Annotated in this window: 51 protein-coding genes (2 of these 51 running past the window's edge); 27 read left to right on the top strand and 24 right to left on the bottom strand. The window is 60.3% G+C overall.

The features are described 5' to 3' along the window. Nucleotides 1-1,489, bottom strand: partial view of a C13 family peptidase gene (locus PMI21_RS16615; RefSeq protein ID WP_007937464.1) — the 5' portion only. Its footprint begins 227 nt before the window's first position; only the first 1,489 of its 1,716 coding nucleotides appear in the window; its start codon is at nt 1,487-1,489; the stop codon falls past the left edge of the window. Between the two features lie 115 nt (nt 1,490-1,604). Beyond that, the gene (locus tag PMI21_RS16620; RefSeq protein WP_007937463.1) at nt 1,605-2,060 is read right to left on the bottom strand and encodes a MaoC family dehydratase; all 456 of its coding nucleotides are present in this window, start codon (nt 2,058-2,060) and stop codon (nt 1,605-1,607) included. A 188-nt stretch (nt 2,061-2,248) separates the two neighbouring features. On the opposite strand from PMI21_RS16620, the gene PMI21_RS16625 reads away from it, so the two are divergent. The 3 genes from PMI21_RS16625 to PMI21_RS16635 are packed head-to-tail and all read left to right on the top strand — an operon-like array spanning nt 2,249 to nt 3,925. Then, nucleotides 2,249-2,611 (top strand): CidA/LrgA family protein, encoded by a 363-nt coding sequence (locus PMI21_RS16625; RefSeq protein WP_007937461.1) that lies wholly within the window; start codon nt 2,249-2,251, stop codon nt 2,609-2,611. Further along, entirely contained in the window at nt 2,608-3,324 is a 717-nt protein-coding gene (locus PMI21_RS16630) for an LrgB family protein (RefSeq protein WP_007937459.1), read from the top strand. Before PMI21_RS16625 ends, PMI21_RS16630 begins: the two co-directional genes overlap by 4 nt. 10 nt (nt 3,325-3,334) lie before the next feature. Further along, a complete protein-coding gene (locus PMI21_RS16635; protein WP_007937452.1) occupies nt 3,335-3,925 on the top strand; it encodes an LON peptidase substrate-binding domain-containing protein in 591 nt (196 codons plus the stop codon). 13 nt (nt 3,926-3,938) lie between these two features. On the opposite strand, the gene PMI21_RS28440 is transcribed toward PMI21_RS16635, so the two are convergent. Further along, entirely contained in the window at nt 3,939-6,587 is a 2,649-nt protein-coding gene (locus PMI21_RS28440) for a hypothetical protein (protein ID WP_007937450.1), read from the bottom strand. A gap of 62 nt (nt 6,588-6,649) precedes the next feature. Further along, nucleotides 6,650-10,078 carry a calcium-binding protein gene (locus tag PMI21_RS16640; protein WP_007937448.1) on the bottom strand — a complete coding sequence of 1,143 codons (3,429 nt, stop codon included), beginning with the start codon at nt 10,076-10,078 and terminating at the stop codon, nt 6,650-6,652. Between the two features lie 274 nt (nt 10,079-10,352). Between PMI21_RS16640 and PMI21_RS16645 the strand changes: the two genes are divergently transcribed. Together PMI21_RS16645 and PMI21_RS16650 are read left to right on the top strand one after the other, a co-directional pair. Continuing rightward, on the top strand, nt 10,353-10,568 hold the full coding sequence (locus PMI21_RS16645; protein WP_007937447.1) for a hypothetical protein: 216 nt from the start codon (nt 10,353-10,355) through the stop codon (nt 10,566-10,568). 89 nt (nt 10,569-10,657) lie between these two features. Next, nucleotides 10,658-11,236 (top strand): hypothetical protein, encoded by a 579-nt coding sequence (locus tag PMI21_RS16650; RefSeq protein WP_007937446.1) that lies wholly within the window; start codon nt 10,658-10,660, stop codon nt 11,234-11,236. 53 nt (nt 11,237-11,289) lie between these two features. Here PMI21_RS16650 and PMI21_RS16655 read toward each other — a convergent pair whose 3' ends face one another. Then, nucleotides 11,290-12,606 carry a bifunctional DedA family/phosphatase PAP2 family protein gene (locus tag PMI21_RS16655; protein WP_007937444.1) on the bottom strand — a complete coding sequence of 439 codons (1,317 nt, stop codon included), beginning with the start codon at nt 12,604-12,606 and terminating at the stop codon, nt 11,290-11,292. Between the two features lie 153 nt (nt 12,607-12,759). After that, complete coding sequence (locus PMI21_RS16660; RefSeq protein ID WP_007937443.1) at nt 12,760-13,455, bottom strand: DNA-3-methyladenine glycosylase; 696 nt, start codon at nt 13,453-13,455, stop codon at nt 12,760-12,762. Nucleotides 13,456-13,632: 177 nt separating this feature from the next. Here PMI21_RS16660 and PMI21_RS16665 point away from each other — a divergent pair, with 177 nt between their 5' ends. The 13 genes from PMI21_RS16665 (at nt 13,633) to PMI21_RS16725 (ending at nt 26,210) form a co-directional block, all read left to right on the top strand. Next, the gene (locus PMI21_RS16665) at nt 13,633-14,904 is read left to right on the top strand and encodes a glutamate-5-semialdehyde dehydrogenase (protein ID WP_007937442.1); all 1,272 of its coding nucleotides are present in this window, start codon (nt 13,633-13,635) and stop codon (nt 14,902-14,904) included. A 1-nt stretch (nt 14,905) separates the two neighbouring features. After that, nucleotides 14,906-15,595, top strand: a complete 690-nt coding sequence (nadD, locus tag PMI21_RS16670) for a nicotinate-nucleotide adenylyltransferase (protein WP_007937441.1) — start codon at nt 14,906-14,908, stop codon at nt 15,593-15,595. Nucleotides 15,596-15,667: 72 nt separating this feature from the next. Continuing rightward, nucleotides 15,668-16,162 carry a ribosome silencing factor gene (gene rsfS / locus PMI21_RS16675; protein ID WP_007937440.1) on the top strand — a complete coding sequence of 165 codons (495 nt, stop codon included), beginning with the start codon at nt 15,668-15,670 and terminating at the stop codon, nt 16,160-16,162. A 9-nt stretch (nt 16,163-16,171) separates the two neighbouring features. After that, the gene (gene rlmH, locus PMI21_RS16680; RefSeq protein WP_007937439.1) at nt 16,172-16,639 is read left to right on the top strand and encodes a 23S rRNA (pseudouridine(1915)-N(3))-methyltransferase RlmH; all 468 of its coding nucleotides are present in this window, start codon (nt 16,172-16,174) and stop codon (nt 16,637-16,639) included. A gap of 10 nt (nt 16,640-16,649) precedes the next feature. Then, on the top strand, nt 16,650-18,545 hold the full coding sequence (gene mrdA / locus PMI21_RS16685) for a penicillin-binding protein 2 (RefSeq protein ID WP_007937437.1): 1,896 nt from the start codon (nt 16,650-16,652) through the stop codon (nt 18,543-18,545). 31 nt (nt 18,546-18,576) lie between these two features. Beyond that, nucleotides 18,577-19,680 (top strand): rod shape-determining protein RodA, encoded by a 1,104-nt coding sequence (gene rodA / locus PMI21_RS16690; RefSeq protein ID WP_050438283.1) that lies wholly within the window; start codon nt 18,577-18,579, stop codon nt 19,678-19,680. A gap of 17 nt (nt 19,681-19,697) precedes the next feature. Beyond that, nucleotides 19,698-20,708 (top strand): lytic murein transglycosylase B, encoded by a 1,011-nt coding sequence (gene mltB / locus PMI21_RS16695; RefSeq protein WP_007937433.1) that lies wholly within the window; start codon nt 19,698-19,700, stop codon nt 20,706-20,708. Further along, a complete protein-coding gene (locus PMI21_RS16700) occupies nt 20,708-21,718 on the top strand; it encodes a septal ring lytic transglycosylase RlpA family protein (RefSeq protein ID WP_007937431.1) in 1,011 nt (336 codons plus the stop codon). The genes mltB and PMI21_RS16700 overlap by 1 nt, the downstream gene beginning before the upstream one ends. A gap of 182 nt (nt 21,719-21,900) precedes the next feature. Beyond that, entirely contained in the window at nt 21,901-23,058 is a 1,158-nt protein-coding gene (locus PMI21_RS16705; protein WP_007937429.1) for a D-alanyl-D-alanine carboxypeptidase family protein, read from the top strand. 83 nt (nt 23,059-23,141) lie between these two features. Continuing rightward, nucleotides 23,142-23,417: a DUF493 domain-containing protein gene (locus PMI21_RS16710; RefSeq protein ID WP_007937427.1), complete on the top strand. Its 276-nt coding sequence runs from the start codon at nt 23,142-23,144 to the stop codon at nt 23,415-23,417. Further along, nucleotides 23,417-24,064 carry a lipoyl(octanoyl) transferase LipB gene (gene lipB, locus PMI21_RS16715; RefSeq protein ID WP_007937425.1) on the top strand — a complete coding sequence of 216 codons (648 nt, stop codon included), beginning with the start codon at nt 23,417-23,419 and terminating at the stop codon, nt 24,062-24,064. The genes PMI21_RS16710 and lipB overlap by 1 nt, the downstream gene beginning before the upstream one ends. Before the next feature lies 1 nt (nt 24,065). Continuing rightward, nucleotides 24,066-25,088, top strand: coding sequence for a lipoyl synthase (gene lipA / locus PMI21_RS16720; RefSeq protein ID WP_007937422.1), 1,023 nt, complete (start codon nt 24,066-24,068; stop codon nt 25,086-25,088). Nucleotides 25,089-25,262: 174 nt separating this feature from the next. Next, nucleotides 25,263-26,210 carry a S66 peptidase family protein gene (locus PMI21_RS16725; protein ID WP_007937420.1) on the top strand — a complete coding sequence of 316 codons (948 nt, stop codon included), beginning with the start codon at nt 25,263-25,265 and terminating at the stop codon, nt 26,208-26,210. A gap of 87 nt (nt 26,211-26,297) precedes the next feature. Here PMI21_RS16725 and PMI21_RS16730 read toward each other — a convergent pair whose 3' ends face one another. From PMI21_RS16730 to leuS, 5 genes are all read right to left on the bottom strand, one after another. Then, the gene (locus tag PMI21_RS16730; RefSeq protein ID WP_007937418.1) at nt 26,298-27,620 is read right to left on the bottom strand and encodes a lytic murein transglycosylase; all 1,323 of its coding nucleotides are present in this window, start codon (nt 27,618-27,620) and stop codon (nt 26,298-26,300) included. A 62-nt stretch (nt 27,621-27,682) separates the two neighbouring features. Continuing rightward, the gene (gene arfA / locus PMI21_RS16735) at nt 27,683-27,847 is read right to left on the bottom strand and encodes an alternative ribosome rescue factor ArfA (protein WP_003176285.1); all 165 of its coding nucleotides are present in this window, start codon (nt 27,845-27,847) and stop codon (nt 27,683-27,685) included. Between the two features lie 210 nt (nt 27,848-28,057). After that, entirely contained in the window at nt 28,058-29,095 is a 1,038-nt protein-coding gene (holA, locus tag PMI21_RS16740) for a DNA polymerase III subunit delta (RefSeq protein ID WP_007937416.1), read from the bottom strand. Between the two features lie 39 nt (nt 29,096-29,134). Then, a complete protein-coding gene (locus PMI21_RS16745; RefSeq protein WP_007937414.1) occupies nt 29,135-29,740 on the bottom strand; it encodes an LPS-assembly lipoprotein LptE in 606 nt (201 codons plus the stop codon). Nucleotides 29,741-29,830: 90 nt separating this feature from the next. Then, nucleotides 29,831-32,437 carry a leucine--tRNA ligase gene (leuS, locus tag PMI21_RS16750; RefSeq protein WP_007937412.1) on the bottom strand — a complete coding sequence of 869 codons (2,607 nt, stop codon included), beginning with the start codon at nt 32,435-32,437 and terminating at the stop codon, nt 29,831-29,833. Between the two features lie 280 nt (nt 32,438-32,717). On the opposite strand from leuS, the gene PMI21_RS16755 reads away from it, so the two are divergent. Then, entirely contained in the window at nt 32,718-33,038 is a 321-nt protein-coding gene (locus tag PMI21_RS16755) for a hypothetical protein (protein ID WP_007937410.1), read from the top strand. A 106-nt stretch (nt 33,039-33,144) separates the two neighbouring features. Then, nucleotides 33,145-33,924, top strand: a complete 780-nt coding sequence (locus PMI21_RS16760; protein ID WP_007937405.1) for a YdcF family protein — start codon at nt 33,145-33,147, stop codon at nt 33,922-33,924. Between the two features lie 33 nt (nt 33,925-33,957). On the opposite strand, the gene lnt is transcribed toward PMI21_RS16760, so the two are convergent. The 5 genes from lnt to miaB form a co-directional block, all read right to left on the bottom strand. After that, nucleotides 33,958-35,481, bottom strand: a complete 1,524-nt coding sequence (lnt, locus tag PMI21_RS16765) for an apolipoprotein N-acyltransferase (RefSeq protein ID WP_007937403.1) — start codon at nt 35,479-35,481, stop codon at nt 33,958-33,960. Between the two features lie 8 nt (nt 35,482-35,489). Next, nucleotides 35,490-36,329 (bottom strand): HlyC/CorC family transporter, encoded by an 840-nt coding sequence (locus tag PMI21_RS16770; RefSeq protein ID WP_007909641.1) that lies wholly within the window; start codon nt 36,327-36,329, stop codon nt 35,490-35,492. A gap of 5 nt (nt 36,330-36,334) precedes the next feature. Next, nucleotides 36,335-36,829 carry an rRNA maturation RNase YbeY gene (gene ybeY, locus PMI21_RS16775; protein WP_007937400.1) on the bottom strand — a complete coding sequence of 165 codons (495 nt, stop codon included), beginning with the start codon at nt 36,827-36,829 and terminating at the stop codon, nt 36,335-36,337. After that, nucleotides 36,822-37,826 carry a PhoH family protein gene (locus PMI21_RS16780; protein ID WP_019650896.1) on the bottom strand — a complete coding sequence of 335 codons (1,005 nt, stop codon included), beginning with the start codon at nt 37,824-37,826 and terminating at the stop codon, nt 36,822-36,824. Before PMI21_RS16780 ends, ybeY begins: the two co-directional genes overlap by 8 nt. A 203-nt stretch (nt 37,827-38,029) precedes the next feature. Continuing rightward, entirely contained in the window at nt 38,030-39,358 is a 1,329-nt protein-coding gene (gene miaB / locus PMI21_RS16785; RefSeq protein ID WP_033063960.1) for a tRNA (N6-isopentenyl adenosine(37)-C2)-methylthiotransferase MiaB, read from the bottom strand. Nucleotides 39,359-39,492: 134 nt separating this feature from the next. Here miaB and PMI21_RS16790 point away from each other — a divergent pair, with 134 nt between their 5' ends. Further along, nucleotides 39,493-39,822 carry a DUF1820 family protein gene (locus tag PMI21_RS16790; protein WP_003185742.1) on the top strand — a complete coding sequence of 110 codons (330 nt, stop codon included), beginning with the start codon at nt 39,493-39,495 and terminating at the stop codon, nt 39,820-39,822. A 111-nt stretch (nt 39,823-39,933) separates the two neighbouring features. On the opposite strand, the gene PMI21_RS16795 is transcribed toward PMI21_RS16790, so the two are convergent. The 4 genes from PMI21_RS16795 to PMI21_RS16810 all read right to left on the bottom strand — a co-directional run bounded on the left by PMI21_RS16795 (nt 39,934) and on the right by PMI21_RS16810 (nt 43,466). Then, on the bottom strand, nt 39,934-40,488 hold the full coding sequence (locus PMI21_RS16795; RefSeq protein WP_007937389.1) for a tetratricopeptide repeat protein: 555 nt from the start codon (nt 40,486-40,488) through the stop codon (nt 39,934-39,936). A 224-nt stretch (nt 40,489-40,712) separates the two neighbouring features. Further along, the gene (gene hemL / locus PMI21_RS16800) at nt 40,713-41,996 is read right to left on the bottom strand and encodes a glutamate-1-semialdehyde 2,1-aminomutase (protein ID WP_007937387.1); all 1,284 of its coding nucleotides are present in this window, start codon (nt 41,994-41,996) and stop codon (nt 40,713-40,715) included. Between the two features lie 16 nt (nt 41,997-42,012). Continuing rightward, the gene (thiE, locus tag PMI21_RS16805; protein WP_007937385.1) at nt 42,013-42,636 is read right to left on the bottom strand and encodes a thiamine phosphate synthase; all 624 of its coding nucleotides are present in this window, start codon (nt 42,634-42,636) and stop codon (nt 42,013-42,015) included. A 32-nt stretch (nt 42,637-42,668) separates the two neighbouring features. After that, on the bottom strand, nt 42,669-43,466 hold the full coding sequence (locus tag PMI21_RS16810; protein ID WP_019581334.1) for a hydroxymethylpyrimidine/phosphomethylpyrimidine kinase: 798 nt from the start codon (nt 43,464-43,466) through the stop codon (nt 42,669-42,671). Nucleotides 43,467-43,904: 438 nt separating this feature from the next. On the opposite strand from PMI21_RS16810, the gene PMI21_RS16815 reads away from it, so the two are divergent. From PMI21_RS16815 to PMI21_RS16830, 4 genes are all read left to right on the top strand, one after another. Next, nucleotides 43,905-46,283, top strand: a complete 2,379-nt coding sequence (locus PMI21_RS16815) for a hybrid sensor histidine kinase/response regulator (protein WP_007937377.1) — start codon at nt 43,905-43,907, stop codon at nt 46,281-46,283. A 75-nt stretch (nt 46,284-46,358) separates the two neighbouring features. After that, the gene (locus tag PMI21_RS16820) at nt 46,359-48,008 is read left to right on the top strand and encodes an acyl-CoA dehydrogenase family protein (protein WP_007937375.1); all 1,650 of its coding nucleotides are present in this window, start codon (nt 46,359-46,361) and stop codon (nt 48,006-48,008) included. A gap of 66 nt (nt 48,009-48,074) precedes the next feature. After that, entirely contained in the window at nt 48,075-49,574 is a 1,500-nt protein-coding gene (amn, locus tag PMI21_RS16825; protein WP_162130333.1) for an AMP nucleosidase, read from the top strand. A 71-nt stretch (nt 49,575-49,645) separates the two neighbouring features. Further along, nucleotides 49,646-50,281, top strand: a complete 636-nt coding sequence (locus PMI21_RS16830; RefSeq protein WP_007937371.1) for a pseudouridine synthase — start codon at nt 49,646-49,648, stop codon at nt 50,279-50,281. Here PMI21_RS16830 and PMI21_RS16835 read toward each other — a convergent pair. Further along, the gene (locus PMI21_RS16835) at nt 50,276-50,485 is read right to left on the bottom strand and encodes a DUF2788 domain-containing protein (protein WP_007937369.1); all 210 of its coding nucleotides are present in this window, start codon (nt 50,483-50,485) and stop codon (nt 50,276-50,278) included. The genes PMI21_RS16830 and PMI21_RS16835 overlap by 6 nt on opposite strands. A 242-nt stretch (nt 50,486-50,727) precedes the next feature. After that, a complete protein-coding gene (locus PMI21_RS16840) occupies nt 50,728-51,207 on the bottom strand; it encodes an Lrp/AsnC family transcriptional regulator (protein WP_007937367.1) in 480 nt (159 codons plus the stop codon). Between the two features lie 447 nt (nt 51,208-51,654). Here PMI21_RS16840 and PMI21_RS16845 point away from each other — a divergent pair, with 447 nt between their 5' ends. Continuing rightward, entirely contained in the window at nt 51,655-52,797 is a 1,143-nt protein-coding gene (locus PMI21_RS16845) for a DUF6515 family protein (RefSeq protein ID WP_007937362.1), read from the top strand. Here PMI21_RS16845 and PMI21_RS16850 read toward each other — a convergent pair. Beyond that, complete coding sequence (locus PMI21_RS16850; protein WP_007937355.1) at nt 52,791-53,687, bottom strand: cation diffusion facilitator family transporter; 897 nt, start codon at nt 53,685-53,687, stop codon at nt 52,791-52,793. The two genes, PMI21_RS16845 and PMI21_RS16850, sit on opposite strands and share 7 nt — an antisense overlap. A 29-nt stretch (nt 53,688-53,716) precedes the next feature. Continuing rightward, nucleotides 53,717-54,136, bottom strand: a complete 420-nt coding sequence (locus PMI21_RS16855) for a hypothetical protein (RefSeq protein ID WP_007937354.1) — start codon at nt 54,134-54,136, stop codon at nt 53,717-53,719. A gap of 97 nt (nt 54,137-54,233) precedes the next feature. On the opposite strand from PMI21_RS16855, the gene hrpB reads away from it, so the two are divergent. Then, nucleotides 54,234-56,416 carry the 5' portion of an ATP-dependent helicase HrpB gene (gene hrpB, locus PMI21_RS16860; RefSeq protein WP_007937352.1) on the top strand. It continues 334 nt past the right edge of the window, so 2,183 of the gene's 2,517 nt are visible here — the first part of the coding sequence; its start codon is at nt 54,234-54,236; the stop codon falls past the right edge of the window.

Here is a 56,416-nt window from a genome sequence, read left to right as displayed (position 1 = left end):
CGCCGAAATAAGTGAAGTTGGCTTCTTCCGAACACCCGAAGGACACCCGGTCGGCGCGCGAGGCGGTCATGATCAGGGTGTGTTCGTCCTTGAGGGCAGGGATGAAGCCGCCGGAATAACAGGACGAAATCACGATAATCTTGTCGCGCTTCTTCAGGGGCGCGAGGACGGCGGCGAGTTCGTCGGCCGGCAGGTCGGCCAGTTCCATGCGTGGCTGGTCGAGTACCAGCTCGTGTTCACTGGAGCCATGGCTGGTCAGGTAAATGAACAGCAAGTCCTCCGGGCCACTGCGCTCGGCCAGGGTCTGGGCGGCGCGGCGCAGGTTTTCCCGGGTGGCCATCGGCCGGTCGCCGAGGTGGTCGCGATGGTTGACCAGGCGAATCTGGCCGAAAGCGCCGAAACGGCTGGCGAGCATGTTGGCGACATAGTCGGACTCACGCAGGAACACGCTCTGCTTGCCGTCGCCGCCCAGGGTCAAGGTGTACAGTTCGACCGCCGGAGTCGAGGCCGGCACGTTGGCCAGTGCTTCGTCGAGCAAGCGGCCCTGGGCCAGCAAGCCGAGTTCCAGGGTGTCGGGCAGCAGCTTGCCGTCGGCGTCGCGCACGCGCTGACTATTGATCCAGGTGCCGCTCAGCACCGTGCCATCGGTCAGCACCAACGTGCCTTTGCCCTGATAGTTGTCGCCGTCGAACTGGCCGATATAGAAACTGCCATCAGCCAGGTTCAAGCGGCCTTGGCCGGTGAAGCGCCAGTCGCTGAACTGACCGATGTAGTGACTGCCGTCGGCGCCGATCAACTCGCCCTTGCCGTTCAGTACGCCTTCCTTGAACTGACCGATCCAGACATCGCCATCGGCGTTTTCGTAGCGGCCTTTGCCATGCAGTTGATTGTTCTTGAATCCGCCGACGTAGATATCGCCATCGGCGCTGTTGAAAGTACCGTTGCCTTCCAGCTGGCCGTCGACGAAATGCCCGGTGAACTGATTGCCGCTGGCATCGCTACGCTGGCCTTCGCCGTTGGGTTTGCCGTGGGAGAACTGACCCTGGTACTGGCTGCCGTCTTCAAGTTCCAGACGACCGAGCCCTGAATATTGGTCGGCCTTGAATTCGCCGCGGTAGGTCATGGCGTTTTCTTTGAGGGTGCCTTCACCGTCCCGTCGACCGGCCTTGAAGCCGCCGGTGTAGCTGCTGCCGGTGGTGGTCAGCGTGCCCTGGCCGTCGAACAGCCCCAGCTGGAATTGCCCGCGATAGACCTCGCCGTTGCTGCCGTGCCATTCGCCCTGGCCATGCCATTGGCCTTTGTCGAACTGGCCGGCGTACCAGCTGCCGTTCGGGTAATCGATGCGGCCCTCGCCTTGCAGCAAACCGTTGACCAGATCACCGCGATAGCGTCCGCCGTCCGGCAGGCGGGCGTCGGGGGGCAACAGCGATTTGCCATCGCCGCAGGCGGTGAGCAACAGGGTCAGAGCAAGGAGTGCAAGTGAGCGCATAGCGGGATCCGGGCAATTAGGCGACGGAGTATGCCGCAGCTATGTGTCGCATTTATAGAGACACGGCACAGACACAGCGCGAAACAGCGTGAGCTGTTTCGCAATCAGGCATGTGTCAGACGAAGCAGAGAGACAGTGGCTCGGCGATATACGCCGGTTTGTCCGACCCTTCGATTTCCAGCGTGGCGGTGGCCTTGAGCAGCCATTGGCCGGGTTTCTTCTCGGTGACGTCGTTCATGTCGACCTTGAGTCGAACCCTGGAGTTAACCTTCACAGGCTGGATGAAACGCACGCTGTCCAGGCCATAGTTGACCACCATCTTCGCGCCTTCGGGCAGGATGAGGATGTCTTCCATCAGTTTGGGGATCAGCGACAACGACAGGAAACCATGGGCGATGGTGCTGCCAAAAGGCGTTTGCGCGGCTTTGACCGGGTCGACATGGATGAACTGATAATCGCCTGTGGCTTCTGCGAACAGGTTGATGCGTTCCTGGTCGATGGTGAGCCATTGGGAACGTCCGAGTTCCTTGCCGACATAATCTTTGAGCTCTGCAACTGGAACATAGGGCATTGAGACTCTCCTTGGGTTCATCGGATTTATAGTTTTTCGAGTGGGGGACTTGACCTCCCTGCAAACCACTTTAGATCAACATGACAAATTGCTCCGGTCAACTGACCATGCTTTTGGCGAATGCCGACTCATAGCGTGCTTATAATGTCCGGCCCCTTCTTGGTGGGGGAGAGTGCGGGAGAAGATGGATGTTGTTACGTGGCCTGACCTGGCTGGTGCTGTTTCAATTGCTCGGCACTGCCCTCAATCATTTGATATTGCCGGTGCTGCCGGGGCCGATTATTGGCCTGCTGTTGCTGCTGGGGTATCTGATTAGCTGCGGTCAAGTCGGCGAACCGCTGAACCTTGCGGCCAGCAGCCTGCTGCGTTACCTGCCGTTGCTGCTGGTGCCGCCGGCCGTGGGCGTGATGGTCTACGCCACTGACATTGCCGCGGATTTCTGGGCGATCACCGGTGCGCTGGTGTTGTCGCTGGTGCTGTCGATGGCCTTCGCCGGGGTGCTGATGCAGCGCATGATCAAGCGCCATGCCCATCCCGAGGACAGCCAATGATGTTCGACTGGCACGGCGCCTGGGCGTCGGTGATTCATCATCCACTGTTCGGTATCGGCATTACGCTGGGCGCGTATCAATTGGTGCTGGCGGCGTTCGAGAAAACCCGCTGGATATTTCTGCAACCGGTGCTGGTCTCCATGTTGCTGGTCATTGGCGTGCTGGTCAGTTGCGGCCTGAGCTACGTTGAGTACCGCAAGAGCACCGAGATCCTCAGTATCTTGCTCGGGCCGGCCACCGTTGCGCTGGCGGTGCCGCTGTACCTCAACCTGCGGCGGATTCGACAGTTGTTCTGGCCGATATTTACTACGCTGGTGATAGGCGGTGTGGTCGCCACGGGCATGGGTGTGCTGCTGGGTTGGTGGTTCGGCGCCGAACACATGATCCTGATGACCATGGCCCCCAAGTCGGTTACCTCGCCGATTGCCATGCTGGTGGCGGAGCAGATTGGTGGCGTCGCGGCGCTGGCGGCGGTGTTCGTGTTGATTACCGGGGTGATCGGGGCGATCTTCGGGCCGAGTCTTTTGACCCGTCTCGGGGTCCACAGTCCAGAGGCCCGCGGCATGGCCCTGGGCATGACCGCCCATGCGGTCGGCACCTCGGTGGCCTTGCAGGAAAGTGAAGAGTGCGGCGCCTTCGCGGCGCTGGCGATGAGTCTGATGGGCGTGGCCACGGCGGTGTTCCTGCCGTTGGCGGTGTCGATGGTGGTGTAAGGAAATGTCTATGAGTCTGCCGCTTTTCCCGCTGAATACAGTGCTGTTTCCCGGCTGCAACCTCGATTTGCAGATATTCGAGGCGCGCTACCTGGACATGATCGGCCGCTGCATGAAGCAGGGCGGCGGTTTCGGTGTGGTGTGCATCCTCGAAGGCAGCGAAGTCGGCGCCGCACCCGAAGGCTTTGCCATGGTCGGTTGCGAAGCACGGATCACTGATTTCCAGCAGCAGGACAACGGCCTGCTAGGCATCCGGGTGCAGGGCGGGCAGCGTTTCCATGTGCTGAGTACCGAAGTGCAGCGCGATCAACTCATCGTCGCCGAAGTCGAGTGGCTGGACGAGGAGCCGGAGCAACCGTTGCAGGATGAAGACGCCGATCTGGTGGCGTTGCTCAAGGCCCTGGCCGAGCACCCGATGGTCGAGGCGCTGAACATGGGCACCGAAGCGGCGGGTCAGCAGTCGCTGGCCAATCAGCTTGCTTATCTGTTGCCGTTCTCCGAAGAAGACAAGATCGACCTGCTGCAACTCGACGATCCGCAGCAGCGGCTGGATGCGATCCAGGCGCTGCTCGATGAGTTGCAGGGGGAGTTGTTTGCCTGACGTCAGTGCAAGGTCAGACAGCGTTCGGGCTGACGCTGCCAGTCGTAAAGACAATGTCGTTGGAGAAGACATCCTGGTTGGCAGGGAAATCAAGAACGGGTTTACCTGAGTTCGCCACCTGGTCGATCAGGGCGTCATATTCATCTCTGTTCAGCTGTCCGGCCCACGTGCGTTCTTCAATGGCGTCAGCATGGCTGTCTGTCCCGTCACCGCTGTCTTCAATAGACTGCGTATGAATATCCGTGACCTTGGCTGCACGGGTCAGGTTTGAATTCACCAGCCAGATCCGATCCGCGCTGAAACCACGGCTGGATACCGAAATGTGCCCCTCCAGATCATCATCGGGAAACCAGGTTTTGCTTCCGGGCAGCGGTTTGTCGAGGGCATCCTTGTTGAAGGCATAGTTTTCCCGTGCCGGGACGACTTCGATATAGCGCGTATCGAACAGGTAGTAGAACGAAAAGCCCTGGGAGCGTCGCTTCGAGATGTATTCGCCCAGAACCGGTTGGAAAATGGCCAATGGGTCGTCGTCAACGTCGTCAACGTCGTCAGCCTGTTTTCCGGCGTGTGTGTCGAATTGGCTGTCGTAGGCGAGCGCTTCAGGGTCGACCTCCCTTGCATAGTTCACGGCATCCTTGAGACTGAAGGTCGCACTCACGGCGATCTGCTCGGTGGTACCTTCCCCAAGTGCCCCCCGGGAAAGCATGACATTATCTCTGGCGAACTCGAACGGGGTGCGGTCATCCGCTCTGAACATGGCCGGAATGTCGGATCTGGCCAGGCAATTATGCCGGTTGCGACGATAACCGACATGGCTTAGCAGGCTATTGAAAAACGTGGGCGTCAGGTGATCCTTCAAAGAGCTGGGGGCATGGCCCTGATTTCTCAGGCTCAGGATTTCAGTTTGGAACTCAGCAATAAACGGCTCGAATCGCTGGATGTCAGTCTCGTTCAGCGTCGTTTGTCTGTGAGCTTCTACCCACATCGGCAGGTCATTATTAAGGCGGTTCGGAAACTGTCCCGTCGCCGTCAGTTCAGTGCAGAGTTGTGAAAGCTGTCGAGTGGAAAGATTATAAGGCCGCAGTTTGGCGATAAAGTCGGCTTGCAACTCAACAGGTCTATGCGGGCTGCTGGTCCACAGTCGCAGGTGATCAATCAACTGCTCTCTGAGCGACGGATATTCGCGAGGCTTGACCCATTGTGGCGGCATGCCGGTGAGCGCGACTTCCTGGCGGAACCGCTCGATATCCCTACCCTCGATCCTGTACAGATTCCAGATGACATAGTCGCTCCAGAATGGCCGTAACGGCGAGTGTCGATCAATGTTGTACCCGGGTGCTTGGACGTTGATCAGGCGCTTGTCATCGTGGAAGGCCAATTGGGTCACCGGGCCGTAACTGTCATCCAGGCCTTGGTTGCGGTGCATCACAACATAACCTTGTCGGGTTTTGTTGTTTATGTCCCAAGTGTAGTGAGCGTGATCACCGAAGACGGGAGCGCTCGGATTCGCCCCGGCCGGTTGTGTAACCACGGGACGTGGCACGGGCGTAGGCACGCCGCTGCCTTGCGCGCTATTTGCGTCGATTGGCGGACGGTTGGTTTTCCAGTACAGATTAACCTTGTCGAGCATTGTTGCCAGTCGTTGCGGCGTGTAGCCCTCCAGGGTTTTGACGTATGTCTCGCGGGGCTCATTCGGACCCAGCCAGCGGCGCAGCTCGTCATACAGGTAGACGTTTTCCAGTCTTTGCGCACGAGGCTTGGCCCACCGGGGTTTCTTGCCTGTAGTGGCTGCTTCGGTGCGGAATCGCTCGATGTCATTACCGTGAATGCCGTAAAAATCCCAGAGGTCGCGATCGGTCCACGCCGGCAATAGCCTTGCGGGCTGGTTGATTCGAATCGTCGCGGGTTCAACGCCGACAAACAAACCATTGTCGTCCCTGAACGCCATACAGGATGGTGGGCCGACAGTATCGTCCAGCCCCCTTTTACGGTGCATGACCACATAACCGTGGTGATTGTTGGCGTTTTCGTTCCAAACATAGTGGTCGGTGTTGATGTAGGTGGGCGCGGCATCAGGCTGCGAGTGCTGTGCTTGGTCCAGGCGCGGGCGTTTCTCCACTGGGGGGGACGTCGAGCCTGCGGCACTTGTTGAGCTTTGCGACTGTCTTGTCCTCCATGTCTTGCGATCGTCATTGAGGTACAGGATTGGCCCGGAGGGTGTTAGATCGTCGCGCCGTTTTGCCCGGTATGCCTGGGTGTTTTCGTCCCAGCCCACCCGAACGGTGATGCCATTGTCGAGGTCGACGTAATGGAGTCTGGCAATACGCAAGCCTTCAGCGTCGGGGGCGGGCAGTGCGCTTCGAGCCTGAGACGGCAGGCGATAATGTTTCCACGGGTCGACATCGCTCAGATCGGAGGAAGGGTTGGCGCTGCTGTCACGGACGTGAGTCGACGGTCCTGCAATCGGCGTCGGAGGCGGTACCCCGGCCCCTCGGTCGACTGGATGCAGTGTACCTGCTGGTAACGTTTGCGAGGTTGTGCCCGGCTCATGGGGTCGGGTCAACGTTGATTGGCTGTCCCGTGGCAGTGGCGGGATGTTCAGCGCCGGCAGTTCCGGTGCTCTGGGTGTTGGTATTGCAGGTGTTGGAGGCTTGGGCGCCATGCTGGATTCCTTTCCAGAGGTTGCATTGGGGGCTGCCCTCAAGGGCTGCTGGTTTCGTTGACTCAGGTTTTTGTAGTGTTGGCAGAGGCTTGCGAGATGAAAACATCATCAGCGGTCAGTAGGCGTGACCAGTCGCTGTCAACGGCCAGGTTCTGCGTGTTGGCGTCGTAGTACAAAGCGCCGGATCTGCCGTCATTGAGGGATAAATGCTCGATGGGAACCAGATCGATCATAGGCATGTCGAGGCGTTGCTGGCGTCGCAGGTCGCCCAGCAGGGCGGCGGGGCCGGCATAGGAGCGGGCGTTGAGTTGTGCCAGGTGAATCAGGTCAAACTCCAGGTCGACATCGTATTGATGGCCCACGGATGACCGCACGCGGATGTTTTCCAGCGGCGTTGCCGGATCATCATGCCGGGGGACGGTGATGTGAATGTTGCCGATACGCAGCAGCGCGTCATCGAGTCTGATGTCCGGGTATTCGATGGCGGTTCTCAGGTGTTCGGTGTGAATCGTCCAAGTGGAGCCACGGCTCGCCCTGGTTGCGGCGGCAGGGGTCGAAAGTATGATCAGGCTGTCTGCTGCGGGGTAGATATCGTAGGTCGCGGCCATGCCCTCCAGCACATAGATGGCTGTTTGGAGGACCGCTTCAATATCCACGCGTTGCGCCTGTGGTTTGAGCACGATGGCCGGATGTTTCGCCGGCGCTGAGAGCATGTAGTGGCCGGTGCGTTCCATCGGCGAGAGACTGGCTTCGATCAGTTTGTCTCCCGGTTGGCGATGATCATCAAGGTATGAGTGAGTGGGGGGGCGCATCCGAAAGGACTTGCCGTCACGCATGATCAGCAGGAGTTGGCGATTGAGTTCGATCCCGGCCGCTATCAGGCTGCCCCCGACGTGGGTTCCCGTCGATGCGCGATTGCGCGCCAGATGCTTGAGGGTCAGCTGTTTTTGATCGTTAAAGCGCACCGTCAGATTGATATTGCTGTAATGCAGATAGTCAAAGTTGCCCTGGCGGGTTGAAGTGACGGTGTAGTCAACCTGCACAGCTTCGATCTCGCTGCTGTCGTAGTCCACATGAAGGGTGGTGACGATACGGTTGTTTTCTGTCCGCTCGACATTCAATAGGGTCGATGGCTGATGGCGGCAGATGAAACAGCTGAGGTCGGCTTGGGCAGGAAGGACGTATTCGCCACCTTTGAACAGGCTCGGTCGCGGTTTTTGTTGGCCGACCGCCACAATGATGACGTTGACGGTGTGGCTCGCAAGCCCTGGCAGTGTTTGAAGCAAGTCGGGTTTGAGTGAATAACCGTCCTGCGTGATGAACAGGAGCTTGTCATTCTTCAGCTCACGTTTCCCCTCATGCGATTGATAGACGTTGCGGATAGTCAGGCTGATTTCCGGCAGCTCTCCGTCGACACCGCACAGCACGACAATGACCAGCGAGGTGCCTTCGATACGCCAGGATTTAATGCGCTCGAACGGCCAATCCATTTCTATAAGGCTGTCATCCAGACCATCGTCGAGGAGAGTGGTGGCACCGCTGTTGTCAGCGATGAAATAGCGATCTGCACCAGGACCGCCGTCAAGGGTGGCATTAAAGCCTTGCGCAAGTAACTGATCATTTCCGGCGCCGCCATCGGCCCGCTCATCGGTGCCACGCAGAATGATACGGTTGGGTTGAGCATTACCGATGACATGACTGCTGGCCCCAGCCAGGGTTTCGACATTCTCGATCGAATCCAGGGTGGCGACGTCCAGGTCGGGATTCGAGCGCAGGCTTGCGATGCCGGCATCCAGGTCAATGTTGAAGCCGGCGTGGAGTGTGTCTGGGGCGATTTCACCCAGTAGCTGCAATGTATCGTTGCCAGCACCGCCAGATAAAATACTGGCCGTGTCGGTGGAGGTTTCGAGCAGTTTTGCCGCACCCTGAAACAGGAAGTGATCGTCCTTGTCTCCACCGACCAGAACTTTGCTGCCTGCGCCATAACTGAAATAGTTGGGTTTGGGCCTGACCCCGCAGACGCGATCATCGCCACCCCCCAGTTGCCAGAGAATCGCCTTGTTTTCGGTGGTGGTGCCCATAATGGCCCCGGGTATGTTGTGGATGCCTTGACTGGCGTCATACACATCGTCCGTCTCCTGCACGACCGGTTCTTTGGCGTCGACGTACCCGCTCTCGCCAGCGGCGGCATCCCAGTCAAGCTTCCAGTGCCTGACCGGCTGTAAAACGACCTGATACTTCCCGAGCACCACCGTGTCGATGCTGTCTTTCAGTTCGCCATCCAGCCAGCTGCGGGCGGCTAACGCCAGTTGCTTGCCGTAGCTGTCATTGGTCCGCGCGATCAGGTAGCGCTCCATGATGTCGGTATCCAGCGTCTGCCCGGTGAACGCGAACCAGCCCGACCGCCACCGTTCATGAATGGTCAGGTCGATGAAGTCGTCAATGTCGTCCACTTGTCGTACGGCGCTGTAGATTCTCGCGCCCATGATCAGCAGGGCGCCTGCGGCAATGCCCAGAGGCCCTGCGGAAGTGAAGCCAGCCAGTGCAGCCACCCCCAGGGCAATGCTCAAGCCGGCGCTGGCCAGGCTAAGTGCACCGTTGAAGTAGAGATCCTGAGCGGCTTTGCCCTTGGCAGTGGACGCTTCGTTGAAGGATTTGATGGCACTGTAGAGATCGAACGGCAGTGTCAGCGCACTGGCGATCAGTCCCGCGCTACGCGCCAGCCACTTACCAGCAGTGGTCGCCTGGAAACCGTTGAACACAGCGGCGCCATTTTGCAGCATGGCGCGTCCGGCCTTCTCCACTCCGCGCTCGACGATCAGTGAAGCGCCTTCGCTTGCAATGCCCCCCAAATTGATCAGCACGTCTGGGGTGTCACCTTTTTTGAGTGCGTCGGCGGCGCCCATAATGCCGCTGTAAATACCGTAAGCCTGCATTCCGACGCCGACGCTGGTCATGCTGCGGCTTTTAAGTTTGTCGACCCAGTCTGGCAGGTTGTCGGGGATTTCCGGGGGCGAGAGCGTCATTTTCTGAGCCGAATCCAGCAGGCTGCCTAGTTTGTGCAGCGGCTGCGGTGAGCTGTCGGAAATTGACGTTAGCAGGGACTCCATACTGACCGAGCGCAGGGTGGCCAATTCGAACAGTAGGTCTGGCAGTCGCTCGTTAAGCAGTACGCGGCTCTGCACTCTGTCCGGGTCAAGGCTCAGTGCATCAAGGAAAGCCTGATCGGGCGTCGATGTCTGGACGTCGTCGGCACTGATGTGCCGTCCATTAAGTCGTGCCCCCAGTTCATAGAGTTCTACCCTGCTGACGGTCAAATCGCCGATTTGCACTTCGCCAAATTGTGCGTCTTGAAAGACCAGGCGCTGCCGTCGATTGTGTACCGACTGCGTATCGGGTTCTGGAGTATCGAGCGTCGGCGTTGGGTCCATATCGCTCACATGAACAGGAGGCGGCGAAGTGTCGCGCCTGACTATTGAAGTATCTGGCATGTAAAGAGTCCGTTCTTTCGGTTGTTGATAGGGGCACTGATTGACTATTGGAAGTGCCGTTGACTGGCAATGTAGCTATTGGTGGGAGGTTGAGGAGGTACATATATATAGTTTTATCATCGGTTTGATTCAGGTTTTTTCAGTTTTCCGGGTGAGTTGTTTAAGTGGGTGTATTAAGTTGTATGATTTTCCACTATTGCCTTGTTTGTGGTTGGTCAGTAGTTTGGAAGGTGTTCACATGAGGTGGATAGGTTTTAACTATAAGGATGTGGTCATGACTGTTTATGAAGATGAGTGGGCGTTTTGGGATGATATTGCCGCACGTTATATTTTGAAACACGCAGGCACCGAATCCAATACGGTCAATATCGTTGACGCCGCTGGCTACTATGCGGACGCGATGATTGTCGAGCGACGCAAGCGCAAGCGCGTAAAGCTTCCGGTCGTCGGTGCTGCTGCCGACGTTACAGAGGCCCCGGCGGCGATCTAATATTTTTGTGATGAGGCGTTCGGCAACAGGCGTTTTTGTGCCTGTATTGCCGGGGAAAATATAAAGTGCCAAGCACGATGAGGTGAGCTATGTCTCTTGAACATCAAAGTAATGCATTTACCGCTAATCTTTACGTCAACGGGAAACCGCTGGTGCTTAACCAGCAACGTCTGAAGCTTCGGCTGCGTGATCCACGAATTACCAAGCGCGAGCGCCTGGATGTCGAAGTGGCGTTGGCGAGTAATGACAGTGCAAGTATTTTGACGCTGGCCGATCATGAGGATGATAAGCCCTTGTTGTTCAAATTTGTTCCTGAAGCTGGCGCGTACAAAATTGTAGCGGTTCTGCGGGGAGCTTATGGCGGAAGTTGTTTAAAAGTTAACCCTGGGTCGCATCATCTCTATGTAGGTAACGGTCCGGAAAGTTTTGAGTTTTCTATGCGTAAGCATGGGGTGGAAAGGGTGGGGTTTACTGATCTTGAGGTTGGCCCTGCTTATGTTCAGCTTGTGAGTGAGGTGAGTGGTCGGCCGTTATATCTTGCTGATGAGAAGGGAAAGGTACATTTTAAGAGTGCAGATCCTAATCGCACAAAACATGATGCGTTTAACAATGATCCTGCCAACTTTGTTATCAGGATCGTTGATAAGCCAGTTGAGCTGATGAGGTGAAAGTATGCCATCAGTCTCGGTGACTGATGGCGTCTACTTAAATAAGCGTGAACTTAATACGCATACCTCAACAGCGCATGCGGCAAATGCCTCAACACAAAAAATCCGAACAGCGCCACCAACGACGGCAACACCAGCCACCAGACCTTGGGTGGCATGGTGTTGAGCGGCGCCTGGCGTTGCGTCAGCCACAGGCTCGCCGCACACACGCACGCCGCCAGCATCGCGCCGGCCAGCACATCGGTTGGCCAATGCGCTCCCAGGTACACCCGCGACAAGGCAATCGTCAGCGCCGGCAAACAACCCAGCAACAACCAGGTCAGGCGCATCCGCGGTGGTTGCCCGCGGCCAGCCAGCACCGCGAGCGTCAGAAACAGCGCGAACGAGCCCGAGGCGTGGCCGCTGGGCATGCTGTAGCTGGTCAGTGGATCGCTCAGCACTTCCGGGCGAATGCGGGCGAAAAAGTGCTTGGTTGCAGTGTTGCCCAGCGCGGTGAAAAGCAACGTGCCGCCGGCAAAGATCGCGTGCCGCCATTGTCGCGTCAGCAACAGCAAGGCTGTCAGCAGGGCGCTAAACATAAACATGTTGCGGAATTCGCCAATCAGCGTGAACACCACCGCCACTTCATCGAGCATCGGGTTGCGGTGCTCCTGCACCAGAGTCATCAACCCTTGGTCGAGGGCGGTCAGGTGCGGATAGCCGATGAACAGGCCGATCAGGATTAGCAGACTCATGCTACTGATCCAGACCGTCGCCCGGCGGTGGCGACGCAAGCTGCTGGTCGCGCTCAGGCCGACCATCACCGCAATGCTGCCGGCGACGATCCCGGCTTCGGCCCAGAAACCTTCTGGTAATGGCAGACGGATCGCCGCCCCAGTGGCCCAGCCGGGCAGCAGATACGCAACGCTCCAGCCCGCAGCGGCCAACAGGCTGACGGCGGCAAAGCGCGGGAAGGGCATGTCGAACATTCCGGCGACCATCGGCAGCATTGGCCGCAACGGGCCGATAAAGCGCCCGACCAACAGGCTGGCAATGCCATAACGCTGGAAATACGCCTCGGCCCCGGCGATCCATTCCGGATGATGGCGCAACCCAGGCAGGCGCCGGATGTTCTGGTGGAAATGTCGCCCCAAAAAATACGAAACAATGTCGCCCAGCACGCCGCCGAGGAAACCCAGCAGCAATGTTTCACCCAGCGATAGCGCGCCACTGCCGGCCAACGCAGCCACGGCAAACAACAACACCGTACCGGGTACGATCAGCCCGGCAATCGCCAGGCATTCCACACACGCCACTACGAACACGGCCACGGCCAGCCATTGCGGGTTGACCGTCAGCCAACCGGTCACGCTATCGAGCCATGGGCCCATAAAAACAACTCCATCGTATTGATTGAACCTGTGTAGGCGCTGCCGAAGGCTCGGGCCGCGTTCGGACGATCTTTTGATCTTCGGCGCAGGCAGCAAGATCAAAAGAAAAATCAAAAGATCGCAGCCTTCGTCAGTTCCTACAGGCGATTGTGTTCACAGCAAAAAATAATCGCGACCTTCGACTTGCCCGCGTCGCAGCGGGTTCCGAGTGCAATAGGCGGCGTAGGCCGCGTCGACGAAACGGTACATCAAATGTTCGTCGCGCCCCTGGGGGATGCCCAGGCGGGTGGTCTGGATGATGTGGCCGGGCGCAGGCCCGATGTCTTCCACCAGCAGCACCTCATGGTCAAAGCGCTTGGCGTCCCAGACCGGCACCTTCAGCCCCAGCGCCTTGCACAGTAAGGTCTGCCCGGCGCACAGCTTTTGCGAGGGGCGAGGGCGGCCCTGAGCGTCGGGATTGTTCAGCAGCATCTGCGCCAGGCTGGCTGGCCCGCTCAGCTCATCGACCCATGGATAGGCGGATTTGATCAGCACCGCATTGCCCGGACCTTGGGCGCTGAAATTCAGGGAGTCGCCGCCGCGGGCGTAGTACATATAGATGTGGCCGCCATCCAGAAACAAAGCCTTACGCTTTTCTGTGTAACCCAGGGAGGCGTGGCTACCTTTTTCTTCGCAGTAATAGGCTTCGGTTTCAATGATCCGGGCGCTGAGCCACAGGTCGCCGACCCGATGACGGATGATTTTGCCCAGTAAATCCCGGGCCAGGGTTTGGGCATCGCGGTCGAAAAACGCATCCGGCAGCGCCTTGGGTGGGCGCATATCGGACGCACGGACAGTCAGGTTAGTCATGATGAACAGCGTTTATCAGGGCTGATTGAGTCGTGATGATAACAATAAGCGGCTTAATCACGGCTGAACGTCGGCAAATTGCCCTCCATTTCGACCATCCGCCCGTCACCGCTGTTAGTCCCGAGACGCGACAGCTATAATCTGCCGCTTTCCTCTTTACCAAGACCACAGCAGACCATGACTGAGTCCGTTCTTGACTATATGACCCGTTTGGGTCGCGCCGCCCGCGAAGCTTCCCGCGTGATCGGCCGTGCCAGCACCGCGCAGAAAAACCGCGCCTTGCAGGCGGCTGCCAATGCGCTGGACGCTTCCCGCGCCGAGCTGACCGCAGCCAATGAACTGGATTTGGCCGCTGGCCGTGCCAATGGTCTTGAGCCGGCCCTGCTGGAACGCCTGGCGCTGACCCCGGCGCGCATCGACGGCATGATCGTCGGTTTGCGTCAGGTGGCGGCCCTGCCGGACCCGGTCGGCGCAATCCGTGACATGAGTCATCGGCCGTCGGGCATTCAGGTCGGCAAGATGCGCGTGCCATTGGGTGTGATCGGGATCATCTACGAGTCGCGGCCGAACGTGACCATCGATGCTGCCAGCCTGTGCCTGAAGTCCGGCAACGCGACCATCCTGCGTGGTGGCTCCGAAGCGATTCACTCCAACCGTGCCATTGCCGCCTGCATCCAGCGCGGCCTGGCCGAGGCTGATCTGCCGGCTGCGGTGGTGCAAGTAGTCGAAACCACCGACCGTGCCGCCGTCGGCGCGCTGATCACCATGCCCGAATACGTCGACGTCATCGTGCCCCGTGGCGGCCGTGGCCTGATCGAACGGGTTAGCCGCGATGCCCGTGTGCCCGTCATCAAGCACCTGGACGGCATCTGTCACGTCTACGTCAGTGCCCACGCCGATCTGCCGAAAGCCCAACGCATTGCGTTCAACGCCAAGACTTACCGTTATGGCATCTGTGGCGCGATGGAAACCCTGTTGGTCGATCAAGCCGTCGCCAAAGAGTTTCTGCCGGCGATGGCTGCCCGGTTCCGCGAAAAAGGCGTCGAACTGCGTGGTTGTGAGCGCACCCGGGCGATCATCGAGGCGGTCGCGGCCACTGAAGAAGACTGGACTACCGAATACCTGGCGCCGATTCTCTCGATCCGCGTGGTCGACGGGTTGGATCAGGCCATCGAACACATCAACCAGTACGGCTCCCATCACACCGATTCGATCGTCAGCGAAAACCTGGCCGACACCCGGCGTTTCGTGGCTGAAGTCGATTCGTCCTCGGTGATGATCAACACCCCGACCTGCTTCGCCGATGGCTTCGAATACGGATTGGGTGCCGAGATTGGCATTTCTACTGATAAGCTGCACGCCCGCGGCCCGGTGGGCCTCGAAGGACTGACCTGCGAGAAGTACATCGTGGTCGGTGACGGTCAGTTGCGCGGCCAGGAGTCGCTCTGACTTGGGCGACCTCGACCCGTCAGCCCCAGTGACCGCCAGCGAGCCCCGGCCTCGACGCATTGGCGTACTGGGCGGGACCTTCGACCCGGTGCACATCGGCCATTTGCGCGGTGCGCTGGAAGTCGCCGAATCGCTGGTGCTCGATGAGTTGCGTCTGACACCCAGTGCCAGGCCCCCCCATCGGGACAAGCCGCAGGTGTCGGCGAAGGACCGTCTGGCGATGGTCAAGTGCGCGGTGGCCGGTGTGGCACCGTTGGTGGTGGATGCCCGCGAATTGCAGCGGGACAAGCCGTCCTACACCATCGACACCCTGGAACTGATGCGCGCCGAACTTGCCGCTTCAGACCAGGTTTTTCTACTTTTGGGCTGGGACGCATTTTGCGGCCTGCCCACTTGGCACCGCTGGGAAGAGTTGCTCCAGCATTGCCACATCCTGGTGCTGCAACGCCCGGATGCCGACAGCGAACCGCCGGATGCCTTGCGCAACCTGCTGGCAGCACGTTCGGTGAACGACCCGCTGGCCCTCAAAGGGCCGAGCGGACAGATTGCATTCGTCTGGCAGACACCGCTCGCGGTATCCGCCACCCAGATCCGTCAACTGCTGGCCAGCGGTAAGTCGGTACGTTTCCTGGTGCCCGACGCGGTCCTGGCCTACATCGATGCGCACGGACTTTACCGTGCGTCGAACTGAAAAAGGGCGCGCTTCAAGGCACGTGAATGCGTGTATCGAAGCGCCCGAACATACGAGCAAAACGAGTTTTATATGACTGACAAAGACGTAAGCAAAGTAAAGCGCAAGGGCACATTCAAGAGCGCACCGCTGCCAGTAGAAGCACCAACTGGCGCACCACTGGCCGGCGAAGAGCTGGTCAAGGTTGCCGTAGCGGCCCTGGAAGACGTCAAGGCCCAGGACATTCAGGTGATCGACGTTCGTGAAAAGCAGAGCATCACTGACTACATGATCATCGCCACCGGTACGTCCAACCGCCAGATCGGCGCGATGCTGGACAAGGTCCGCGAAGCTGTCAAAGCCCAAGGCGTCAAGCCGCTGGGTGAAGAAGGCAAGGGCGACAGCGACTGGGTACTGCTGGATATGGACGACGTCATCGTGCACATGATGACTGCCTCGGCGCGCCAGTTCTATGACCTGGAACGCCTGTGGGCCGGCGCCGAGCAAAGCCGTTCTGCCAGCGCTGCACACCACAGCCCTGAGAACACCCATGAGCATTTCACCAAGCTCAACAAAGACCAGCAATAAGGGAACGCTGTGCGACTGCGACTGATCGCCGTCGGTTCACGCATGCCCAAGTGGGTGGAAGAAGGCTGGCATGAATATGCCAAGCGTCTTCCTTCCGAGCTGGCGCTGGAACTGGTGGAAATTCCGCTCAACACCCGCGGCAAGAACGCTGACGTGGCGCGCTTTATCCGTCAGGAAGGCGAAGCCATGCTGGCCAAGGTCGGGCCGAACGAGCGTGTTGTCACCCTCGAAGTCCACGGCAAGCCCTGGAGCACCGAGCAACTGGCGGTCGAACTCGATCGCTGGCGGCTGGACTCGCGCACGGTGAATTTCATGGTCGGCGGCCCCGAGGGGCTGGCGCCGGAAGTCTGTGCCCGGGCGGATCAACGTTGGTCGTTGTCGCCGTTGACGTTGCCGCACCCACTGGTGCGGATTCTGATCGGCGAACAGCTGTATCGTGCCTGGACAGTGTTGTCCGGCCACCCTTACCACAAGTAGTTCTGCCCTCATGTCCCAGCCGATCCGCATCAAGGACCACGAAAAAGACGCCCGTCTGGTGCGTGGCCGCGTCGTGTTCGGGGCTATTGCGGTAGTGACGCTGATTGGCGTGCTGATCGCGCGGCTGTATTTCCTTCAGGTGATCCAGTACGAGTACCACTCGACCCTGTCGGAGAACAACCGCGTCCATGTGCAGCCGATTCCGCCAACTCGCGGGCTGATCTTCGACCGCAATGGCGTGGTGGTGGCCGACAACCGGCCCAGCTTCAGCCTGAGCATGACCCGCGAACGCTCCGGCGACTGGCAGCAAGTGCTCGACGTGATCGTCGAGGTGCTGGAGCTGACGCCCGAGGACCGGGTGATCTTCGAGAAACGCATGCGTCAGGGGCGTCGGCCGTTCGAGCCGGTGCCGATCCTGTTCGAGCTGACCGAAGAGCAGATCGCCCGCATCGCGGTGAACCAGTTCCGTCTGCCGGGCGTGGAAGTGGTCGCGCAGCTGGTTCGTCACTATCCGCAGGGCGCGCACTTTGCGCACTCGGTGGGATATATGGGGCGGATCAACGAGAAAGAGCTCAAGACTCTGGACCCGGTGAGTTACAGCGGCACCCATCAGATTGGCAAAACCGGCATCGAGCGCTTCTACGAGCCCGAATTGCACGGTCAGGTCGGTTACGAAGAAGTCGAGACCAACGCCCGTGGCCGCGTGCTGCGGGTACTCAAGCGTACCGAACCGATTTCCGGCAAGGACATCGTCCTGAGCCTGGACATCAAATTGCAGGAAGCCGCCGAAGCTGCACTCGGCGGTCGCCGTGGTGCGGTCGTGGCGCTGGATCCGGCGACCGGCGAAGTGCTGGCGATGGTCAGCCAGCCGAGTTTCGACCCGAACCTGTTCGTCACCGGCATCAGTTTCAAGGCCTACTCCGAGCTGCGTGACTCCATCGACCGGCCACTGTTCAACCGCGTGCTGCGCGGTCTGTACCCGCCGGGTTCGACCATCAAGCCGGCGGTGGCGATTGCCGGCCTGGATGCGGGCGTGGTCACGGCGTCGACCAGGGTGTTCGACCCGGGTTACTACATGCTGCCCAACTACGATCACAAGTACCGCAACTGGAACCGTACCGGTGACGGCTTCGTCGATCTCGACACGGCGATCATGCGTTCCAACGACACCTACTTCTATGACCTGGCGCACAAGCTGGGGATTGATCGGTTGTCGTCCTATCTGAGCAAATTCGGCATTGGCCAGAAGGTTTCCCTGGACATGTTCGAAGAGTCGCCGGGGCTGATGCCGACACGGGAATGGAAGCGCGTGACCCGTCGTCAGGCCTGGTTCCCGGGCGAGACGCTGATTCTGGGGATCGGGCAAGGCTACATGCAGTCCACTCCGTTGCAACTGGCGCAGGCCACGGCGCTGGTGGCCAACAAGGGTGTCTGGAATCGTCCGCATCTGGCCAAGACCATCGAGGGTGAGAAGCCGAAGGATGAAAATCCGATGCCGGACATTATCCTGCGCGACCCGTCGGACTGGACCAAGGTCAACCACGGCATGCAGCAAGTGATGCACGGTGCCCGGGGTACGGCGCGCAAGGCATCGATCGGCGCGCAATACCGGATCGCCGGCAAAAGTGGTACGGCCCAGGTGGTCGCGATCAAGCAGGGCGAGAAGTACGACCGCTCCAAGGTGCAGGAGCGCCACCGCGATCACGCCTTGTTCGTTGGTTTCGCACCGGCCGACAACCCGAAAATCGTGGTGTCGGTGATGGTCGAAAACGGCGAGTCCGGCTCCGGCGTCGCCGCGCCAGTGGTGCGTCAAGTGATGGACGCCTGGCTCCTGGACCAGGACGGCCGACTGAAAGCCGAATACGCCAGCCCTATCAGTGCGGAGGCTACGGCCCGTGAAGAATAATTTCGATCGCATGCTCTCCAGCGAGGATGTGATGCGTCGCCGTGCGACGCTGTTGCAACGGCTGCACATCGACGGCCCGTTGCTGATCCTGCTGCTGACCCTCGCCGCCGGCAGCCTGTTCGTGCTGTATTCGGCCAGCGGCAAGAGCTGGGATCTGTTGGCCAAGCAAGCCACTTCCTTCGGCATCGGCCTGGTATCGATGATCGTCATCGCCCAGTTCGAACCGCGCTTCATGGCCCGCTGGGTGCCGCTCGGTTATGTGGTCGGCGTGATCTTGCTGGTGGTGGTGGACGTCATGGGCCACAACGCCATGGGGGCCACCCGCTGGATCAATATCCCCGGGGTGATCCGCTTCCAGCCTTCGGAATTCATGAAGATCCTGATGCCGGCGACCATCGCCTGGTACCTGGCCAAGCGCTCGCTGCCGCCACAGCTCAAGCACGTGGGGATCAGTCTGGTGCTGATCGGTGTCCCGTTCATTCTGATCGTGCGTCAGCCCGACCTCGGCACTTCGTTGCTGATCCTCGCCGGGGGCGCGTTCGTGCTGTTCATGGGCGGCCTGCGCTGGCGCTGGATCCTCAGCGTGATCGCCGCCGCCGTGCCGGTGGCCGTGGCTATGTGGTTCTTCATCATGCACGACTATCAAAAGCAGCGAATCCTGACCTTCCTCGACCCCGAGAGCGATCCGCTGGGCACCGGCTGGAACATCATTCAGTCGAAAGCGGCTATCGGTTCCGGCGGCGTGTTCGGCAAAGGCTGGTTGCTCGGCACCCAGTCGCACCTGGACTTCCTGCCGGAAAGCCACACTGACTTCATTATTGCGGTCCTGGGCGAAGAATTCGGCCTTGTAGGCATCTGCGCGCTGTTGCTGATTTACCTGCTGTTGATCGGTCGCGGGCTGGTGATTACCGCCCAGGCTCAGACGTTGTTTGGCAAATTGCTCGCGGGCAGCCTGACCATGACGTTTTTTGTTTACGTTTTCGTCAACATCGGTATGGTCAGTGGCCTGTTGCCGGTGGTGGGGGTGCCGTTGCCGTTCATTAGCTACGGAGGAACTTCGCTGGTGACGCTGCTGTCAGCGTTTGGGGTTTTGATGTCGATCCATACCCATCGTAAGTGGATCGCACAGGTTTGAATAAGGTGAAGATTTCAATGCAAGTAATGCGTGGCTGGGCGACTCGATACGCACCGTGGGTCGGCCTGGTGAGCATCCTTGGTTCCGTGCAGGAAGCATTGGCCGGCGATTACGAAGGTTCACCCCAGGTGGCCGAGTTCGTTGGTGAAATGACCCGTGACTACGGCTTTGCCGGTGAACAGCTGATGGGCGTGTTCCGCGAAGCCGAGCGCAAACAGTCGATTCTGGACGCCATCTCCAAACCCGCCGAACGCGTCAAGCAGTGGAAAGAATATCGCCCGATGTTCATCACCGACGCGCGCATCGCCCGTGGCGTGGACTTCTGGCGTCAGCACGAAGCAGTGCTGGCTCGCGCCGAGCAGGAATACGGCGTGCCGGCGCAGGTGATCGTCTCGATCATCGGCGTCGAGACCTTTTTTGGTCGCAATACCGGTAATTATCGGGTGATCGACGCCTTGTCGACCCTGGGTTTCGACTATCCTCCCCGTGCCGATTTCTTCCGCAAGGAATTACGCGAATTCCTGCTGCTGGCTCGTGAAGAGCAGGTCGACCCGCTGACCCTCAAAGGCTCCTACGCCGGGGCCATGGGGTTGCCGCAGTTCATGCCGAGCAGTTTTCGCGCCTATGCCGTGGATTTCGACGGTGATGGCCACATTAATATCTGGACCAACCCGGATGATGCCATCGGCAGCGTCGCCAGTTATTTCAAGCAACACGGCTGGCTCGCCGGCGAATCTGTGGTCAGCCGCGCCGATGTGCGCGGCGATCAGGTGGACGACGGGCTGACCGACGGCATCGAACCGACGAAAACCGTCGGGGAGTTGCGGGCGCTGGGCTGGTCGAGTCATGATGCGCTGCGCGATGATATGCCGGTCACGGCTTTCCGCCTGGAAGGTGACAATGGCCCCGAATACTGGATGGGCCTGACGAATTTTTACGCGATCACGCGTTATAACCGCAGCGTGATGTACGCCATGGCTGTACATCAACTGTCTGAACAGCTGGTACAAGCACGGGGCGTCAAGTAATGCGGGCATTGCCTATGAATAAACCCCTGAAGCTCATGGCATTCGCCGCGTTGGCGGTGTTGGTCGCCAGTTGTTCGACCAGCCGCTCGCCGACTCAGAAGTCCTCTACCGCCGTTCGTTCGGCCCCCGGCCTGGACATCAACCGGGCTCACAAGGATGGCGCACCCTGGTGGGACGTCGACGTATCGCGCATCCCGGATGCCACGCCGACCCTGCACAGCGGTCCTTATAAAGCCAACCCGTACACCGTGCTGGGCAAAACCTACTTCCCGCTGCAAGAGTCCAAGCGTTACGTCGCTTCGGGCACGGCGTCCTGGTACGGCACCAAGTTCCATGGCCAGAACACCGCCAACGGCGAGGTGTATGACCTGTATGGCATGAGCGCAGCCCACAAGACCTTGCCACTGCCAAGTTACGTTCGGGTGACCAACCTGGACAACAACAAGACGGTGATTCTGCGGGTCAATGACCGTGGGCCGTTCTATTCGGACCGGATCATCGACTTGTCCTACGCGGCCGCCAAGAAGCTCGGCTACGCTGAAATCGGCACGGCGCGGGTCAAGGTCGAAGGCATCGACCCGCAAGAATGGTGGGCGCAGAAAGGTCGTCCGGCTCCGTTGATGCTCAACGAGCCACAAGTGGCGCAAAATGCCACGCCGACCGTGACCGCCTCCACCGGCACCGTCGAGCAATGGACGCCACCGCCGCAGCAACACGCCGCGGCCGTTGTGCCCGTGCAGATCGATGCAAAAAAAAACGCTTCTGTACCAGCCTCTGGCCAGTATCTGCAGGTGGGCGCGTTCGCCAACCCGGACGCTGCAGAACTCCTGAGATCGAAGCTCAGCGGGATGGTGAGCGCTCCGGTGTTCATCAGCTCGATCGTGCGTAACCAACAGACACTGCATCGGGTGCGCATGGGGCCGATTGGCTCGCCAGGTGAAATCCAGCAGGTGCAGAACAGCGTGCGGCTGGCCAATCTCGGCTCGCCGAGCCTGGTCAGCGCCGAGTAACACGTAGTACTTGATTGACGGTTCGCTTGCGGTTTGGGGGGCGAACCGGGTTGTTGGCTCGTTGAAGAACAAAAGCCCGGCAAGGGTTACAGAGTGAGCAACTGAACACGTGACAGCTTATTAAAAAGTTGTCTGATTAGTTTTGCCCTAGGGCAGTTTCCATTAGCGATTTCGAGAGACGGATGAACATCACCACCTTTGCCAAACGCCTGTGCCTGCTAGTCCCGCTGCTTCTCTCACCCGCGGCTTTCGCGGTCGAGATGATGCCGTCGCCACCGCAACTGGCCGCCAAAGCCTATGTACTCATGGACGCCAGCAGCGGCAACGTGCTGGTAGAGAACAACGGTGACCAGCGTCTGCCGCCGGCCAGCCTGACCAAGCTGATGACCGCGTACATCGCGACCCTGGAAATCCGTCGTGGCCAGATCGGCGAAAACGATCCGGTGACCGTCAGCGAGAACGCCTGGCGTACCGGCGGTTCGCGGATGTTCATCAAGGTCGGCTCGCAAGTCACCGTCAGCGATCTGCTGCACGGCATCATCATTCAGTCGGGCAACGACGCCAGTGTTGCGCTCTCCGAGCACATCGCCGGCAGCGAAGACGCGTTCGCCGACCTGATGAACAAAACCGTTGCTGATCTGGGCATGAGCAATACCCACTTCATGAACCCGACCGGCCTGCCGAACCCGGAGCACTACTCGTCGGCTCACGACATGGCCGTGCTGGCTCGCGCGATCATCCACGAAGACCCGGCTCACTACGCGATCTACTCGCAGAAAGAGTTCTTCTGGAACGGCATCAAGCAGCCTAACCGCAACCTGCTGCTGTGGCGCGACAAGACTGTCGACGGTCTGAAAACCGGTCACACCGACGAAGCCGGCTACTGCATGGTGTCTTCGGCCGTACGTGATGGCATGCGCCTGATCGCCGTGGTGTTCGGCACCAGCAGCGAAGTGGCTCGTGCTGCCGAAACCCAGAAGCTGTTGACTTACGGTTTCCGCTTCTTCGAAACCCAGACCTTCTATCAGAAAGGCGCCGAGCTGGCTCAGGCACCTGTCTGGAAAGGCACCACCAATCAAGTCAAGGCCGGCCTGGCTGAAGACCTGACCATGACCTTGCCTAAAGGCCAGCTGAAAAAGCTTGCTGCCAGCATGACCATGAACCCGCAACTGGTTGCACCCATCGCCAAGGGCGACGTGATCGGTAAAGTCGAAGTGAAACTGGACGACAAAGTGGTGCACAGCGCCGACCTGATCGCTCTGGACGCGGTCGACGAGGGTGGTATCTTCCGCCGCATGTGGGATAGCATCCGTCTATTCTTCTACGGCTTGTTCAACTGATAGTGTGCACCTGCATGACCCCGCGCTGATCCGGCGTGGGGCCTTGCTGTCGCCACGGCTTACGCTTACGAGGCCGTTACGCCATGACCGATACTGAAGTAAAGGCGCCAAAGATCGAATTTCCCCAGGTTGATTATCCGGTTAAGGTGATCAGCGATACGGGCGTCGGTAACAAAGACAAGATCATCGACATCGTCAAGAAACACGCGACCATCAACGATGAGCGTGTCGACGAGCGCCAAAGCACCAACGGCAAGTACACCACGATTCAGTTGCACATCGTCGCCACCGACCAGGACCAGCTGTACAACATCAACAGCGAACTGCGGGCTACCGGCTTCGTGCACATGGTGCTGTGATGCCTGGCACGCTGGGCTTTCGCGAACTCGGCCAGATGGCTTACGAGCCAGTCTGGCATGCCATGCAGCGCTTCACCAACGAACGCGGCAGCGATGCCGCCGACGAGATCTGGCTGGTCGAGCACCCGCCGGTGTTCACCCAGGGCCAGGCCGGCAAGGCTGAGCACCTGTTGCTGCCAGGCGATATTCCGGTGGTGCAGGTCGATCGCGGTGGTCAGGTGACTTACCACGGTCCGGGCCAATTGGTGGCCTACCTGTTGCTGGATGTGCGCAAGCTGGGTTTCGGTGTGCGTGACCTGGTCAGCCGCATGGAGCAGTGCCTGATCGAGTTGCTGGCCAGTTACGGCGTGACCGCATCCGCCAAGCCGGATGCACCGGGTGTCTATGTCGATGGCGCGAAAATCGCGTCCCTGGGTCTGCGGATCCGCCACGGTTGTTCCTTTCATGGCCTGGCCCTGAACGTGGATATGAACCTGGAACCGTTTCGACGGATTAATCCCTGCGGCTATGCCGGGCTGGCGATGACCCAGCTCCGTGATCACGCAGGACCGATTGAATTTGCCGAGGTAAGTGCCCGGCTGCGCGCGCAGCTCGTCAAACACCTCGACTATGCTGAGCAGACGACCCTAACGGGCGGAATCGATTGATATGACTACTGATGCAGTGCAAACCATGATCCCGACGCTCGATGTCACCGAGCGTCCGGCCCCGCGTGCCAAGGTTGAAGCCGGCGTCAAGCTGCGCGGCGCCGAGAAGGTTGCACGCATCCCGGTGAAGATCATCCCGACCACCGAACTGCCGAAGAAACCCGACTGGATTCGCGTGCGCATCCCGGTTTCCCCGGAGGTCGACCGCATCAAGGCCCTGCTGCGCAAACACAAGCTGCATAGCGTTTGCGAAGAAGCATCCTGCCCGAACCTGGGCGAGTGCTTCTCCGGCGGCACCGCGACTTTCATGATCATGGGTGACATCTGCACCCGTCGCTGCCCGTTCTGCGACGTTGGCCACGGCCGTCCGAAGCCACTGGACGTGAACGAGCCGGAAAGCCTGGCCATCGCCATCGCCGACCTGAAACTGAAATACGTGGTCATCACCTCGGTAGACCGCGATGACCTGCGTGACGGCGGTGCCCAGCACTTTGCCGACTGCATCCGCGAAATCCGCAAACTGTCGCCGAACGTACAGCTCGAAACTTTGGTTCCGGACTACCGTGGCCGCATGGACATCGCGCTGGAAATCACCGCCGCCGAGCCGCCGGATGTGTTCAACCACAACCTGGAAACCGTGCCGCGCCTGTACAAGGCTGCGCGTCCGGGGTCGGATTACCAGTGGTCGCTGACCCTGCTGCAACGCTTCAAGCAGATGATGCCGCACATTCCGACCAAGTCCGGCCTGATGCTGGGCCTGGGCGAGACCGACGAAGAAGTCATCGAAGTCATGAAGCGCATGCGCGAACACGACATCGACATGCTGACCCTGGGCCAGTACCTGCAACCGTCCCGCAGCCACTTGCCGGTCCAGCGCTTCGTGCACCCGGACACCTTCGCCTGGTTTGCCGAGGAAGGTTACAAGATGGGCTTCAAGAACGTCGCTTCCGGCCCGCTGGTACGCTCCTCGTACCACGCCGACGAGCAGGCGAAGCTGGTCAAGGCCGAGTTGATGTCGTCCTGATTCCGCGCTGAGAAAAGAACACGCCCGCAAGGTTAGTCCTTGCGGGCGTTTTCATTGGCGGTGCCCACATCCTCTGCAGTCTTTTCCTGCAAGCCGTGGTGCGACCGACCCTCTTTTGTTTATTCCCGTTCCTGACTACTGTGTGCTGAAGCATTCACACAGGGAGAATCATGGATGACTGCTCGACCGACCCACACCCTTTGTCCTCACGTCCCTGTTCCGGCCTTGCCGCCTGAAGGGCTGATCGGCGTCATTGCGCCTGCCGGCCCCGCTGCCCTGGATACCGATAAAGCGATTGCCTGGATGCGCGCTCGCGGCTATTCGCTGCGAGTGTTCCCCGGCGTTTACGAGAAAGACGGCTACCTGGCCGGCAGCGACGATGTGCGGCTCAATGACTTGCACGCGGCATTTGCCGACAGCGAGGTCGACGCCATCATCTGTTTGCGGGGCGGTTACGGTACGCCGCGGTTGCTCGATCGTATCGATTTCGAGTTACTACGCAACAATGCCAAACCGTTCATCGGCTATAGCGACATCACTGCACTGCATCTGGCTATCAGCCGTTATGCGGGTTTCGTGACGTTTCACGGCCCGATGCTCAATGCCGACCTGCTGGGTGACAAGCAGAAACCCACCGAGTCCTCGTTTTTCAACATGTTGCGCGGGCAGGTGACGGCGGACAGCGTACTGGCGCACCCGGTGGCCTATCCGTTGACGACCGTCTCGCCAGGCATTGCTCACGGGCGCTTGCTGGGGGGCAATCTGTCGATGATCGCCGCGACCATGGGCACGCCTTACGAGATCGATGCCGAGGGCGCCATCCTGTTCATCGAAGACATCAACGAGCCGCTGTATCGCATTGATCGGCTGCTGACCCATTTGCGTCTGGCCGGCACGCTGCACAAGTTGCGCGGGGTTCTGGTGGGAGATGTGGCGGGTGTGGACACGATCGCGCTGGAGAGCTTGCTCAAGCAGACCTTCGCGCCGTTGCGCATACCCGTGCTGGCCGGGTGGCGTAGCGGGCATTGCGACCCGAACCTGACGTTGCCCATGGGCGCGTTAGTCAGGCTGGATGCGGGGAGCAAGACGTTGGTGTTGGAGCAGGATGTGGTGATCAAGTAGCTACGAGTCAGCAAAAAAAGATCGCAGCCTTCGGGAGCTCCTACAGAGATCGGCGTAGGAGCTGCCAAAGGCTGCGATCTTTTGTTTTTAGCGGTTACGCAAACCTTCGAGCAACTTGTGCGTCGGATACCCATCCGCCGGCCAGCCAAACGACTGCTGTGCGCTGCGGATGGCTTTACGGGTATTGGCGCCGATGATGCCGTCGGGGTTGCCAGCGTCATAGTTCCGGGCGCTCAGCAGGGTTTGCAGCTCGATTCGCTCGGTACGGCTCAGCGGCAAGTCATCTTTTGGCCATAGACCGTTGATCAGGCCACCGCCATTGAAACGCTCGGACAACAGGCTCACGCCCAAGGCGTAGGACGAAGAGTTGTTGTACTTGAGGATTGCGCGGAAGTTATCGAAGATCAGGAATGCCGGGCCGCGATAGCCTGCTGGCAGGAGCAGGGCGGCCGACAGGTGTTCGGAACCGGCCGGAACCTGGCCACCATTGGGCAGGGAGACCCCCAGTTGCTGCCACTCGGCGACGCTCTTGCGAATCGCGCCATCGGCCAGGACGTAATTGAAGCTGCTCGGCAGTTGTACTTCGAAGCCCCACGGCTGGCCTTTCTGCCAGCCAGAGCTTTGCAGGTAGTGCGCGGTCGAGGCCAGTGCATCAGCGGCGCTGTTCCAGATGTCACGGCGGCCGTCGCCGTCGAAGTCTACGGCGTGGGTGTTGTAGGTGGTCGGGATGAACTGGGTCTGGCCCATGGCGCCAGCCCAGGAGCCGAGCATTTTCTCGGGTTCAATATCGCCCTGTTGCAGGATTTGCAGGGCAGCGATCAGTTGCGCATGGGCAAAGCCTGGGCGTCGACCTTCATAGGCCAGGGTAGCCAGGGAGTTGATCACTGACTTGTTGCCCTGGAACTGACCGAAGTTACTCTCCATGCCCCACACCGCGACCAGTGCCTGACGGTCGACGCCATAGCGCTGTTCGATGCTTTGCAGGATATCGGCGTACTGGCTGACCAGTGCCTGACCTTTGCGCACCCGCAGCGGCGACAGCGCGCCATCGAGGTATTCCCACACCGGGCGAGTAAATTCCGGCTGGCTGCGGTCGGCACGGATCACGCTGGCGTCCAGGCTGACATTGGCAAAGGCACGGTCGAACAGGTCGGCGCGAATGCCGGCGGCGAGGGCGTCTTTACGAAAACCCGCCTGCCATTCGGCAAAGGTCTGGGTTGGCTGTATGTCGAGATTCTCACCGGTCGGAACCACCGGCGGAATGACCGCAGGGGCCGTGGCAACGGTGCGGGTCTGAAGCGGCTGGGCGTCGGCGGCGGTGGGTTTTTCCGCGCAGGCGACAAGCAGAACGAGGCTGGAGGCAGCTATCAATTGGCGAAGGTGCCAACGACGGGAAAGACAAAGGGGCATGCACAGGTCCAGAGGATACGAATCAGGTGCAGACCTTAACATGTTGAGCGATGGCTTGCCTTTCAGGCCGCCAGAAAGTAAGAAGCCTCCCAGCTATTAGACTGGAAGGCTTCGCGGCGGTAGCTGCCTTTGCCCTTGCCGGCTCGTTCCTGACGGCTGCGGAACAGTGGCTGGGCGATGATGGATTTGGCCTTGTTGGGGCCATGCTTGGATGGCTTTTTGCTCATGATGATCTCTCGCAAGTGAGTGGATTTTGCGGGGCAAATCATCTACTCAAGTGAGGGGACTGTCTAGACCCATGTTGCGTAGGACCTTTCGGACGCCTTCGCGGGCAAGCCTCGCTCCTACAGGTTTTGTGTCGGATTTTGGTATGTGAACGCCACATTACCTGTAGGAGCGAGGCTTGCCCGCGAAGGGCCGTTATGCGGTCGAAAGCCTTACTCTGCAGGCAACGACAATCTCTGCCCGGCCATCAACAACGTCAACCGGCTCAAACTCATCCACGGTGAACCTGCCGCCTGGCCTTTGATCTGTGCGTCGATGCGCTGTGCTTCAAGCAGCAATTGCGCCCAGCGTTGCGCCGAGTAGCGTTGCAGTGCCTTGCTCATCAGCGGTTTGCGCTTGTCCCAGACCGGCGGTCGGGCCTGGCTGAAGGCTTTGTCCAGCGGCACACCCTGGCTGTATTGCAGCGACAGGTTGGCCAACAGGCGCAGTTCACGGGCCAGCGCCCAGAGAATCACCGGAGGTTCGACGCCTTCGCCGCGCAGTCCTTCGAGCATGCGCAGGGCATGAGCGGCTTCGCCGTTGAGGATCGCGTCGGTCAAGCCGAAGACGTCGAAGCGCGCGCTGTCGGCCACCGCCGCTTGCACGGTTTCGACGGTGATCTGGCCACCTTCGGCCATCAGCTTGAGCTTTTCGATTTCCTGGGCGGCAGCCAGCAAGTTGCCTTCGACCCGAGCGGCGATCAGTTCGACGGCGTCCTGGCTGGCGGAAAGCCCAGCCTGGGACAGTCGTTGACGAATCCAGCTCGGCAACTGGTTGGTGTCCACGGGCCAGATCTGCACGAACTGGGTTTGCGGACCTTCGACCAGCGCCTTGCCCCACTTGGTTTTCTGCGCACTGCCATCAAGCTTGGGCAGGCTGATCAGCAGCAGCGTGTCTTCGGCCGGGCGCGAGCAGTACTCGATGAGCGCGGCGGCGCCTTTGTCACCAGGTTTGCCGGAGGGCAGGCGCAGTTCCAGAAGACGTTTTTCGGCGAACAGCGACATGCTCGCACCCGCCTGCAGCAGCGTACCCCAGTCGAAACTGGCGTCGGCGGCGAAGACCTGACGTTCATCGAAACCTTGTTGGCGAGCAGCGGCGCGAATGGCGTCGGCGGCTTCCTGGCACAGCAGTGGGTCATCGCCACTGATGATGTAGACCGGCGCAAGGGCGCCTTGCAGGTGTTTGCCGAGTTGGGCGGGGGCGAGTTTCATAAGAAGAGGCGAACGGGGCGCCTGAGCGCCCCGTAAGTCTTACTGCTTCGGCAGTTCGACAGGCGACTGACGCGGAGTCTCCGCTTCAGCCTTCTGCGCCGCTTCCATCGCGGCGGCTTCAGCCTTGGCCCGGGCGTCGGCGGTCTGTTGCAGCTGTTCCAACTGAGTCGGGGTGAGCTGTTGCAGACGCAGCATCATGCGTTGAACCAGTTCACGACGTATGTCCTTGCGGGCATCGTTGGCTTCCTGGTCGGAACCCACCAGGTTGTTGCCATCGTGGATGAACACCTTCTGCACTTCAAGCTTGTCGCTCAGCAGTGGCAGGTCACCCTGACCACGGATGTCGTAATTGAGCACGGTGTTCACTTGGTACTCGCCCGTACGACCGGCACCGGCATAGCTGAGGATGCGCTGGCTTTCCTGCTCATCGGTCAGCACCAGTTTGTAAGGTGCGCCGGTGTAGACCCGGACGCCGCTGCTTTCCAGCACCTGACGTAATTGTGTCACGGTTTCGCCGTAGGCATTGCGGGCGCTCAGGTCGAGTTCCTTGATCGCCAGTTCGGTGGTGCCAGTGCCACGCAGGTGGAAACCGCAGGCGCTCAGCAGGACTGCAAGGCCCATCACCAGCAAATTGCGTTTGATCATCTTGTTGCTCCCCTTGAAACCATGTGGGCCGGTCAAACGGCCCGAAAGGTTTTACTCGGCGCCAGGCTCACCTGGCGCCCGATCCAATTTTTAGCTGGCGACGATATTGACCAGTTTCCCGGGCACTACGATCACTTTGCGAATAGTCAGGCCATCGACGAAGCGCAGGACGTTTTCGTTGGCTCGTGCGGCGGCTTCGACTTCTTCGCGGCTGGCGCTGGCTGGCATTTCGATGTGGCCGCGCAGCTTGCCATTCACTTGAATGACCAGTTGCAGGCTGTCCTGCACCAGGGCGCTTTCGTCCAGCACCGGCCAACCGGCGTCGATCACCGGGTCGGCGTGGCCCAGGCGATGCCACAGCTCGTGGCTGATGTGCGGGGTGATCGGGGCCAGCAGCAGAGTCACGGTTTCCAGACCTTCGTGAATCAGCGCGCGATCCTGCTCGGTGCCTTGCGGGGCTTTTTCCAGCACGTTCATCAGCGTCATCACCTGGGCGATGGCGGTGTTGAATTTGTGGTTCTGGCCGACGTCGTGGCTGGCCTGCTTGATGGCCTGGTGGATCGAACGCCGAATGGTTTTCTGCTCGTCGTTCAGGCTGGCGACGTCCAGTTTGCCCGGCAGGCCCTGAGTGACGTGCGCTTGAGCCAGGCGCCAGACGCGCTTGAGGAAGCGGTGCGAGCCTTCTACTCCGGAGTCGGACCATTCCGCGCTCATGTCAGGTGGCGAGGCGAACATCATGAACAGGCGGCAGGTGTCTGCGCCGAACTGGTCAATCATCGACTGCGGGTCGACGCCGTTGTTCTTTGACTTGGCCATCTTCTCGGTGCCACCGATTTCCACCGGCAGGCCGTCGGCGATCAGCTTGGCGCTGATGACCTTGGCCTTGCTGTCGCGTTCGAGCTCGACGTCCGCCGGGTTGAACCAGGTGTAGGCACCGTTGGCTTCGCGACGATAGTAAGTCTCGGCGATCACCATGCCCTGGGTCAGCAGGTTTTTGAACGGCTCGTTGGAGCTCACCAGGCCTTCATCGCGCATCAGCTTGTGGAAGAAGCGCGCGTAGAGCAAGTGAAGAATCGCGTGTTCGATACCGCCGATGTACTGATCCACCGGCAACCAGTGGTCGGCCGCCGATTTTTCTACCAGGCCACCTTCAAAGTGCGGCGAGGCGTAACGGGCGTAGTACCACGAGGACTCGACGAAGGTGTCCATGGTGTCGGTTTCACGCTTGGCCGGTGCGCCGCATTTCGGGCAAGCGCACTCGTAGAACTCGGGCATGCGCGCCAATGGCGAACCAGCGCCGTCCGGTACCACGTCTTCCGGCAGCACGACAGGCAGTTGATCTTCCGGGACCGGCACATCACCACAAGCATTGCAGTGGATGATCGGGATCGGGCAGCCCCAGTAGCGTTGACGGCTGATCCCCCAGTCGCGCAGGCGGAACTGGGTGCGCGAGGCACCGAGGTTTTTCTTGATCAGTGCGACTTCGATGGCGTCGAAAGCGCCTGCGAAGTCGAGGCCGTCGAACTCGCCGGAGTTGATCAGCGTGCCGTATTCGCCGTAAGCGTCCTGCCACGGGGCCGGGTTGGTGTCACCTGCACTTGTGCGCACCACTGACTTGATCGGCAGGTTGTACTTGTGGGCGAACTCGAAATCACGCTCGTCGTGGGCCGGAACCGCCATGACCGCGCCATCGCCGTAGTGCATCAGCACGTAGTTGGCGACCCATACCGGGAGTTTCTCTCCGGTCAGCGGGTGCTCGACGAACAGCGAGGTCGGCAGGCCTTTTTTCTCTTGAGTGGCAACGTCGGCTTCAGCAACGCTGCCGCCCTTGCATTCAGCGATGAACGCTTGCAGCTCAGGGTTGTTCTGCGCAGCCAGGGCCGCCAGATGGTGTTCGGCGGCCACGGCAACGTAGGTCGCGCCCATCAGGGTATCCGGACGGGTGGTGAAGACTTTCAGCGCGCCGGTTTCACCGATGGACGCGACGTCGTACGGGAACTGAACTTCCATGCCGCGGGATTTGCCGATCCAGTTGCGCTGCATGGTCTTGACCTGTTCAGGCCAGCCAGTCAGTTCGTCGAGGCTCTCCAGCAGCTCATCCGCGTAAGCGGTGATCTTGAAGTAGTACATCGGGATTTCGCGCTTTTCGATCAGCGCGCCGGAACGCCAGCCGCGACCGTCGATCACTTGCTCGTTGGCCAGAACGGTCTGGTCGACCGGGTCCCAGTTCACGGTGCCGCTTTTTTTGTAAATCACGCCTTTTTCGAACAGACGAGTGAACAGCCATTGTTCCCAACGGTAGTAATCGGGCTTGCAGGTGGTCACTTCGCGCGACCAGTCCACCGCCAGGCCCAGGCTGCGCAGCTGGCTTTTCATGTAGGCGATGTTTTCGTAGGTCCACTTGGCGGGCGCTACGTTGTTCTTCATCGCGGCGTTTTCCGCCGGCATGCCGAAGGCGTCCCAACCCATGGGTTGCAGGACGTTCTTGCCTTGCATGCGCTGGTAGCGGGAGATCACGTCGCCGATGGTGTAGTTGCGCACGTGCCCCATGTGTAGCTTGCCGCTGGGGTAAGGGAACATCGACAGGCAGTAGAAAGTCTCCTTGCCTGGCTGTTCACTGACTTCAAAGGACTTTTGCTCGTCCCAGAACGACTGGGCGGCGGCTTCGATTTCACGGGGCTGATATTGTTCGTGCATGGCTACTTTTGAACTGAATAGGGGTGGCCTAATCCTCTTCAATGCAACGCTGGACGGTGATGACGCCAAATCGGCGTTTCGCTGCCCAGGCGAGCTGGAAGTGGAGTTACAGGAAGCGCCGTAGCATACATGACGGCACTCTACCGAGGGAAACCCTGATTACACGCTAGGGCGCGGCCAATTTCCGCCCCGAGGGCCGTTGGTCGCGGCGCTCAGCCGGTTTTATCAGCGAAGCTAAGCTCTAAATGGGGAGAGAGTCTTATCTTCGATGAGGTGATGGATGGTTGATTCACAGCAAAAAGCTACAAAACCGGAGCTGTATGAAAGACTGATCGACCGTCTCGCAATGGCCCTGGACGCGGCCAAAACCGCTGGACGGCTTCGCGACGAGCGTCCCCTGGAGCTGGAACTGCGTGGTTTGACCCCCGCAGAGTTTGAACTGGTCAAGGCCTATCTGGACCGCAGTGAACGTGAAACGCACGGATGCTTGTCAGCAGCAGTGAAGCAACTCGAGGCACCACGTACGGCCAAGATCATCTGGCTCAAGGATAAGACACCCGGCGGAGGCGCGGTAAAGGTCCGGTCTCTGCAATTCAAGTAAGGACACTTGAAACCATGGCATATGGTTTTTTGAAACAAAGTCCTTCCGCATTTGTTGTCGCATTGCGTTAACCCACTTAGGCTTCGGGCATCTATGGAGATGCCCGATGCCTTTTCGTTATTTCATTAAACAACTTCTATTGCCGCCCGGCGTTCTTTTGCTGTTACTGGTGCTCGCCTGGTGGTGGCGCCGCTCAAGGCCGAGGCTGGCGGGAGCGTGCTTCGTTATGGGTGTGGGCGGCTTCTGGTTGATGAGCCTGCCAGTCATGGTGGAGTGGAGTGCCAGGGCTCTGGAGCGCGAGCCGCCGCTCGTACGCGAGGAATGGGCCACCCTGGGCCAGCGCGCCGACGCGATCGTGGTGCTGGGTTCGGGGCGTGAGCGTGGAGACCTGGCCTGGGGCGTCGATCAGCCCACCGGCGTAGGTCTTGGGCGCGAGCGCTATGCCGCGCGTCTGGCCAAGGCTTCCGGCTTGCCGATTCTGGCCAGCGGCGGCCTGCATTACGGTACACCGCCGACTGAGGCGCAGCTGATGGCGGATTCGTTGCTCGATGATTTTGGCGTGACGGTGCGCTGGCAGGAAGGACGCAGCCGCACAACCTGGGAAAATGCGCAGTTCAGCGCCCAGGTATTGTTGCCGCAGGGGATCAAACGGGTGGTGGTCGTGACTCAGGCGTGGCATATGCCGCGGGCGGTCTGGAGCTTTGAACAGGCCGGATTTGAGGTGGTGCCGGCGCCAGTGGGGTTTTTAGGCGTGGACAATGCGCGGCCACTGGGCGGCTGGATGCCGGAATTCAAATCGATCTGGCAATCGGGGCAGTTGATGAATGAGGCGGTGGGGCAGGTCGGGTATTGGATGTTCTATCGAGGCGAGCCTGTTGAGGAGTGATCATTCCCACAGGGAATGATCACCAGGCCTGAGTTAAACGGTCTTCGCCATCCGGTTGGCCATCAACGCCCAGCCAAACAACAGCACGCAAATGATGATCAACGGCCACGAACGCCATTGCAGATACGGCGTCAGGTCATGCATCGGCACCACTTCGCCGTACAGAATGCCGCGTTCGAACTGCGGGATCCGGGTGGTGATCTGGCCGAACGGGTTGATCAGGCCGGTCACGCCGTTGTTGGTGGCGCGGATCATCCAGCGGCCAGCCTCAAGGGCGCGCATCTGCGCCATCTGCAAGTGTTGCAGCGGGCCGATCGAGGTGCCGAACCAGGTGTCGTTGCTGATGGTCAGCAGCAAATCGCTGCGGGCGGCGAGGCCGGCGGCGAATTCCGGGTAGACCACTTCGTAGCAGATGTACGGCGCAATCTGATAACCCTTGGCCTGTAGCAACGGTTGATCGGACGGCCCACGGGCAAAATCGGACATCGGCAAGTCGAAGAACGCGATCAGGCCGCGCAAGACTTCCTGCAACGGAACGTATTCGCCGAATGGCACCAGTTTCTGCTTCAGGTAAGTGCCATCGCCTTCACCGACCACGGTAATGCCGTTGAAGTAGCGCTTCTCGTGACGGACTTCCTGACGAATCGGCACGCCGGTAATCAGCGCGGATTTACGCTCTGCCGCGAAGCTGCCCATCATGTTCAGGTAGCCCTCGGCGGACTCCTTGAGCACCGGGACCGCTGTTTCCGGCCAGATCAGCAGGTCGACGGGCTTGGAGCTGAAACTCATGTCGCGGTACAGCGCCAGCTGCGCGTTGATCTGCGACGGGTCCCATTTCATGCTTTGTTCGATGTTGCCCTGAATCGCCGCGACGCTCAGCGGCGCCCCCGAAGGGCTGGTCCAGGCATGCTCCTTGAGCGCCATGCCGATCACCCACGGGCCGGCCAGCAGCAACACGCCAGCGGCAATAAAGCCCTTGCGAGCGGTGCGGATCAGGCGCGGTGCGTTGTAGATCAGCGCGGCGGTCAGGGCCAGCGCGAAGGAAATCAGCCACATCCCGCCGACCGGCGCGAGTCCGGCCAATGGGCCGTCGAGCTGGCTGTAACCGGAATAGAGCCATGGGAAGCCGGTGAGAAACCAGCCGCGAAAAGCTTCCTGACCCACCCACAACGCCGCAAACGCCAGGGCATCGGCCAGCGGCGCTTCGTTACGGCGAAGCCAGCGCGCCCAAATCCAGGCGGGCAGGGCGAAGAACCAGGCAATCGCTGCGGTAAAGAGCAGCATCAAGAACCCGGCCAGCAGTACAGATGCGCCGCCGAAGTTGTGAATGCTGTAGTAGATCCAGCTGGTCCCGCCGGCAAACAGGCCGAAACCGAAACACCAGCCACGACCCAGGGCCTGACGGGGGCTCAGTTCGCGCAAACCGGCGTAAAAGAAACCGACCGCCAGCAATGCCAGCGGCCAGATATCGAATGGCGCCAGGGCCAGGGTGGTGAGTGCACCGGCCGCCACGGCCAGCAGGTTACCGGGCCAGCCGGGGCGGGTTACGCGGAGCATGTCAATCCTTAACGGGCGATAGGTGTAAGACGCAGCAAATGAATCCGACGGCTGTCGGCGTTCAGGATGCGGAAGCGATAGGCGCCGATTTCAGTGATTTCGTTGCGTTTTGGCAAGTGCCCGAACGCGCTCATCACCAGACCGCCGACGGTGTCGAATTCGTCGTCGGAGAATTCGCTGTCGAAGAACTCGTTGAAGTTCTCGATCGGCGTCAGGGCCTTGATCAGGAAGTCGCCGCTGGGCAGCGGTTTGATGTAGCTGTCTTCTTCGACGTCATGCTCGTCTTCGATGTCGCCGACGATCTGTTCGAGCACGTCTTCGATGGTCACCAGACCGGCCACGCCGCCGTATTCGTCAATGACGATGGCCATGTGGTTATGGTTGGCGCGGAACTCGCGCAGCAGCACATTCAGGCGCTTGGACTCGGGCACGAAGGTGGCCGGGCGCAGCAGGTCCTTGATGTTGAAGCTGTCGCCGTTCTCCTTGAGGATCAACGGCAGCAAGTCCTTGGCCAGCAACACGCCCATCACGTCATCGTGGCTTTCGCCGATCACCGGGTAGCGGGAGTGGGCCGAGTCGACCACGGCGGGCAGGAACTCGCGAGGTGTCTGGGTCGCCTTGATGCTGATCATCTGGGAGCGCGGGACCATGATGTCCCGTACTTGCAGGTCTGCAACCTGGATGGCGCCTTCGACGATGGCCAGCGCTTCGCTGTCCAGCAACTTGTTCTGGTGTGCATCGCGCAGCAGCTCCAGCAGCTCCTGGCGGTTTTTCGGCTCGTGGGCAAAAGCCTGGGTGAGCTTACCCAGCCAAGACTTCTGCCCGTTGCTCGATCGATCTTCGCTCATAGCGATTACTCTGAATCCTTTGTTGTAACGATAGGGGATGTGTCTGTTTCGTCGTCCGCATAAGGGTCCGGATGACCCAGTTCTGCAAGCAACGTTCGTTCCAGTGCTTCCATTTCTTCGGCTTCATCGTCATCTATATGGTCGTAACCAAGCAGATGCAAGCAGCCGTGAATGACCAGATGCGCCCAATGGGCGTTGAGAGCCTTGCCTTGTTCGGCGGCTTCGCGCTCGACCACGGCCACGCAGATCACCAGATCTCCCAGTAACGGGATATCCAGCAACTCGTCCGGCACGTCGGCCGGGAATGACAGCACGTTGGTGGCGTAATCCTTCTGCCGCCAGGTGTGATTGAGTTCGCGGCCTTCTTCTTCATCGACCAGGCGAATGGTCAGCTCGGAGTCGGCGGTGCGCTGGCGCAGGGCCAGTTCGCACCATTGACGGAACTCGGCTTCACTCGGGGCAGGTGCGTCGCTCGCCAGTTGCAGATCAAGCTCAAGCATCGCGTGGGGTGTCCTTTGGTGCGGCATCGGCAGCGCGATTTTCGAAGCGCTCGTATGCCTCGACAATTCGTTGCACCAGCGGATGGCGCACCACGTCCTTGGGCTGGAAGTGGGTGAAGCTGATGCCCGGAACGTCCTTGAGCACTTCGATCACATGATGCAACCCGGACTTGGTGCCGCGTGGCAGGTCGACCTGGGTGATGTCACCGGTGATGACCGCCGTGGAACCAAAGCCGATCCGGGTCAGGAACATCTTCATCTGTTCGACGGTGGTGTTCTGGCTTTCGTCGAGGATGATGAAGCTGTTGTTCAGCGTGCGACCGCGCATGTAGGCCAGCGGCGCGACTTCGATCACCTGACGCTCGATCAGCTTGGCGACGTATTCGAAACCGAGCATTTCGTAGAGCGCGTCGTAGAGCGGGCGCAGGTACGGGTCGATTTTTTGCGACAGGTCGCCGGGCAGGAAGCCGAGTTTTTCACCCGCTTCAACCGCCGGACGCACCAACAGAATGCGACGAATCTGCTCGCGTTCCAGTGCGTCTACCGCACAGGCAACAGCCAGATAGGTCTTGCCGGTACCGGCTGGGCCGATGCCGAAGTTGATGTCGTTACCGAGGATTTCCTTCACGTAGCGCAGTTGATTCAAGCCGCGCGGGCGAATCATGCCTTTTTTGGTGCGCAAGGCGACGGACGGTTCGGCGGGGGAGTGGTTGTCCAGTTCCTCGACGGCCGATTCCTGCAGGAACAGGTGAACCATGTCCGGCGACAGCTCGGTACCTTTGGTTTCCCGGTACAGGCGGCGCAGCAGGTTTTCCGCGGAGGTGGTGTGTTTGGGCTCGCCGATCAGTTCGAACTGGTTTCCGCGGTTGCGGATCTCGATGGTCAGGCGCTGTTCGATCAAGCGCAGATGCTCGTCGAATTGCCCGCACAGATTGGCGAAGCGGCGAGCTTCAAAAGGCTCGAGGATGAAGCGATGTGGTTCTATGGGTGCGTTCAAGGTCGTATTTAGCCGCCCTGGGGCAATATTGATGAAATAAAGGATAACGCCAGTCGCCTGGGTGCGAAAGCTCTTAAATATCGCAATGCCGCACACGGTCCTGTAGGAGCGAAGCTTGCTCGCGAAGGACGATAACGCGGTCCGTCAGGCAGACGGCGGTGTGGCCTTCGCGGGCAAGCCTCGCTCCTACAGGTTATGCGGTGTTATTGGATCAGCGAGCCCCGCAGCGAGTGCGGTTGCGCGGCGTCGATGTGCACGTCGGCGAACTGGCCGATCAGGGTCGGATTGTCGCAGCGGAAGTTGACGATACGGTTATTCTCGGTGCGCCCCTGCAGTTCGCCAGGGTCTTTTTTCGAATAATCGGTGACCAGAATCCGCTGAACGGAGCCCACCATTTGTCGGCTGATCTCGAACCCTTGCTGGTTCAGGCGATGTTGCAGGGCATTCAAGCGTTCTTTTTTCAGTTCTTCCGGCGTTTCGTCGGCCAGATCGGCGGCCGGGGTGCCCGGGCGCTGGCTGTAGACGAACGAGTAGGAGAAGTCGAAGCCGACGTCTTCGATCAGCTTCATGGTCTGTTCGAAGTCTTTTTCGGTCTCACCCGGGAATCCGACGATGAAGTCCGAGCTGATGCAGATCCCCGGCACGGCGGCCCGCAGTTTGCGCAGTTTGGACTTGTACTCCAGCGCGGTGTGGTTGCGCTTCATCGCCGCGAGGATCCGGTCGGAGCCTGATTGCACCGGCAAGTGCAGGTGTTTCACCAGTTCCGGCACGTCGGCGTGGGCCTGGATCAGGCTGTCGGAGAACTCCAGCGGGTGCGAAGTGGTGTAGCGAATCCGGTCGATGCCATCGACTGCGGCGACCACCCGGATCAATTCCGCCAGGTCGGCCAGGCGACCATCGTGAGTGGTCCCGCGATAGCCGTTGACGTTCTGCCCCAGCAGGGTCACTTCGCGCACGCCGTTTTCGGCCAGGTGGATGATCTCGGCAATCACGTCGTCGAACGGCCGGCTGACTTCTTCACCGCGGGTATAAGGCACCACGCAGAAGGTGCAGTACTTGCTGCAGCCTTCCATGACCGACACGTAAGCGCTGGGCCCATCGATGCGGGGTTCGGGCAAATGGTCGAATTTTTCGATTTCCGGGAACGAGACGTCGACCTGCGGCAGTTTGGTAACGCGCGCGGCGTCGATCATTTCCGGCAGGCGGTGCAGGGTCTGCGGGCCGAACACCACGTCGACATACGGAGCGCGATCACGGATGGCCGCGCCTTCCTGACTGGCCACGCAACCGCCGACGGCGATGACCATTTCCGGATTGGCCAGTTTCAGTTCGCGCCAGCGGCCTAGCTGGGAATACACCCGGTCCTGGGCCCGTTCGCGGATCGAGCAGGTGTTGAGCAGGATCACGTCGGCGTCTTCAGCGCGGGCGGTGACTTCCAGGGCCTGATGTTCACCCAGCAGATCGACCATGCGCGAGCTGTCGTACTCGTTCATCTGGCAACCGTGGGTTTCGATGTAAAGCTTCTTGGCCATGGAAAGATTCATCACGTGATTCAAAGAACCGCGCATTATAGGGAACATGCCCCAAGGTTCCTACCGCTGCGCGTCCGGTGGCTATGTTATAGTTCGCGCCCTCATTTTTATCCCCGATGTGTTACCCGCCCACCATGACCAAACGTGAAGCTCCAATCTACAAGGTGATTTTCCTCAATCAGGGCCAGGTGTTCGAAATGTACGCCAAGCAGATCTATCAAAGTGATCTGTGGGGCTTCCTGGAAGTGGAAGAGTTCGTCTTTGGCGAGCGCACGCAAGTGGTCGTCGATCCGAGCGAAGAAAAGCTCAAGGCTCAGTTCGAAGGCGTTGTGCGCAGTTTTGTGCCGATGCATTCGATTGTGCGCATCGACGAGGTCGAGCGCCTCGGCACGCCGAAAATCAGCGAAGCCCGCGGCGCGGTCGGCAATGTCATGCCGTTTCCGATGCCGATGCCTGAGAAGTAAGCAGCAGGTTTTTTAAGGTGGGAATGCCGCCTTCGACGCTCTGCGTCGGTGACGCGGAGAGTCACGGGATGAATTCCCACGCAGAGCGTGGGAACTATTGGATCCGGCAATTCAGGGAAGTGGTGAAAACGGCGTACGCCCGTCGGCGCTCTGCAATTCCATCAGGTATTTACGGAAAATTTGCCCCAGTACCTGGGTAGCAACTTCCAGGTCTTCGCGGGGCATTTTTTCGGCGACCTCGTCGGCGGTGTCCAGTGCCTCTTCGGCGCCGTTGACCGCGGCCATTTTCAGCACGATATACGCCTGAACGTTATTGGCCGGTACGCCTTCGCCATGGAAGAACATGGTGCCGAGTTTGAATTGCGCCTGGGCATGACCTTGCAGCGAGGCCTTTTCGAAGTAGCTCAGGGCTTTATTGAGGTCGCGCGGCGCGTTTTTGCCTTCGTAGTAGAACTCACCCAACTCGTATTGTGCTTGCGCATCCCCTTCATCCGACGCTTTCTGGCAGGCGGCGAGCGCTTGCGTCAGGTCTTGCGGCTGAGTATTGAGGGTGCAGCGACCCATCGCCGGGATCAACAACGAGTTGCCGCCTGCTTGTGCGAGCGCGAGCAGGGGCTGAAGGAGCAACAGGCAGCCCAATGCAAGGGTGCGGCCGGTGCGGTTCATGGGAATCGACTTACCTCTGAGGGGCGCGCGGACCCGTCGAGGGATCCAATAAGCGCGCATTATGAAATAAGCAGGGCCAACCTTACAAAGTCTTTACTCGTTTTTCTGCTGCGCGGGGACTATATCACCCACTTTGCGGGGGATTATTGGCAGACGAGTAGGAAAAAGGGTGCGGGTGTAGGTGAAAGCTGACGCTGGCAATCGCCAACGTCAGCGTCGTAGCTTTACTTCAGTGCAGCGAAGGCACGCTCGGCGGCGTCCAGCGTCAGTTTCAACTCGGTTTCGCCGTGGGCGATCGAGGTGAAGCCGGCTTCGAAGGCGCTCGGCGCCAGGTACACGCCGCCCTCGAGCATCAGGTGGAAGAAGCGACCGAACAGGTTCGCATCGCTGGCCATGACGTCATCGAAGGTGACGATGTCGTCGGCGCCGCTGAAGTACAGACCGAACATGCCGCCGGCCTGAGTGGTCACGAACGGAATGCCGGCGGCGTCGGCGCGCTGTTGCAGGCCATCGAGCAGGCGGCTGGTGTAGTTGCTCAGCTCGGCGTGGAAACCGGGACGACTGATCAGGCGCAGCGTGGTCAGTCCAGCGGCCATCGCCAGCGGGTTACCCGACAACGTACCGGCCTGGTAGACCGGGCCCAGCGGCGCGATGCGTTCCATGATCTTGCGTTTGCCGCCGAAGCAGCCCACCGGCATGCCGCCACCAATGATCTTGCCGAAGGTGCTCAGGTCCGGTGTTACGCCGTAATGGGCTTGGGCGCCGCCGAGGGCGACACGGAAACCGGTCATCACTTCGTCGAAAATCAGCACCACGCCGTGCTTGTCGCACAGGGTCCGCAGGCCTTCGAGGAAACCCGGTGCCGGCGGTACGCAGTTCATGTTGCCGGCCACCGGTTCGACGATGATGCACGCCACGTCCTGGCCGACTTCGGCGAGCATGGCTTCTACCGCGTCGATGTCGTTGAACGGCAGGGTCAGGGTGTGTTTGGCGAACGCCGCCGGTACACCGGCCGAGCTCGGTACGCCTTGGGTCAGGGCGCCGGAACCGGCTTTGACCAGCAAGCTGTCGGAGTGGCCGTGGTAGCAGCCTTCGAATTTGATGATGCTGTCGCGACCGGTGAAACCACGGGCCAGACGGATCGCACTCATGGTCGCTTCGGTGCCGGAGCTGACCATGCGCACCATTTCCATCGATGGCACGATCGAGCAGACCAGATCGGCCATCTCGGTTTCCATCGCGGTCGGGGCGCCGTAGGACAATCCGTGCTCAAGCTGTTTGCGTACCGCGTCCAGCACGTCCGGGTGGCTGTGGCCGAGAATCATCGGGCCCCAGGAACCGACGTAATCCACATAGCGCTTGTCGTCTTCGTCGGTGACGTAGGCGCCTTCGGCGTGTTTGAAGAACAACGGCGTGCCGCCAACGCTCTTGAATGCACGAACAGGCGAGTTCACGCCGCCGGGGATGTGTTTCTGGGCATTGGCAAACAGGGTTTCGGAACGAGACATTATTTGGCTCTCAAAATCAGGATTTGAACAATTCGTTAAAGGCGCGGGCGCGACGCGTCACTTCAGCCGTGCTCTGGGCACCGAACAGGCCATGCACCACCGCCAGCAGGTCGACCCCGTGGGCCACCAGCGGGGCGGCGTTGTCCAGGGTGATGCCGCCGATCGCACAGATCGGCAGGTGCAGTTTGCTGCGGGCCTGGTCGAGCAAGTCGAGGCTGCACGTCGGTGCGCCGGGCTTGGTGTTGGAATTGAAGAAGCGGCCGAAGGCGACGTAACTGGCGCCTTCTTTGGCGGCTTGTTCGGCGAGTTCGAGTTGCGCGTGGCAGGTAGAGCCGATGATCGCCTGACGACCGAGCAGTGCCCGCACCGGCATCAGCGGGCCATCGGTCTGGCCCAGGTGCACGCCGACATTCAGGCGCGCGGCCAGTTCGGCGTCGTCGTTGATGATCAGCTGGGTCTTGTAGCGTTCGCACAGATCGCGCAGGGCTTCGGCCTCGCGCAGACGCCGGGCCTCGTCGCTGCTTTTGTCGCGGTATTGCAGCAGGGTGACGCCGCCTTCGAGCGCCGCCTCCACGTACGAAAGAAATTTACCGGCCAGTAACTGGCTGTCGGTAATGGCGTACAGGCCACGTAGTTTCATCGGACAAGCCTCTGCGCTTTACGCATCGAAAGTTACGAACAGAAATCCAGCGGCAGGCGGCGGGGCACGAACTGGCCTTTGCCCAGCTGTTCCGCATCTCGCAGGGTGCGCCAAGTGTAGTCAAGCGCGCTCTGTACGGCACTGGCGAGGTGTTCACCTTGGGCCAGGCGACCGGCGAGGGCACTGGCCAGCGTGCAGCCGGAACCGTGATAGCTGCCGGGCAGGCGCTGGCAGGTAAAGGTTTCGCGGCGACCGTCGCGGCTGTACAGGCGGTTGTGGATTTCGTGTTCGTCGCCATGGCCGCCGGTGATCAGCAGGTGTTTGACGAATGGCAGGAGTTTTTCCGCGCACTCGTCGGCGGTGCCTTCGGGCAGTTCGGCGAGGATGCGGGCTTCGGGAAGGTTAGGGGTGGCGATGATCGACAACGGCAGCAAGCGTTCGCGCATGGCGTAGCCGACTTCGTCCTTGCCCAGTCGTCCGCCACCGCCGGCGCGCAGCACCGGGTCGCAGACCACTGGCAAATGCGGGTGCGCTGAAAGCAGTTCGACCACGGTGTCGACCATTTCCAGGGAACCGAGCATGCCCAGTTTGACGGCGGCGACTTCTGAGTCGTTGAGCACGGCATTGGCCTGGGCCAGTACCCACTCGCGATCGAGCACGCGGAAGTCAGTGACATTGACCGTGTCTTGCACGGTCAGGGCGGTGACGGCCGGAGCCGCATGGCAACCCTGGGCGAGCAGGGCTTCGATATCTGCCTGCAAGCCGGCGCCACCACTTGGGTCGTGGCCGGAGAGACAGAGGACAACGGGGCGAGAGCTGTAGATATTCATGGTGCGCGAGCTTACCACCAAACATGTTTTTTCGGGTGTCGACCCGTGAATCATGACGCGGTCCATGTAGCAGCTGCCGCAGGCTGCGTTCGGCCGCGTAGCGGTCGTCAAGCCTGTGTCCACGGTTCGCCTGATGCATAGCGGTGATTGATTTCGCGACGGCTTCGCCGTCGAACGCAGCCTTCGGCAGCTGCTACCGGGGAGATGTGCCTGGGCGCTCTTGTCACAACCTGATCAAGCCAACAGCTCTAGCTCAATACATTGCGCTGGAACGCCCGTTCTAGAGCCTTTGTAGGAAAAATTTCAATGGTGTTCAATCGCCACTAACGGCTATGCTAGAGTGGATCCAAACCAATAACAGGTAATACCGGTTTTACGTCTACTCAAAAGGAATGGGGGGCTTCCTGACAGAACCGGACAGGCCACGCTGGGGCTTAAATGCGCTATTTGCTGATGTTGCTGCTGTGCTTGCCCCTCCTGGCGAGCGCCGTCGAATTCGACGAGTTCACCCAGAGCCTTCCCCTGGGCCGAACGATGCAGGTTTATGAAGACGCGGGCGGTCAAGCGACCATTGCCGAGGTCCGTGCGCAAGCCGCGGCCGGGCACTTCAAACCCCACGATAAAGCCACCCTCAATGCCGGCTATTCGCGTTCGGCGTTCTGGCTGAAAATCGACCTGCAATACCGTCCGACCAATCCGTCGGCGCAACGGAGCTGGCTGCTGGAGCTGGCTTATCCGCCCCTCGATCACCTTGATTTGTACTTGCCCGATGCTGGCGGTGACTATCAATTGGTCCGACAGACGGGCGATGCGCTGCCGTTCGCCACTCGCGAGATTCGTCAGAACAACTATCTGTTCGATCTGAGCTTTGCGCCCGGGCAGGCGCAAACCGTGTACCTGCGTCTGCAAAGCGAAGGCTCGATTCAGGCGCCCGTCACCTTGTGGTCGAGCACTGCTTACCTTGAAGAGCAGCCGGTGCGGCTCTACGTGCTGGGGCTGATTTACGGTGTGTTGCTGGGGATGCTGGTCTACAACCTGTTCATCTTCCTCAGCGTGCGCGATACCAGCTACCTCTATTACATCGTCTACATCGCCTCGTTCGGCTTGTATCAGCTGTCGGTGAACGGCGCGGCCGTGGAGTATTTCTGGCCGGACAATCCGTGGTGGGCCAATGCCGCGACGCCGTTCTTTATCGGCTGTTCGGGGTTGTTCGGCAGCCAGTTTGCCCGCAGCTTCCTGCGGACGGCCACCCACAGCCGCTGGCTGGACCGTGTGCTATTGGCGCTGATCGCGTTCAGTGCGGTGGTGATTGGTTTGTCTTTGATGACCAGTTACGCCCTGGCCCTGCGTCTGGCGACGGCGCTGGCACTGGTCTTTACCGTGGCGATTTTCGCTGCCGGGATTTTCGCCTGGTTGGGCGGCTTGAGGGTGGCGCGCTACTTCATCATTGCCTGGTCGGCATTTTTGCTCGGTGGTGTCGTCAACACGATGATGGTGTTGGGGTATTTGCCCAACGTGTTCCTCACCATGTACGCCAGTCAGATTGGCTCGGCGATTGAAGTGGCGTTGCTGTCCCTGGCCCTGGCCGATCGTATCAACGCGATGCGCGAGCAACAGGCACAGACGTTGTTCGATGCCGGCCAGAAGCTCGAAGTGCTGAACCAGCAACTGGCTCACAGCAACAGGCTCAAGGACGAATTCCTCGCCACGTTGACCCACGAACTGCGCACGCCCATGAACGGTGTGATCGGTTCGCTGGAGCTGATGCAGACCGTCGAGATGAACCCGGAGCTGGAGCAGTATCAGCAAACGGCGGCAGGTTCGGCGCGGGACATGATGCGCATGGTCAACGGCATCCTCACTCTGACCGAATTGCAGGCCGGCAAGCTCAAGGTCTATCCGGACACGTTCAGCTTGCGCAGTATGGTCGAGTCTTTGCGCGGGCAGTTCGATGGCAATGCGTCGAGCAAGTCATTGGACTTCAAGGTCGAGGTAACGCCCGGGTTGCCGGATCGCTTATTCGGCGACAGCGGCAAGCTGGCGCAATGCCTGGAATGCCTGTTGGACAACGCAATCAAATTCACCCGGGTCGGAGGTCTGGCGCTGCGGGTGACGGGTAAACCGGCGGAGCCCGGTCGGCTGGCGCTGTCTTTTGCGGTGATCGACACCGGCATCGGTTTTACCGATTTGGGAGAGGCGGCGCTGTACCAGCGCTTCTTCCAGCTCGACGGCTCGATGACCCGTGAGTACGGCGGTCTTGGCGTTGGCCTGGCGATCTGTCGGCAGTTGGTCGAATTGCTCGGGGGCCGCCTGAGCCACCGTTCCGAACCAGGCCGTGGAAGCCGCTTCCAGCTGGACGTCGAATTCGAGCTGTCGGTGGTGGAACCTGCGCCCTCGATCACCCGGCAGACCACAGGCCTGCGCTTGCCCCAGGAATGCACGGTATTGCTGGTCGATGACAACAGCATCAATCAATTGGTGATGCGCGGCATGTTGCTCAAGCTTGGGTTCCGGGTACGCACCGCTGACAGTGGCCTTGCTGCGCTCGATCAATTGCAGTGTGAAGCCGTTGACGCGGTAGTGCTCGATTGCCAGTTGCCGCCAGTGGACAGCGCCTCCATCTGCCGCCGGATCCGTGCGTTGCCGGGTTGCGCCGAATTACCCGTGTTCATGATTGCCCTGAGTGTGGACCGAGTGCACTGCCCGAGCGATACCTTGGTCGACTACCTGAACAAACCGGTGAAATTCGAGGACTTGCAGGCTGCGCTGTATCGACGGGTGCTCTGTTCTGGACAAGGCGAAAGCGCCGACAGTTAGGCAGATATGCCACTTTGTTCAGCCTCGGGGCGGTGCTTAACTGAAAGTCCCTTGGCTGACCAAAGGAGCCCCGTCATGAACCTGCATCAGTTCGCCGAAACCCACGAAGTCACCAACCAGCCACCGTCGCTGGACGGCACCAACCTCTATCGCATCGACCTGCCTTTGCAGGAATGGTCGCGGCGGTTCGATGGCGGTTGGGCCGAGTCGCGGATCGACGCTTACGGCGCATTGGCCGGCGGGCCGCTGATGGAAGCCGGGTTTGCGGCCAATCAGAACAAACCGGTGTTCGTCAGCCATGACCGTTACGGCCATCGTATCGACCTGGTGGAGTTTCACCCGGCTTATCACCAGTTGATGCGCACGGCGGTGGAGCATGGCCTGACAGGGTTGCCCTGGACCGATCCGCAACCGGGCGCCCATGTGGCTCGCGCGTCCATGACGTATTTGCACAGTCAGGCTGAAGCCGGCAGCGGTTGCCCATTGACCATGACCTTCGCCAGCGTCCCGGCGATACGCCTGCAACCGGATCTGGCCCGGCAATGGTTGCCGAAAATCCTCGCCACCGAATACGACCCGCGCAATGTCGGCATGGCCCACAAGGCCGGGGTCACCATCGGCATGGCGATGACCGAGAAGCAGGGCGGCACCGACGTGCGGGCCAACACCACCAAGGCCTATCCGGTCGGCGCCGGTGGGCCGGGCCAGGCGTATGAACTGGTGGGCCACAAGTGGTTCTGCTCGGCGCCGATGTGCGATGCCTTCCTGACCCTGGCCCAGACCGACAAAGGGCTGACCTGTTTTCTGCTGCCGCGTCATCGCCCGGATGACACGCGCAATCAGTTCTACATACAGCGGCTGAAAAACAAACTCGGCAACTGGTCCAACGCCTCCAGCGAGGTGGAGTTCCGTGGCGCCCTGGCCTGGATGGTCGGCGAAGAGGGCCGGGGCGTTCCGACCATTATCGAAATGGTCGCCATGACCCGTTTCGATTGCATGGTCGGCTCCAGCGCGCTGATGCGCCAGGCCCTGACCCAGGCCAGCCATCACTGCGCCCACCGCAAGGTCGGTGGCAAGTTGCTCAGCGAACAACCCCTGATGCAAAACGTGCTGGCCGACCTGGCCCTGGAAAGCGAAGCCGCCCTGGCGTTGAGCCTGCGCATGGGCCGGGCGCTGGATCATCTGGATGACGAGCACGAAGCGAAATTCGCCCGGCTGGTGACGGCAGTGGGCAAGTACTGGATCTGCAAACGCGCGCCCGCGATGATCAACGAAGCGGCCGAATGCATGGGCGGCGCCGGTTACGTCGAAGAAAGCATCTTGCCGCGACTGTACCGTGAGGCACCGGTCAACTCGACGTGGGAAGGTTCCGGGAACGTGCAATGCCTCGACGTGTTGCGCGCACTGTCGAAAGAGCCGGGTGTTCTCGATGTGCTGTTCAACGAGTTGGGCGATGGCCATGGCGACAAGCGCCTGGCCGCGCACATCGGCCAGTTGCAGAAGGCGTTCAAGGACACTGACGACATTCAATACCGTGCCCGCCAGCTCACCGAAGACATCGCCTTGGGGCTTCAGGCCCGGCTGTTACTGGAGGCGGGCAATGCGGCGGTCAGCGATGCATTCATCGCCAGCCGCCTAGGTTCGGCCGGGCGGGTGTACGGAACGTTGCCGCGGGGGTTGGATGTGCAAGCGATTGTGGCTCGGTCGACCCCGCAAGGCTTGTGATCGACACCGAGCCAATGGTGTATAGCCAACACGCCACTGTTCCCGTGAAGCGATGATGCAGGCAAGATGAAGGTCTGCAAGTCAGAACACAGGAAGCTGATCGTGACCGAAGCGTTTATTGTCGTTCAAACCGCCGAGCAAGCCGTGGACCGGCTTGCTGTCTTGCACGAGCGTGCAACCACAGCGCTGAATCAGGCGCTCAAACGTTATCTCAAGGATCGCGTCGAGCCGGACGCTGAACAGCGTGCTCTGTTTCGTTATCCCGAGTTGCGTCTGACCTACCTCTGCCAGGGCGAAGTCCCACAGACCACTCGCGCCTATGCCAAGGTTCAATTGCCGGGGACCTACAGCGTCACCGTCACTCATCCGGCGGCCTTTCGCAAATACCTGCTGGAACAACTTGTCCCGTTGATGCACGACTTCACCGTGACCGTGGAAGTCGGCGTCAGTCAGCAAAACATTCCTTATCCGTACGTGGTCGAGCAGGGCGATGAACTGGCTGGCTCCGGCGTCACCGCGGCGGTGCTGGCGCGCGTGTTCCCGAGTACGGATCTGTCGGCCGCTACCGATGGCATCGCCGATGGTTTGTACGATTGGGAAAACACCGACCCGTTGCCACTGGCCCTGTTCGACGCCGCACGGGTGGACTTCTCCCTGCGCCGGCTGGTGCACTACACCGGCAGCGACTGGCGGCATGTGCAGCCGTGGATTCTGCTGACCAACTACCACCGCTATGTCGACCAGTTCATCGTTCATGGCCTGGAGCAACTGCGCAACGACCCACGCTTTGTGCGCATGGTGTTGCCGGGCAACGTGATCATCGAAAAGGGCATGGATCACGGTGAAGCCTCGGCGATTGCCGCGGGCGTGGTCTGGCATCGTTACCAGATGCCGGCCTATCACCTGATCGCCAGCGACGGCCATGGCGTGACCCTGGTAAACATCGGCGTCGGCCCGTCCAACGCCAAGAACATCACCGACCATTTGGCCGTGTTGCGTCCGCATTGCTGGCTGATGATCGGCCACTGCGGCGGCTTGCGTCAGTCGCAGACCATTGGCGATTACGTGCTCGCCCACGCTTACATGCGTCGCGACGGGATTCTCGACCGGGTGGTGCCGCCGAACATTCCGATTCCGGCCCTGGCCGAAGTGCAGTTGGCGCTGCAGCAAGCGGCGGCCAACATCACCGGCGAGAAGGGCGACGAACTGAAGAAACGCCTGCGTACCGGCACCGTGTTGACCTACGACGACCGTAACTGGGAACTGCGCTGGGCGCAGGAACGTCCGCTGATCAACCTGTCCCGCGCCGTGGCGGTGGACATGGAGAGCGGCACGATTGCGGCCCAGGGTTATCGCTTGCGGGTGCCGTACGGCACGTTGCTCTGTGTGTCGGATAAACCGCTGCACAGCGAAATCAAACTGCCGGGGTCGGCCAACGCGTTCTATGAACGCGCGGTCAGCCAGCACTTGAAGATCGGCATCGAAGCGGTGGATCTGTTGCGCACCGAGCTCAACTCGCTGCACTCGCGCAAACTGCGCAGCTTCGACGAGCCGCCGTTCCGCTGATTGTTCTCATGGTCATTTAGCGGTCAGGGCACTAGCATGGTGAGCCCTGACCGTTAGATGTTCCTTTGCTCATGTCTCGTCCACAACGTCCCGTCTCTCGCCGCCCTGGCGCGAACAACCCGCAATCAGCCCCACGCCGCGTCGCCAAAGCGCCGCCGGCCGAGCCGAAGCTGATCCTGTTCAACAAGCCTTTCGATGTGCTGACGCAATTCAGCGACGACGAAGGGCGGGCGACGCTCAAGGACTTTATCGAAATTCCGGGTATTTACCCCGCAGGACGGCTGGACCGTGACAGCGAAGGCTTGCTGCTGCTGACCAATGACGGCCAGCTTCAGGCGCGGATTGCCGATCCGAAACACAAACTGGCCAAGACCTACTGGGTGCAAGTGGAAGGCGAGCCGACCGCTGAGCAGTTGCAGCGTTTGCGCGATGGCGTTGAATTGAACGACGGTATGACCTTGCCGGCCGAAGCGCGACAACTGGATGAGCCGCAACTGTGGCCACGTAACCCGCCGGTGCGCTTTCGCAAAAGTGTGCCGACGAGTTGGCTGGAATTGGTAATTCGCGAGGGGCGCAATCGTCAGGTGCGGCGCATGACCGCGGCGGTCGGCTTGCCGACGTTGCGCCTGGTGCGGGTCAAAATCGGTGACTGGTCGATCGAAGGGCTCGATCAGGGCCAGTGGAAGGAAGTGCCGGCGCGTTTATAGCGTGCCGGATTCGATCAGGCCGATGACCACGCTTTTGATCACGAATGCGGCCACGCCCAACCCCAGCACAAAGAACAGAATGAACGAGCCGAAGCGCCCGGCTTTGGATTTTTTTGCCAGATCCCAGACGATGAAACCCATGAAAATGATCAGGATGCTGACCAGGCCAGTCATCATCCACTCTTCGAAAACTGCAGGATCCATCGAACATCTCCAGCGCGGGCGGGGCTAAAAAGGCGGGGGGAGTATACGCCAAGGGGGAATGGCGGGGTATTGACCTGCGTCGGTGTGCCGCAGTCATTCGTCGCCTTGGGCAGTGATCGTTCCCACGCTCTGCGTGGGAATGCCGCCATGGACGCTCCGCGTCCGCTGTAGATCGTGACGCAGAGCGTCACAGGATGCATTCCCACGCGGAGCGTGGGAACGATCAGGTCAGAAGGGGCATCTCAGCTGCGCAGATGGGTTAGAGGCAGTTCGGTGCTATTGAGCACCTGGTTCAACACAAAACTCGATCGAACACTCGTCACCCCTTCAATCCGGGTCAGATGCCCCAGCAGCAGCTTCTGATAGTGATCCATGTCCGGCACCACCACCTTGAGCTGATAATCCGCATCCATCCCCGTCACCAGGCTACATTCCAACACTTGCGGTAACGTGCGAATGGCGGCTTCGAAGTTCTCGAAACGCTCGGGAGTATGGCGGTCCATGCCGATCAGCACGTAGGCAGTCAGGCTCAGGCCGAGCATCTTGCGGTCCAGCAAGGCGACCTGGCGGGAAATGTAGCCGTCGTCTTCCAGTTGCTTGACCCGCCGCGAGCAAGGCGAAGGCGACAGGCCGATGCGTTCGGCCAGCTCCTGGTTGGAGATGCGTGCGTCGCGCTGTAATTCCGCCAAAATACTCAGGTCGTATCGGTCGAGTTTGCTCATCAATCAGGCCTTTGTCATAACTATTGCGGCAGATTATCTATCCTGAGTTAAAAATTGCGCAAGTGATGTTTATTTGAGCAATCTTCGCAATCCTCTGCCGGCGTTCCGGGCCTATTCTTATCACCAGAATCACTGCTCGGACAAACAGTCCAGTGCGGCTCGCCCAATCAGGCCAGCTGCGGTCGCCACCCCCACCGGGGCTGTGTCGGCCCCCGAGCTACACACTGTCCAGAAGACGGCGTGAGGTGAGCCGACGTCATAAGCGTCGAGCACGGACGAAGTTCTCAAAGGGAGGCCGACGGGTCTCCCTTTTTTCTTGCCCGCAATTTGGCATGCCCTTAATAAAGAGCCGCTCAATAAATAAGTGGAGGACTGATAACCTGTTGCAGAACCGGCCTGCGCTTTCCCAGTCTTACGTACAGGCCCTAACCCGCAGTGAGGAAAAGCATGAAATCGCGCATCTGGCGTTTGGCCGGTGTTGGTTTGCTGTGTGTGAGTGTCACTGCACAATCGCTTGCCGATGAGCCGCAGAACCGTGGCCCCGATGGCGGACAACATGGGCCTGAACATCGGGGTAATGACCAGGGCCAGGGCCGTGGCGACAGCAATCAGCCACGCCCGCAGAACAACGAAATCATTCGTGGCGACAACAGCCGCAAGTTCGAGCTCCACGACCAGAATCAGGGCGGTCAGTGGCAGAACCGTGCGCCGCACGAGTCCAACAATCAGGGCGGCCAGTGGCAGAGCCGTCCACTACACGATTCAAGCGTTCAGGGTGGCCAGTGGCAGAACCGTCCGCTATACGATCCAAACGTTCAGGGTGGCCAGTGGCAGAACCGTACACTGTACGACTCCAATGTTCAGGAGCGAGCGCCGCAACAGCCGAGTAACAATCTGCCAATCCAGAGTCGGCCCGATACCGTGCGCCAGACCCAGGAACCGCGGCGTGGCTACTATCAGGACGAGCGGTGGCGTAACAATTACAACCAGCCATGGCAGACCGGGGGGCGGGAGCCGCGTCACGATGACCGTCGCTGGCCCGGTCGCCCGGATGGGCACGGTAATGGCTGGGGCCCCGGTCCGCAGTATCGTCCGGGGTACGTGATCGACCGCTTCCCGGAGGACCGTCACTTCCGTGTGCCCTATCGTGGCCAGGATTATTTCTATTCCGGTGGTTACTGGTATCGCCCGCAAGGCCCGCGTTATGTGGTGGTTCAGCCGCCTCGCGGGATTCGTGTCAGCTATTTGCCCGATTACGCCCGTGAAGTGTGGATCGGCGGCACGCTGTTGTTCCTGGCGGCCGGCGCGTACTACGCCTACCAGGAGAGCACTCAGGATTACGTCGTGGTCGAACCTCCCGTGCAGCCGCAACCGGTCGGCAATGGTTACGACGTGGTGGCGTACCCGGCCAATGGCCAGTCGCCGGAGGAAGTCAGCCGAGACGGTTATGAATGTTATCGCTGGGCCGTGGAACAGAGCGGTTTCGATCCGCGTGCCGTCACCTACCAACCGGATCCGTCGGTGGTGCAAGCTTACCGACAGGCCCAGGGCAACTGCCTGAGCAGTCGCGGTTATCAGGTGAGTTACTGAGCCCTGGCGGCCTTCACCACTTCCTGCGGGTCGGCGTGCACCAGCACTTCGGCTCGCGGGTAGGCGGCGTGAATCGCATCGGCGGCTTGATCGCTGATGCTGTGGGCGACTGACAGGGTCAAGTCCCCCGGCAATTCCAGATGCAATTGCACGAACCACTGGTTACCGGAAATCCGCGTGCGCAAGTCGTGGGCACCCAAAACCCCCGGTACGCTGCAGGCCAGTTCGAGCATGTGCTCGCTGACATCAGTCGGCAATTCTTCATCCATCAGCACTGCAAAACTTTCCCGGGCGATCTGAATCGCGCTCCAGAGGATGTAGGCAGCGATTCCCAGACCGAACCAAGGGTCGACTTGCTGCCAGCCAAACCCGGCCAGCACCAGCGCCACGAGAATGCCGCCGTTGAGCAGCAGGTCCGAGCGGTAATGCAAGGAGTCGGCGCTCACCGCGTTGGAACCGGTAGCCTTGATTACCCGGTGCTGCAACATCAGCAGGGCCACGGTCAGGACGAGGGAGAACACAATCACCCCGATACTGAGCCACGCTGCGCCTATCGGTTCCGGATGTTTCAACCGTTCGATCGCCTGCAAGGCAATCAGCACTGCACTGCCGCCAATGAACAGCGCCTGAGCCATGCCCGCCAATGATTCGGCCTTGCCGTGCCCATAACGATGATCGTTGTCGGCCGGGCGCAAGGCGTAATGCACGGCCATCAGATTGAGCAGCGAGCTGACGCCGTCGAGTGCCGAGTCGGTCAACCCGGCGAGCATGCTCACCGAGCCGCTCAGCCACCAGGCGATGGATTTGGCGATGATCAATATGCACGCGACCGCCACCGAGGCGCGCGTCGCCAGCCGCAGCAGGCGGGCGTGGTCGGTAGGGGTAGTCATCAGTGCTGTGATTCCTTCAAATGCACGAATTATGCAGCCGGTTGCAGGCCGAACATGGCCAGTTGCTGGGCACTGCCCTTGTGCTGGATCAGGCGTGGATCATCCAGCGGGAAGCTGCGGCCCAGTTCACTTTCCAGAATAGTCTGCAACTTGTGGTTATCGACCTTGCCGTCGGCGCCGATGGCCTCCTTGAGTTTTTCCGGGGCCACCTGAGCGGTCCGGCCAGGCTCGAAGTAAATGGCACCCGTGGCGAAGTCCACCGCAAAGGCAATCAGGCCGGGGATGATATAGAACAGCAGGCCCACGGCATCCAGCGCGGCAATGGCCGGGTCGATCTTGCCGTCGATCTGGCCGCGACGATCCGGGTAGAAAATCGAACCGCAGGCGGTCACCTGGGTCAGCAAGGACGCGATCAACACACCGCCGATCAAGCGAAAGGGAGCACGCATTTGAAATCTCCTGGGTTATCTGGAAACGAAGCATCGTCGATATGAATTAGGACCGCGCTGAACGCCGTTATACTCGGCCCTCTGTTTGGGAGCCAGCATGATTTCTTTGCCAATTGATGAAGTTTTACCCGCCCTGCGTGAAGCCCTCGCTACACGCCACGAAGCTGTGCTCGAAGCACCGCCCGGTGCCGGTAAAACCACCCGGGTGCCGTTGGCCTTGCTCGATGAGCCGTGGCTGACCGGGCAGACCATTTTGATGCTCGAGCCGCGCCGGTTGGCGGCGCGGGCGGCGGCGGAGCGGTTGGCCAGTGAATTGGGTGAGAAGGTCGGCGAAACCGTTGGCTATCGCATTCGTCTCGACAGCAAGGTCGGCCCCAATACCCGCATTGAAGTGGTCACCGAAGGCATCCTCACCCGGCGTTTGCAGGATGACCCGGCGCTGGAAGGCGTGGGCTTGCTGATTTTCGATGAGTTTCATGAACGTAGTCTTGATGCCGACCTGGCCTTGGCCCTGAGCCTGAATGGCCGGGAGCTGTTCCGCGACGATCAACCGCTGAAAATTCTGTTGATGTCGGCGACCCTGGAAGGCGAACGCCTGGCCGGGTTGCTGGATGACGCGCCAATCCTGCGCAGCGAAGGGCGCATGTACCCGGTGGCGATGCGCTGGGGCCGGCCGTTTCAGCCCGGAGAGTTCATCGAGCCAAAAGTGGTGCAGACCATCCTCGACGCGCTGAACGATGAAACCGGCAGCCTGCTGGTATTTCTGCCGGGGCAGGCGGAAATTCGTCGTGTGCATCAACAATTGGCCGATGCGCTGGGCGAGGGCTCGCCGGTGTTGCTGTGCCCGTTGCACGGCGAGCTGGACCTGGCGGCGCAGCGTGCGGCGATTGATCCGGCGCCTGTGGGCAAGCGCAAAGTGGTGCTGGCCACCAACATCGCCGAAACCAGCCTGACCATCGACGGTGTGCGCGTGGTGATCGATGCCGGGCTGGCGCGCGTGCCGCGTTTCGACCCCGGCAGCGGCATGACCCGCCTGGATACTCAACGCATCTCCAAGGCCAGTGCCACGCAGCGCGCGGGTCGGGCCGGGCGCTTGGAGCCCGGCGTGTGTTATCGCTTGTGGTCGCAGGATCAGCACGAACAACTGGCGGCTTACGCCAGTGCTGAAATTCTCTCGGCGGACCTTGCCGGGCTGGCCTTGCAACTCGGTCGTTGGGGCGTGACACCGGGGCAGTTGGTTTGGCTGGATGTTCCTCCGGCAGCGGCTTATGCACAGGCCCAGGATCTGCTTGAGCGCTTGGGTGCGTTGGAGGGCGAAGCGTTGACCCGCCACGGTCAGGCCATGGCCGAACTGCCGGCGCATCCACGAATCGCGCATTTGCTGTTGCGTGGCCAGGCGCTCGGCCTGGCCGACATGGCCTGCGATGTCGCGGCACTGCTCGGCGAGCGCGATATCTTGCGTGGTGCTGGCGCGGACCTGCATAGCCGACTGGTGCTGTTATCCGGTGAAGAACGGGCAGCTCGCGGTGCGCAGGGCGGTGTTCAACGGGCTCGGCAACTGGCGCGGCAGTATCGCGGTTATTTGCGGGGCAAAGCGTCGGAGCCGGTCAGCGATCCCGAACATCCGCGCTGGCTCGGTGCGTTGCTGGCATTGGCTTATCCCGACCGGGTCGCCCAACAGCGGCGGGCCGGTGGCGCTGAATATCGCCTGGCCAACGGTCGAGCGGCATTGTTCGCCGAGGCCGACAGTTTGATGAAACAACCGTGGCTGGTGATCGCCGATCTGGGCAGTCGTCAGGGCCAGCGTGAAGAACGGATTTATCTGGCGACGGATTTTGATCCGGCGCTGTTCGACTCGGTGCTGGCCGAACAGGTGCGCTGCGTCGATCAATTGGATTGGGATGAACGCGAAGGCGTGTTGCGGGCCGAGCGTCAGCGTAAGGTCGGTGAATTGATCCTCAGCCGCGAGCCATTGACCGGACTCGATGAGACCGCCCGCAGTCAGGCGTTGGTGAATCTGGTGCGGCGCAAAGGTCTGGAGCTGTTGCCCTGGACGCCAGAGCTGCGTCAGTGGCAGGCGCGGGTTGCGTTGTTGCGGCAGTTGGATCTCGCGGGTAAAGACGAGAGCGAATGGCCGGATGTCAGCGACGCGGCACTGGTCAAAAGTCTCGAACATTGGCTGATGCCGTATCTGGGGAAAGTTTCGCGGCTCAGTCACTTCGCCAATCTGGACCTGTCGAGCATCGTGCACAACCTGCTGCCGTGGCCGTTACCGCAACG

Origin of the sequence: Pseudomonas sp. GM18, from assembly GCF_000282195.1 — a bacterium.
Classification (GTDB): domain Bacteria; phylum Pseudomonadota; class Gammaproteobacteria; order Pseudomonadales; family Pseudomonadaceae; genus Aquipseudomonas.
Note: the sequence above shows the minus strand (reverse complement) of the source record. Positions and strands in the feature narration are given on the sequence as shown.

Bases quoted from the DNA above. Each gene is read 5' to 3' on its own strand.
- leuS (WP_007937412.1), bottom strand. From the start codon at position 32,437: ATGCACGAACAATATCAGCCCCGTGAAATCGAAGCCGCCGCCCAGTCG.
- PMI21_RS16655 (WP_007937444.1), bottom strand. From the start codon at position 12,606: ATGGGCCCATGGCTCGATAGCGTGACCGGTTGGCTGACGGTCAACCCG.
- arfA (WP_003176285.1), bottom strand. From the start codon at position 27,847: ATGAGCAAAAAGCCATCCAAGCATGGCCCCAACAAGGCCAAATCCATC.
- PMI21_RS16640 (WP_007937448.1), bottom strand. From the start codon at position 10,078: ATGCCAGATACTTCAATAGTCAGGCGCGACACTTCGCCGCCTCCTGTT.
- hemL (WP_007937387.1), bottom strand. From the start codon at position 41,996: ATGTCTCGTTCCGAAACCCTGTTTGCCAATGCCCAGAAACACATCCCC.
- PMI21_RS16645 (WP_007937447.1), top strand. From the start codon at position 10,353: ATGACTGTTTATGAAGATGAGTGGGCGTTTTGGGATGATATTGCCGCA.
- PMI21_RS16725 (WP_007937420.1), top strand. From the start codon at position 25,263: ATGACTGCTCGACCGACCCACACCCTTTGTCCTCACGTCCCTGTTCCG.
- rodA (WP_050438283.1), top strand. From the start codon at position 18,577: ATGCGTCGCCGTGCGACGCTGTTGCAACGGCTGCACATCGACGGCCCG.
- PMI21_RS16855 (WP_007937354.1), bottom strand. From the start codon at position 54,136: ATGCGTGCTCCCTTTCGCTTGATCGGCGGTGTGTTGATCGCGTCCTTG.
- PMI21_RS16700 (WP_007937431.1), top strand. From the start codon at position 20,708: ATGCGGGCATTGCCTATGAATAAACCCCTGAAGCTCATGGCATTCGCC.
- PMI21_RS16795 (WP_007937389.1), bottom strand. From the start codon at position 40,488: ATGAACCGCACCGGCCGCACCCTTGCATTGGGCTGCCTGTTGCTCCTT.
- PMI21_RS16650 (WP_007937446.1), top strand. From the start codon at position 10,658: ATGTCTCTTGAACATCAAAGTAATGCATTTACCGCTAATCTTTACGTC.
- PMI21_RS16665 (WP_007937442.1), top strand. From the start codon at position 13,633: ATGACTGAGTCCGTTCTTGACTATATGACCCGTTTGGGTCGCGCCGCC.
- mrdA (WP_007937437.1), top strand. From the start codon at position 16,650: ATGTCCCAGCCGATCCGCATCAAGGACCACGAAAAAGACGCCCGTCTG.
- PMI21_RS16830 (WP_007937371.1), top strand. From the start codon at position 49,646: ATGTCTCGTCCACAACGTCCCGTCTCTCGCCGCCCTGGCGCGAACAAC.
- PMI21_RS16630 (WP_007937459.1), top strand. From the start codon at position 2,608: ATGATGTTCGACTGGCACGGCGCCTGGGCGTCGGTGATTCATCATCCA.
- PMI21_RS16705 (WP_007937429.1), top strand. From the start codon at position 21,901: ATGAACATCACCACCTTTGCCAAACGCCTGTGCCTGCTAGTCCCGCTG.
- PMI21_RS16660 (WP_007937443.1), bottom strand. From the start codon at position 13,455: ATGACTAACCTGACTGTCCGTGCGTCCGATATGCGCCCACCCAAGGCG.
- PMI21_RS16840 (WP_007937367.1), bottom strand. From the start codon at position 51,207: ATGAGCAAACTCGACCGATACGACCTGAGTATTTTGGCGGAATTACAG.
- PMI21_RS16790 (WP_003185742.1), top strand. From the start codon at position 39,493: ATGACCAAACGTGAAGCTCCAATCTACAAGGTGATTTTCCTCAATCAG.
- PMI21_RS16850 (WP_007937355.1), bottom strand. From the start codon at position 53,687: ATGACTACCCCTACCGACCACGCCCGCCTGCTGCGGCTGGCGACGCGC.
- thiE (WP_007937385.1), bottom strand. From the start codon at position 42,636: ATGAAACTACGTGGCCTGTACGCCATTACCGACAGCCAGTTACTGGCC.
- PMI21_RS16730 (WP_007937418.1), bottom strand. From the start codon at position 27,620: ATGCCCCTTTGTCTTTCCCGTCGTTGGCACCTTCGCCAATTGATAGCT.
- holA (WP_007937416.1), bottom strand. From the start codon at position 29,095: ATGAAACTCGCCCCCGCCCAACTCGGCAAACACCTGCAAGGCGCCCTT.
- PMI21_RS16625 (WP_007937461.1), top strand. From the start codon at position 2,249: ATGTTGTTACGTGGCCTGACCTGGCTGGTGCTGTTTCAATTGCTCGGC.
- lipB (WP_007937425.1), top strand. From the start codon at position 23,417: ATGCCTGGCACGCTGGGCTTTCGCGAACTCGGCCAGATGGCTTACGAG.
- rsfS (WP_007937440.1), top strand. From the start codon at position 15,668: ATGACTGACAAAGACGTAAGCAAAGTAAAGCGCAAGGGCACATTCAAG.
- PMI21_RS16745 (WP_007937414.1), bottom strand. From the start codon at position 29,740: ATGATCAAACGCAATTTGCTGGTGATGGGCCTTGCAGTCCTGCTGAGC.
- lnt (WP_007937403.1), bottom strand. From the start codon at position 35,481: ATGCTCCGCGTAACCCGCCCCGGCTGGCCCGGTAACCTGCTGGCCGTG.
- amn (WP_162130333.1), top strand. From the start codon at position 48,075: ATGAAGGTCTGCAAGTCAGAACACAGGAAGCTGATCGTGACCGAAGCG.
- PMI21_RS16760 (WP_007937405.1), top strand. From the start codon at position 33,145: ATGCCTTTTCGTTATTTCATTAAACAACTTCTATTGCCGCCCGGCGTT.
- PMI21_RS16710 (WP_007937427.1), top strand. From the start codon at position 23,142: ATGACCGATACTGAAGTAAAGGCGCCAAAGATCGAATTTCCCCAGGTT.
- mltB (WP_007937433.1), top strand. From the start codon at position 19,698: ATGCAAGTAATGCGTGGCTGGGCGACTCGATACGCACCGTGGGTCGGC.
- PMI21_RS16820 (WP_007937375.1), top strand. From the start codon at position 46,359: ATGAACCTGCATCAGTTCGCCGAAACCCACGAAGTCACCAACCAGCCA.
- PMI21_RS16620 (WP_007937463.1), bottom strand. From the start codon at position 2,060: ATGCCCTATGTTCCAGTTGCAGAGCTCAAAGATTATGTCGGCAAGGAA.
- lipA (WP_007937422.1), top strand. From the start codon at position 24,066: ATGACTACTGATGCAGTGCAAACCATGATCCCGACGCTCGATGTCACC.
- PMI21_RS28440 (WP_007937450.1), bottom strand. From the start codon at position 6,587: ATGGCGCCCAAGCCTCCAACACCTGCAATACCAACACCCAGAGCACCG.
- PMI21_RS16755 (WP_007937410.1), top strand. From the start codon at position 32,718: ATGGTTGATTCACAGCAAAAAGCTACAAAACCGGAGCTGTATGAAAGA.
- ybeY (WP_007937400.1), bottom strand. From the start codon at position 36,829: ATGCTTGAGCTTGATCTGCAACTGGCGAGCGACGCACCTGCCCCGAGT.
- PMI21_RS16635 (WP_007937452.1), top strand. From the start codon at position 3,335: ATGAGTCTGCCGCTTTTCCCGCTGAATACAGTGCTGTTTCCCGGCTGC.
- PMI21_RS16835 (WP_007937369.1), bottom strand. From the start codon at position 50,485: ATGGATCCTGCAGTTTTCGAAGAGTGGATGATGACTGGCCTGGTCAGC.
- PMI21_RS16845 (WP_007937362.1), top strand. From the start codon at position 51,655: ATGAAATCGCGCATCTGGCGTTTGGCCGGTGTTGGTTTGCTGTGTGTG.
- miaB (WP_033063960.1), bottom strand. From the start codon at position 39,358: ATGGCCAAGAAGCTTTACATCGAAACCCACGGTTGCCAGATGAACGAG.
- PMI21_RS16770 (WP_007909641.1), bottom strand. From the start codon at position 36,329: ATGAGCGAAGATCGATCGAGCAACGGGCAGAAGTCTTGGCTGGGTAAG.
- PMI21_RS16810 (WP_019581334.1), bottom strand. From the start codon at position 43,466: ATGAATATCTACAGCTCTCGCCCCGTTGTCCTCTGTCTCTCCGGCCAC.
- PMI21_RS16815 (WP_007937377.1), top strand. From the start codon at position 43,905: ATGCGCTATTTGCTGATGTTGCTGCTGTGCTTGCCCCTCCTGGCGAGC.